We start from the raw sequence: 57,135 nt of genomic DNA, 5'->3' as shown, positions 1-57,135 counted from the left end.
CCGCCCAGTGCCAGTTTGCCTTCCTTGTCGGTGTATTTTTCGATGCAAGCAGTCGAGAGGCCCAGTTGTGCGGCCTTGATAGCGGCAACATAGCCGCCAGGACCTGCACCAATCACTACAACGTCAAATTTCTGCGACATGAAAATAGTTCCTCTATTTAGCAGCAAGCTGTCAAGCCGCAGGCCCCAAGCCCGACTGCCGTATCCGGCAGCCTGTCACTTGAGGCCCGCAGCTGCTTCTATCAGATATCCAGCAGCAGACGAGCTGGGTCTTCCAGCAGGTTCTTGATGGTCACCAGGAAAGTCACGGCTTCTTTACCATCGATCAGGCGGTGATCGTAAGACAGCGCCAGGTACATCATCGGACGGATCACGACTTGGCCGTTGATTGCCATCGGACGCTGGATGATGTTGTGCATGCCCAGGATCGCAGCTTGCGGCGGGTTGACGATCGGAGTCGACATCATCGAACCGAAGGTACCACCGTTGGTGATGGTGAAGGTGCCGCCGGTCATCTCGTCGATGGTCAGCTTGCCGTCACGGGCTTTCTTGCCGAAGCCGGCGATGCCGCCTTCGATTTCAGCCAGGCTCATCAGCTCGGCGTTACGCAGAACCGGAACCACCAGGCCGCGGTCGCTGGACACGGCAACGCCGACGTCTGCATAACCATGGTAAACGATGTCGCTGCCGTCGATGGAAGCGTTGACTGCCGGGAAGCGTTTCAGCGCTTCGGTGGCCGCTTTCACGAAGAACGACATGAAGCCCAGGCGCACGCCGTTGTGGCTCTTCTCGAACAGGTCCTTGTACTTCGAACGCAGGGCCATGACTTCGGTCATGTCGACTTCGTTGAAGGTGGTCAGCATCGCCATGTTCGACTGTGCTTCAACCAGACGCTTGGCCACGGTGGCACGCACGCGGGTCATGGGCACGCGCTTCTCGGTGCGGTCGCCAGCGGCGAACACAGGAGCAGCGGCAGCAGGTGCTGCAGCCTTGGCAGGTGCGGCAGCTGGAGCGTTTTTCTTGGCTTCAACGGCAGCAACCACGTCTTCCTTGGTCACACGGCCGTCTTTGCCGGTGCCTTTGATGGAAGCCAGGTTGATGCCGTTCTCTTCGGCCAGCTGACGAGCAGCCGGTGCAGCGATTGGATCTTCGCCACCCGCCGCCGGAGCGGCAGCTGGAGCAGAAGCCGCAACAGCCGGTGCAGCGGCAGCCGGAGCGGCAGCAGCGCTGCCCGCTTCGATCGAGCCCAGTACCTGGTTGGACAGGACGGTATCGCCTTCGTTGGCAATGATCGCGCCCAACACGCCGTCAGCTTCAGCCAACACTTCCAGAACGACTTTGTCGGTCTCGATGTCGACGATCAGTTCGTCACGCTTTACAGCCTCGCCTGGTTTCTTGTGCCAAGTGGCAATGGTGCCATCGGCAACCGATTCCGGGAATGTCGGGGCTTTGATTTCGATAGCCATTATCTGTGGGTCCTTAAAATTCGGTTTCAGTCAGCGCGAAGGCGTTAAACAGTGAAAGCATCTTGCAGGAGTTTTTCCTGCTGCTCGGCGTGCATCGATGCATAACCACAGGCAGGCGCGGCAGAAGCATCGCGACCGGCGTATTCCAGGCCCAGGGCCTTGTTGTGGTTACCAATGCTGCGACGCAGATGATGCTGGCTGCTGTACCAGGCGCCCTGGTTCATCGGTTCTTCCTGACACCACACTACATGAGTGAGGTTGGTGTAAGGCGCGATGATCTCCATGAGGTCATCTTCCGGGAACGGGTAAAGCTGCTCGATACGCACGATGGCGATGTCTTCGCGGCCTTCGGCACGGCGTTTTTCCAGCAAATCGTAGTAGACCTTGCCGCTGCACAGGATCAGGCGAGTGACCTTGGCCGCGTCCAGTGTATCGATTTCTGGAATAACGGTCTGGAACGAGCCTTCCGCCAGATCTTCCAGGGTCGAGATGGCCAATTTATGACGCAACAGCGATTTCGGCGTCAGCACTACCAGCGGCTTGCGCAGCGGGCGAATGACCTGGCGACGCAGCAAGTGGTAGATCTGGGCCGGGGTAGTCGGCACGCACACCTGGATGTTGTGCTCGGCGCACAGCTGCAGGTAACGCTCCAGACGGGCCGAGGAGTGCTCCGGACCCTGACCTTCATAACCGTGTGGCAGCAGCATGGTCAGACCGCACAGACGGCCCCACTTGTGCTCGCCGCTGGTGATGAACTGGTCGATAACCACCTGGGCACCGTTGGCGAAGTCGCCGAACTGGGCTTCCCAGATCACCAGCGCGTTAGGCGTGGTGGTCGAGTAACCGTATTCGAACGCCAGTACGGCTTCTTCGGACAGGAACGAATCGTACAGGTCGAAACGTGGCTGGCCTTCGTACAGGTGTTGCAGCGGGATGTAGGTGCCTGCGTCTTTCTGGTTGTGCAGAACCGCGTGACGGTGCGAGAACGTACCACGGCCGATGTCCTGGCCGGTCATGCGGATCGGGTGACCTTCGAACGCCAGGGTCGCATACGCCATGGTTTCGGCGTAACCCCAGTTGATCGGCAGGCCGCCGGCTTGCATCTTCTGACGGTCTTCGTAGATCTTCGCGACCTGGCGCTGTACGACGAAGCCGTCAGGAATTTCCAGCAGCTTGGCAGACAGTTCCTGCAGAGTCTTCAGATCGAACGACGTATCGTGACGCGCAGTCCAGGCGTGGCCCAGGTACGGACGCCAGTCGACGAACAGCTCTTTGTTCGGCTCTTTGACCAGGCTTTTTACAACATGCAGACCGTTGTCCAACGCGTTGCGGTATTCGTCGACTTTCGCCTGAACACGCGCTTCGTCAACCACACCGGCCTTGGTCAGGCTTTCGGCGTACAGCTCACGGGTGGTGCGCTGCTTGGTGATCTGCTGGTACATCAACGGCTGGGTGCCGCTTGGTTCGTCCGCTTCGTTGTGACCGCGACGGCGGTAGCAAACCAGGTCGATCACCACGTCACGCTTGAACTGCATGCGGTAGTCGACAGCCAGTTGGGTCACGAACAGCACGGCTTCCGGATCATCACCATTCACATGGAGGATCGGCGCCTGGATCATCTTGGCAACGTCGGTGGCGTACTCGGTGGAACGCGCGTCCAACGGGTTGCTGATGGTGAAGCCCACCTGGTTGTTGATGACGATGTGAACGGTACCGCCGGTCTTGAAGCCGCGGGTCTGCGACATCTGGAAGGTTTCCAGGACCACGCCTTGACCGGCGAATGCCGCGTCGCCGTGGATGGAAATCGGCAGAACCTTCTCACCGGTCGCGTCGTTACGACGATCCTGGCGAGCGCGCACCGAACCCTCGACCACTGGAGAAACGATTTCCAGGTGGGACGGGTTGAAGGCCATGGCCAGGTGAACTTCACCGCCGGTGGTCATCACGTTGGACGAGAAGCCCTGGTGGTATTTAACGTCACCGGAACCCAGCTCGACCTTTTTCTTGCCTTCGAACTCGTCGAACAAGTCGCGCGGGTTCTTGCCGAAGGTGTTGACCAGCACGTTGAGACGGCCACGGTGGGCCATGCCGATCACGATTTCCTTGGTGCCGTAGGAGCCGGAACGCTGGATCAGCTCGTCGAGCATCGGAATCAGGCTCTCGCCGCCTTCCAGGCCGAAACGCTTGGTGCCCGGGTATTTGGTGCCCAGGTATTTTTCGAGGCCTTCGGCTGCGGTCACGCGCTCAAGCAGGTGGCTGCGCACATCGGCAGACAACACCGGACGGCCACGCACGCCTTCCAGGCGATGCTGGAACCAGTGACGCTGTTCGGAGTCGGTGATGTGCGTAAACTCAGCGCCAATGGTGCGGCAATATGTCTGCTGCAACGCTTCGTGAATTTCGCGTAGGCTCGCTTCCTCTTTGCCGATGAACAGGTCTCCGGCACGGAAGGTCGTATCAAGATCGGCATTGGTCAAGCCGTAATGATTGATCGACAGGTCTGCAGGTGCAGGACGCTTCCAGAGCCCCAGCGGGTCGAGCTGGGCCGCCTGGTGGCCGCGCATACGGTAGGCCTGGATCAGTCGCAGTACTTCAACTTGCTTCTTCTCATGCTCACTGCTCACGCTTCCGGCGGAAACCGGTTGGGCGCGGCGCTGGTTCTTTGCCAGCAGCACGAACTGATCGCGAATTGTTGCGTGCGATACATCGGTGGCAGCGTTGCCGTCTGAAGACAACGTCTGAAATTTGGTGCGCCATTCTTCTGGCACAGCGTTAGGGTCGTGCAGGTAGAGCTCATAAAGCTCTTCCACATAGGCAGCGTTACCACCTGAAAGATAGCCGCTGTTCCACATGCGCTGCATCACGCTTTCTTGCATGCTTGGTCACCCTCGATTTGGGGACACCACCGGCGGCGACACCGAGTTTGCTTGCAAAAGGCCAAGTGCAGCGACCAAAACAAGCCACTTAGGATCACGCTGATAGTTCGGGTACCAACCCGAATGCCCCTGCTTGTCTCATTTCTTCAAAATAAGAGCCGCGGCTTTGTAAGTCGCTGCTCAAGTTAAGACTACGGCGCCGGTTGAAGCCTGCGCCGTAGCATTTACGGGCACAACGGTCCTGCTTTGCTACAACGTCAATTACACGCCGCTTTGCAGCAGCATGTTACGGATGTGACCAATGGCCTTAGTCGGGTTCAGGCCTTTAGGACATACGTTGACGCAATTCATGATCCCGCGGCAGCGGAATACGCTGAACGGGTCATCCAGTGAAGCCAGACGCTCGGAGGTCTGGGTGTCACGGCTGTCTGCCAGGAAGCGATATGCTTGCAGCAGAGCAGCCGGGCCCAGGAATTTGTCCGGGTTCCACCAGAAGGACGGGCACGACGTCGAGCAGCAAGCGCACAGGATGCACTCGTACAGACCGTCGAGCTTCTCGCGCTCTTCCGGGGACTGCAGACGCTCGATGGCCGGAGCCGGCGTATCGTTCTGCAGGAATGGCTTAACCTTCTCGTATTGCTTGTAGAAGATGCTCATATCGACGACCAGGTCACGGATAACCGGCAAACCTGGCAGAGGACGAACGATCAGCTTGTTGCCTTTGACCACGGCGGACAGCGGCGTGATGCACGCCAGGCCGTTCTTGCCGTTGATGTTCATGCCGTCGGAGCCGCAAACACCTTCACGGCAAGAGCGACGATAGGAGAACCCTTCGTCCTGCTCTTTGATCAGGGCCAGCACATCCAGCACCATCAAGTCTTTACCACCGGTATTGACCTGGAATTCCTGCATGAACGGCGCAGCGTCCCGATCAGGGTTGTAGCGATACACACTGACTTTCAACATGGCAGCCACCCTTAGTAAGTCCGAATTTTCGGTTCAAACATCGGAACCGTCTTCGGCGAGAAGTTAACGGCACGCTTGGTGACGCGCTTTTCACCCGGGAAGTAGAGGGTGTGGCACAGCCAGTTTTCATCGTCACGGTCTTCGTAGTCTTCACGAGCGTGAGCACCGCGGGACTCTTTACGAACCTCGGCGGCAATCGCAGTCGCTTCAGCCACTTCCAACAGGTTTTGCAGCTCAAGGGCTTCGATACGAGCGGTGTTGAACGCCTGGCTCTTATCGTTGATCTTGACGTTGGCGATGCGCTTGCGCAGGTCAGCCAGCAGGGCAATACCCTTCTGCATGTATTCGCCGGTACGGAATACACCGAAGTAGTTCTGCATGCAGCTTTGCAGCTCGCGACGCAGGGTAGCCACGTCTTCGCCTTCGGTACGCTCGTTCAGAGCGGACAGACGCGCCAGGGCAGCTTCGATGTTGGCGTCGGTAGCGTCATCGTATTCGATGCCGTCGGTCAGCGCCTTTTCCAGGTGCAGGCCGGCAGCACGGCCGAAGACCACCAGGTCGAGCAGCGAGTTGCCGCCCAGACGGTTGGCGCCGTGTACCGATACGCAAGCCACTTCGCCCACCGCGAACAGACCATGAATGATCTCGTCCACGCCGTCGGCATTCTGGGTGATTGCCTGGCCATGGATGTTGGTCGGCACGCCGCCCATCATGTAGTGGCAAGTCGGAACAACCGGAACCGGAGCAACCACCGGGTCAACGTGCGCAAAGGTCTTGGACAGTTCGCAGATACCTGGCAGGCGGCTGTGCAGCACTTCCTCGCCGAGGTGATCGAGCTTGAGCAGCACGTGGTCGCCGTTCGGGCCACAGCCGTTGCCGGCGATGATTTCCTTGACCATGGAACGGGCTACAACGTCACGACCGGCAAGGTCTTTCGCGTTCGGAGCATAACGCTCCATGAAACGCTCACCGTGCTTGTTGATCAGGTAGCCACCTTCACCACGGCAACCTTCGGTGACGAGTACACCGGCGCCGGCGATGCCAGTTGGGTGGAACTGCCACATTTCAATGTCTTGCACCGGCACGCCGGCACGCAGCGCCATGCCAACGCCGTCGCCGGTGTTGATCAGTGCGTTGGTGGTCGAGGCGTAGATACGACCTGCACCGCCAGTCGCCAGAACGGTAGCCTTGGCGCGGATGTAGGTGGTTTCACCGGTTTCGATGCAGATGGCGATCACGCCGACGAATGCGCCGTCCTGGTTTTTTACCAGGTCAACCGCGTAGTACTCGTTCAGGAACGTGGTGCCGGCTTTCAGGTTGCCCTGATACAGGGTGTGCAGCAGCGCGTGACCGGTACGGTCGGACGCGGCGCAAGTACGGGCAGCCTGGCCGCCTTTACCGTAATCCTTCGACTGACCGCCGAATGGACGCTGGTAGATACGGCCTTGCTCGGTACGCGAGAACGGCAGACCCATGTGGTCCAGCTCGAACACGGCGGCCGGGCCTTCCTGACACATGTATTCGATAGCGTCCTGGTCACCGATATAGTCGGAACCCTTGACGGTATCGTACATGTGCCAGCGCCAGTCATCGTTCGGGTCGGCGGAGGCGATGGCGCAGGTGATGCCACCCTGGGCCGATACGGTGTGGGAACGCGTCGGGAACACCTTGGTGATCACGGCAGTCTTGTGACCACCCTGAGCCAGTTGCAGCGCCGCGCGCATGCCGGCGCCGCCGCCACCAATGATGATGGCGTCGAAGGAAATAGTTGGAATGTTAGCCATGGATCAGATACCCCAAAGAATCTGCACACCCCAGACGAAGTAAGCGAACATCGCGACGCCGCATACTGCCTGGAAGAGAAACCGTACTGCTGTCGCAGACTTGCCCAGCGCCATCGGCGTCAGGTAGTCGGTCGAAATGGTCCACATGCCGACCCAGGCGTGAGCGCCCAGGGCTACAAGGGCCAGCAGACTGAAGATTCGCATCGCATTGTGGGAAAACAGGCCATGCCATTGCTCATAGCCGATGCCCGGATTGGCGACGAGGTATCCGATCAGGAAAATGAAATAAGCCGCGAGAACGACCGCAGACACACGCTGTGCCATCCAGTCATAGAGGCCCGAACGCGACAGATTCGTTACGCTGGTTACCATATCCAAACTCCTGCCAGAACGATCAGCGCCACGGAAACGGCGATGACGATTTTCGAGCCCAGGCGGCCGCCTTCCAGCGTCTCACCGATGCCCATATCCATGATCAAGTGGCGCACGCCGGCTACCAAGTGATACAGCAGAGCGGACAAGAGGCCCCATGCTACGAACTTGGCCAGCGGACTGGTCAAGCATGCCTTCACCTCGGCATAACCTTCCTCGGAACCCAGGGATTTGCTCAATGCATAAAGCATGAAGCCCAGGCCCAGGAAGAGGATGATGCCGGAAACACGGTGCAGGAACGACGTAACGCCGGTGATGGGGAGTTTGATGGTCCTTAGGTCTAGGTTTACAGGTCGTTGGCTATTCACGGCTTTTTTTCACACTGAAGAGCCCCTAACAATCAGGGCAAAGTTGTTGGGGAGCGGACTGGTCAGGTAACACCACCCAGGGAGTGCGACCCCCAATGAAAGCAAGCCCAAAAGCCCTTGGCGGTCGGTGGCCGAGTATAGACAGTTAGGTTACTAATGACAACGCGCTGACCTCACCCTAATAGCGCATTGCGTTGGCAGGATAAAAGGCGTAAATGGCGGTAAATTTCGAGGAAAAAGTCCGGTTAAAGCCTTCTGGGGCAAGACTTTAGGCAAATTGACATCTGAATTTATCTCACTATAGTGGTGCGGGCCCTGCGTGGGGGGTCTGTCTGATGATTTGAAGCATAAATAGGAGGCCACATGGCTGACAAAAAAGCGCAGTTGATCATCGAGGGCGCAGCCCCCGTCGAGCTGCCCATTTTAACCGGCACCGTTGGTCCTGATGTTATCGACGTACGGGGCCTGACGGCCACGGGCCGTTTCACTTTCGACCCAGGTTTCATGTCGACCGCCTCATGCGAGTCGAAGATTACCTATATTGATGGCGATAATGGCATTTTGCTGCATCGGGGCTACCCGATCGAGCAACTGGCTGAGAAATCGGACTACCTGGAAACCTGCTATCTGCTACTAAATGGCGAGTTGCCAACCGCCGAGCAGAAAGCCCAGTTTGTCAGTACTGTAAAGAACCACACCATGGTTCACGAGCAGTTGAAGACGTTCTTCAACGGCTTCCGTCGCGACGCCCACCCGATGGCCGTCATGTGCGGCGTGGTCGGCGCCCTGTCGGCCTTCTATCACGACTCCCTCGACATCAATAACCCGCAGCATCGCGAAATCTCCGCGATCCGCCTGGTTGCCAAGATGCCGACCCTGGCCGCAATGGTTTACAAGTACTCCATGGGGCAACCCATGATGTACCCGCGCAACGACCTGACTTACGCGGAAAACTTCCTGCACATGATGTTCAACACCCCGTGCGAGATCAAACCGATCAGCCCGGTGCTCGCCAAGGCAATGGACCGGATCTTCATCCTCCATGCCGACCACGAGCAGAACGCCTCCACCTCTACCGTGCGTCTGGCCGGCTCTTCGGGTGCCAACCCGTTTGCCTGTATCGCTGCCGGTATCGCCGCGCTGTGGGGCCCTGCCCACGGCGGTGCGAACGAAGCCGTATTGACCATGCTCGATGAAATCGGCGATGTCTCGAACATCGACAAATACATCGCCAAGGCCAAGGACAAGAACGATCCGTTCAAGTTGATGGGCTTCGGTCACCGGGTCTACAAGAACCGCGACCCGCGCGCCACCGTCATGAAGAAGACCTGCGACGAAGTGTTGAGGGAACTGGGCATCAAGAACGATCCGCAACTCGAACTGGCCATGCGCCTGGAAGAGATCGCTCTGACCGACCCGTACTTCATCGAGCGCTCGCTGTACCCGAACGTCGACTTCTACTCGGGGATCATCCTCAAGGCGATCGGCATTCCAACCAGCATGTTCACCGTGATCTTCGCCCTGGCGCGGACCGTGGGCTGGATCTCCCACTGGAAAGAAATGCTCTCCAGCCCGTACAAGATTGGCCGCCCGCGCCAGCTGTACACCGGCTACGAGTCGCGTGACATTACCAAGTTGGAAGATCGCAAGTAAGCATCTGACCGACGCGCAATAAAAAAGCGGCCTCCTTCATGGAGGCCGTTTTTATTTGTGCAGGAACCAAGAAACTGTTTTGTCTGAAATTCAGCTATCGGGAGCTTGCTCCCGATGACAATAGCCCAACCAACACAAAGCCCCAGCCTATCGACCGGGACACTTCCTATTAAGCCCCCCAAACCTGACCGACTACCCACCTTGGAATGCAATCAACTGTGGGAGGGGGCTTGCCCCCGATAGCAATGGCCCAGCCAACACAAAACTCCAGCCAAAAAAATGCCCCAGCCTATCGACCGGGGCATTTCCTATTAAGCTACAACCTTAGTGAGAAACCGCCCCACTCGCCCCCAGGCCAGTCTGCGAACGCACAAACTGCGGGAAGTACAGTGCCCGTTCCTTGACTGCCGCCGCCGACTTGTCGGTGATGGAGAAGAACCAGATGCTGACGAACGCGATGAACATCGAGAACAGCGCAGGGTACTCATACGGGAAGATGGCTTTTTCGTGATGCAGGATCGACACCCAGATGGTCGGCCCCAGGACCATCAGGCCCACGGCACTGACCAACCCGAGCCAGCCGCCAATCATTGCGCCACGGGTGGTGAGGTTTTTCCAGTACATGGAAAGCAGCAACACCGGGAAGTTACAGCTGGCAGCGATAGAGAACGCCAGGCCGACCATGAACGCAATGTTCTGGCTTTCAAACAGGATACCCAGACCGATTGCCAGCACCGCCAAGGCGATAGTGGTGATCTTCGAGACGCGAATCTCCTCTTTGTCGTTGGCCTTGCCTTTCTTGATCACGCTGGCATACAGGTCATGGGACACCGCCGAAGCACCGGCCAGGGTCAAGCCCGCAACCACCGCGAGGATGGTGGCAAACGCCACAGCCGAGATGAAGCCCAGGAAGATGCTGCCACCCACCGCGTTGGCCAGGTGAACCGCCGCCATGTTGTTACCACCGAGCAAGGCGCCTGCAGCATCCTTGAACGCCGGGTTGGTGCTGACCAGCAGGATCGCGCCGAAACCGATGATGAAGGTCAGGATGTAGAAGTAGCCGATGAAACCAGTGGCGTACAACACGCTCTTGCGCGCTTCCTTGGCGTCGCTCACGGTGAAGAAGCGCATCAGGATGTGCGGCAGGCCGGCGGTACCGAACATCAGTGCCAGAGCCAGGGAGAACGCGGAGACCGGATCTTTCACCAAACCGCCAGGGCTCATGATCGCTTCACCTTTAGGGTGAACCTTGATCGCCTCGGAAAACAGCGTGCTGAAGTCGAAGTTGACGTGCTTCATCACCATGACTGCCATGAATGTGGCGCCGGACAGCAGCAACACTGCCTTGATGATCTGCACCCAGGTGGTCGCCAGCATGCCGCCGAACAGCACGTACAGGCACATCAGGACACCCACCATGATCACCGCTACGTGGTAATCAAGGCCGAACAGCAGCTGGATCAACTTGCCCGCGCCTACCATCTGCGCGATCAGGTAGAACGCCACCACCACCAGCGAACCGCAAGCCGACAGGCTACGGATCTGAGTTTGCCCGAGGCGGTAGGACGCCACGTCGGCAAAGGTGTATTTGCCCAGGTTACGCAGGCGCTCGGCGATCAGGAACAGAATGATCGGCCAGCCCACCAGGAAGCCGATCGAGTAGATCAGGCCGTCGTAGCCGGAGGTGTATACCAGTGCGGAAATACCCAGGAAGGACGCGGCCGACATATAGTCGCCGGCAATCGCCAGGCCGTTCTGGAAACCGGTGATCTTGCCGCCGGCCGCATAATAGTCGGCCGCCGAGTTGTTGCGCTTGGACGCCCAGTAGGTAATGCACAACGTCGCGCCGACAAAGACCACGAACATCAGGATCGCTGGAATATTCAGCGGTTGTTTTTGCACTTCACCGGTCAACGCCTCCCCCGCCCATATAGCAGGCGCGAAGACCGAAGCACCCAGTACAGCCAATAGACGACGGATCATTGCGCAGCCTCCTTGAGAATCGCATTGTTCAGATCGTCGAATTCGCCGTTGGCGCGTCGCACGTAGATCGCAGTGAGGACAAAGGCCGATAGAATCAGCCCGACACCGATAGGGATTCCCCAGGTGATGGACGAAGTGGAGCTGATCTTAGCCCCCAGCAATTGTGGCCCGTAGGCGATCAACAGGATGAATCCGGAGTAAAGCCCTAGCATGATCGCCGAGAGAATCCAGGCGAACCTTTCCCTTTTTCTAACCAGCTCCTTGAAGCGCGGGCTGTTTTGAATCGAGAGGTAAATGCTGTCGTTCATTGTTTTTATCCTCGCAGCACAGCTTTGTTATTATTGAAACAATAGCCACTGTATGCGGCTACGGGGCAGGTTCCAGACGACCTTAGTATTAGAGGGAGTGTAGCGAGGGTTTGCGAGGGCGCAGAAACATTTGCGGGCGGCGAAAATAATAATGTGGGAGGGGGCTTGTCCCCGATTGCGGTGTGTCAGTCGCTGATGATCTGACTGATCCATCGCTATCGGGGGCAAGCCCCCTCCCACAAGGGGTTACATCAAAGGGGGGTTACTTGGCGAGCCACTCGGCAACCCGCTCAGGGTGCTTGGCAACCCAGTCCTTGGCGGCTGCATCGGGCTTGGCACCCTCCTGGATGGCGAGCATGACTTCACCGATTTCGTCCTTGGAAGCCCATTGGAATTTCTTCAGGAACGCCGCGACTTCCGGGGCTTTCTTCTCCAGGCCCTTGCTACCAATGCTGTTGACGGTTTCAGCAGCGCCATAGATCCCTTTTGGATCGTCCAGGAACCGCAGTTTCCACTTGGCGAACATCCAGTGCGGCACCCACCCGGTGACTGCGATGGATTCCTGCTTGTCTTCGGCGCGGGTCAGTTCGGCGATCATCGCGGCACCGGAGCTGGCTTGCAGCTTGTAGTCCAGGCCATAGGCCTTGATCGCTTCGTCGGTCTTGAGCATCACGCCTGAACCGGCGTCGATACCGACGATCTTGTTCTTGAAGGTGGTGTCGGTCTTGAGGTCTTCGATGGACTTGGCCTTGACGTACTCCGGCACGATCAGGCCGATCTTCGCATCCTTGAAGTTGGGGCCGTAGTCGACCACCTTGTCCTTGTTCTTGGCCCAGTATTCACCGTGGGTCACGGGTAGCCAGGCAGAGAGCATGGCGTCGAGCTTGCCGGTGGCAACACCCTGCCACATGATCCCGGTGGCGACCGCTTGCAACTTGACGTCATAACCGAGCTTTGCCTTGATCACTTCTGCCGCCACATGAGTGGTGGCAACGCTGTCGGACCAACCGTCCACGTAGCCGATGCTCAGGGTTTTGCTGTCGGCGCTGGCCAGTGTGGAGCTCATCGCAACTACCAGAGTGGCAACTGCGCCCAAGAGTCGTCGCATCTTCATCGTACTTCCCCGAAAGTGCTGCGCCCGACGGATGTCGAGCGACGTCAACCTGTTGTTATGTGGTGCGCCACGCCCCCTTCACGCGCATCGATCCGGCGGCAACGACATCAGTGGAGTGCTGATACTTCGATCATCAACCTGCCGGGGCCTTTGTCCTGCTCTGTCAGCGACCTCAGGTAAGCAAGAAACGACATCACATCGCCAGCTAGCGCTGTTATGGGACGCTCACCTCATACCCCGCCCGAACTTTGCATGTCTAAATCATGCAGCCCCACTGGGACGCGACAAATCCGGGTAAGATGCGCGCCTTTGCTCCCCAGATAAGCCGACCATGCCCGCAACTGCCCGCTTCCCTGCCCTGCCCTATTTATTCGCCTTGATCCTCGGCCTGCTTGCGCTGGTCGGGTACTGGTATGGCCTCGGCCGGCCAGTGGTGCTGCCGGACGTGGCCAGCGCCAGCCACAAACTGCAATGCGCCTCCTACACACCGTTCGACAAGGACCAATCACCGTTCGACCAGCCGTTCAAGCTGCGCCCCGAGCGCATGGACGCCGACCTGGCCCTGCTGGCCACCCGCTTCGAATGCATCCGCACCTACTCCATGACCGGCCTGGAAGCCTTGCCGGACCTGGCGCGCAAGCACGGGCTGAAACTGATGATCGGCGCCTGGGTCAACGGCAACCCGGTCGACACCGAAAAAGAAGTCGACGCCTTGATCGCCTCGGCCAACGCCAACGCCGACGTGGTGACTTCAGTGATCGTCGGCAACGAAACCCTGCTGCGCAAGGAAGTCACGGCCGCACAGTTGGTGAAGCTGATCCATAAGGTCAAAAGCCAGATCAAGCAGCCGGTCACGTATGCCGACGTCTGGGAGTTCTGGCTGCAACACCCGGAAATTGCCCCGGCGGTGGATTTCCTGACCATCCACTTGCTGCCGTACTGGGAAGACGCCCCCTCGGGAATCGACCAGGCGCTCAAGCATGTCGGTGACGTGCGCCAGACCTTCGGCAATAAATTCGCGCCCAAGGACGTAATGATCGGCGAGACCGGCTGGCCCAGCGAAGGCCGCCAGCGCGAAACCGCGGTGCCGAGCCGGGTCAATGAGGCCAAGTTCATGCGCGGTTTCGTGGCCATGGCCGAAGCCAATGGCTGGCACTACAACCTGATCGAAGCCTTCGACCAGCCGTGGAAGCGTGCCAGTGAAGGCGCTGTCGGCGGCTACTGGGGCTTGTTCGACGCCGATCGCCAGGACAAAGGCATCCTCGCAGGCCCAGTGACCAACGTACCGTACTGGCCACTGTGGCTGGGAGTCGGTGGACTCATCCTGCTGGGCACCCTGGCGCTCGGCGGGCGGGTGCGCAGCGTGCGCGCCGCCTGGCTGCTGCCGCTGCTCGGGGCCGTCGCCGCCTGTTCCATCGGCACCTGGGCCGAACTGACCCGCGTAACCGCACGCTTCAATGATGAATGGGTGTGGGCGGGGCTGCTGGTCGCGTTGAACCTGCTGGTACTGGCACATGCGGCCCTGGCCTTGAGCAGCCGCGAGGGTTGGCGCGAGCGGGCGTTCAACTGGCTGGAGCCGCGCGCGGGCTGGCTGGTGGCAATCGCCGGGTTCGCTGGCGCGGTGATGATGCTGGCGCTGGTGTTTGACCCGCGCTACCGCAGCTTCCCAAGTGCGGCGCTGGTGCTGCCTGCACTGGTCTATCTGATTCGCCCGGTGACCGGGCCACGTCGGGAAATTGCCCTACTGGCCTTTATCATCGGTGCCGGCATTGCGCCGCAGCTGTTCCGCGAAGGTCTGTTGAACCAGCAGGCATGGGGTTGGGCGCTGGTCAGTGGGTTGATGGTTGTGGCTTTGTGGCGGTGCTTGCGGATGCGCAAGGCTTAAGATGCCATCGGGGGCAAGCCCCTCCCACATTTGGAATGCGTTCCCATGTGGAAGGGGCGGTGCGACGATTCGATTTGCCCCGATTGCCCCTATCAGGCCGCCCGTGGCTTGCGGACCAAGCGCAACCCGGCAATCACCACCGCAAACACCGCAAATGTGGTGTTGTACAACGCCAACGCCGGCAACCCGAACACCAGCCCCAGCACCGCCAACCCCCACCCCGCACGGCCCGGCACGAAAAACGCCAGCACCGACGCGATCAGCGCAGCCCAGCCCATCACCTGGAAGTGAATCATCAAGCCCAGGTTCGAACGCACCTGGCATTCCCAGTGGTTGGCTTCATCCGCGCAAATGCCGACCCACCGGCCATCCTCCATGAAGCCGTAACGCGCGGCATAACTGGCGGCCAGCCATAATGGCAAGGCAATGAGCAGTAGGGTCAGCGGCAAGCGGCGGGACATGGAGCACTCCGATAGGCAAAAACGGCGCTCAGCTTAATCCCCCGGTGGCCGTTAGCAAGATGTGTACGCAGATAAGTGTCCATCAATACGCGGCAAAGTGTATCTTCTGCCTACTATTACCCCGACTCCGACGTTTTTTATCCGACTTTTCGTGCCGATGGCTGGCACTTCGGTGGCAACGCGGTGGTCATAGCCTGCGAACTTCATTCAGCACGTTTCCTCTTAGGGATTAAGTCATGCTCCGTTCCTTGCGCTGCGCTGCCTTGCTGGGCAGCCTTTTTTTGAGTGCGTCAGCACTGGCCGTCGACATCGACCAGGCCAGCTATGGCTTCCCTTTGACCAACCCGTTCGAAGCGACCATCGCCACCACCCCGCCTGACCTTCGGCCCAGCTTGCCGAGCGACGACGAAATCAACCAGTCCGACTACACCCTGAACATGCGTCCCGAGCGCGAGTTCAGCCTGCCCGACAACTTCTGGGCAGTGAAGAAGCTCACCTACCGCATCGCCAAGCAAGACCGCGCCGCACCGCTGATCTTCCTGATCTCGGGCACCGGTGCGCGGTTTGACAGCAGCATCAACGAATACCTGAAAAAACTGTACTACCAGGCCGGCTACCACGTCGTGCAACTGTCATCGCCGACCAGCTTCGACTTCATGAGCGCCGCCTCGCGCTTCGCCACGCCGGGTATCACCCAGGAAGACGCCGAAGACATGTACCGCGTGATGCAAGCAGTGCGTGCGCAGAACGCCTCACTGCCGGTCACCGACTTTTACCTCAGCGGCTACAGCCTCGGTGCGCTGGATGCGGCTTTTGTCAGCAAGCTCGACGAAACCCGCCGCAGCTTCAACTTCAAGAAAGTGCTGCTGCTCAACCCGCCGGTCAACCTGTACACCTCGATCACCAACCTCGACAAGCTGGTGCAGACCGAGGTCAAGGGCATCAACAACACCACGACCTTTTATGAACTGGTGTTGAACAAGCTGACCCGCTACTTCCAGCAAAAGGGCTACATCGACCTTAACGACGCCCTGCTCTACGACTTCCAGAACTCCAAGCAGCACCTGACCAACGAACAGATGGCCATGCTGATCGGCACCACGTTCCGTTTTTCGGCGGCCGACATCGCGTTCACCTCGGACCTGATCAACCGCCGCGGCCTGATCATCCCGCCGAAGTACCCGATCACCGAAGGCACCAGCCTCACGCCGTTCCTCAAGCGCGCGCTGCAATGTGACTTCGATTGCTACCTCACCGAACAGGTCATCCCGATGTGGCGCGCCCGTTCCGATGGCGGCAGCCTGTTGCAATTGGTCGATCAGGTCAGCCTGTACGCCCTCAAGGACTACCTGCACACCAGCCCGAAAATCGCCGTCATGCATAACGCCGACGACGTGATCCTCGGCCCGGGCGACCTCGGCTTCCTGCGTCAAACCTTCGGCGATCGCTTGACTGTCTACCCGCTGGGCGGCCATTGCGGCAACCTCAATTACCGCGTCAACGCCGACGCCATGCTGGAGTTTTTCCGTGGCTAAATATCTTCTGCTGCTTGCCGCCCTGATGTGCGCAAGCGTGGCCAATGCCGACAACAGCAAGGCGCACGCGCCCACCGTCGTGGGTGCCGACGGCTTCAAGGAGCCGCTGAGCAAGCTCAAGTTCAACCCGGGTCTGGACCAGCGCGAGTTCGAACGCTCGTCACTGACCGCCCTCAACGTGTACGACCCGCTGGAATCGTGGAACCGTCGCGTTTACCACTTCAACTACCGCTTCGACCAATGGGTGTTCCTGCCGGTGGTCGACGGTTACCGCTACGTCACGCCGAGCTTCCTGCGTACCGGCGTAAGCAATTTCTTCAACAACCTGGGCGATGTGCCCAACCTGTTGAACAGCCTGTTGCAACTCAAGGGTCACCGCTCCCTGGAAACCACCGGGCGCCTGCTGCTCAACACCACCATCGGCGTTGCCGGGCTGTGGGACCCGGCTACCGCCATGGGCCTGCCGCGCCAGAGCGAAGACTTCGGCCAGACCCTGGGTTTCTACGGCGTGCCTGGCGGCGCCTATCTGGTGCTGCCGATCCTGGGCCCATCGAACCTGCGCGATACCAGCGGCTTGGTGGTCGACTACAGCGCCGAATCGCAGATCAACTTCCTGAACGTCTCCGAAGTCAGCTCCAACCATCCGGAGATCTGGGCCCTGCGCGTGGTCGACAAGCGTTACCAGACCAGCTTCCGCTACGGTCAGTTGAACTCGCCGTTCGAGTACGAAAAGGTGCGCTACATCTATACGGAATCGCGCAAGTTGCAGATTGCCGAATAAGCGCAGCGCGCGGTAAAAAAGCCATTCGACGCGCTCGAATGGCTTTTTTTTGCCTGCTCGATACCAGCCGCCTACCCCAGCACCTGCGCCAGAAACGCTTGCGCGCGAGGTGTGCGTGGCGCAGTGAAAAACGCCTCCGGCGGCTGGTCTTCGATGATCCGCCCGCCATCGAGAAACAGCACACGCCCGGCGACTTGCCGGGCAAAGCCCATTTCGTGGGTGACGCAGAGCAAGGTCATGCCACTTTCGGCGAGCATGACCATCACGTCCAGCACCTCGCCGACAGCCTCCGGGTCGAGTGCCGACGTCGGCTCATCGAACAGCATGATTTTCGGGGTCATGCACAATGCCCTCGCTATCGCGACCCGCTGCTGTTGGCCGCCCGACAGTTGCGCCGGGTATTTTTTCCAGTGTTGATCGATCCCGACTTTTTTCAGCAGCGCCATCGCCTGGTCCTGCGCGCTGTCGCGGGGCATGCCGCGCACGGACATCGGCGCCAGCATGCAGTTTTGCAAGACGGTCAGGTGCGGAAACAGGTTGAAGCCCTGAAACACCATGCCGACCTCACGCAAGGCCGCGCGGCAGAGCGTCGGCGAAGCGCTCAAGTCGGCGCCCAGCACCTGGATTCGGCCCTGCTGCGCCGGTTCCAGACGATTGAGGCAACGGATCAATGTGGACTTGCCGGAGCCCGAGGTGCCGCACAGCACAATCCGCTCGCCCTGCACCACGCGCAGGTCGATACCGTGCAGCACCTGGTATGGGCCGTACCATTTACTCAGCCCTTCGACGTCGATCACCACCGGCGCAGGCGCGCAGATCGACCGCTCAAACTCCCCTGATGACCCCATGTATCCACCCTTCCCTATCATTCGTCAGTTGGCCGCATGTGGCGGGTGAGTCGACGATTGATCCGGTTCACCCCTCGCCGGACACACTCGACCACCAGCAGGTAGACCAGCGCCACCCACACATACACCTGGAAATCAAAAGTGCGTGAGAACGCCAACTTGGCCACGCCCATCAAATCCAGCAAGGTCACCAGCGACACAATCGCGCTGGCCTTGATGATCAAAATCAGTTCATTGCCCAGTGGCCCCACCGTCACGATGAGCACCTGCGGCAAGGTCACCTTGAAAAACGTGGTGGTGCGGCTCAACCCCAACACCGTCGCGGCTTCATAGTGGGCACGAGGCACGGAGAGCAACCCGCCGCGAAAGATCTCGGCCTGATAGGCCGCCGTATTCAAGGTGAACGCCAGCACAGCGCAAAACCACGGGTCGCCGAACCAGCCCCACAGGCCAAGGTCGCGCCAGAAACCGTGGAAGGAACCCAAGCCGTAATAGATCAGGAACAACTGCGCCAACAGCGGCGAGCCCCTGAAAAAGTAGAGATAGGCCCTGCACCCGTACTGCAACAAACGCCAGCGTGAAGTCCTGCCCAACGCCAACAGCACGCCAAGCACCATCCCGGCGCTGCTGGATATCGCCACCAATTGCAGGGTCAGCAACAAGCCATCGAACAACTGCGCACCGTAGCGCTGAAGCAGTTCAAGCCCGAGCCACTCGGCAAAACGCTCGCCCCCCATCATGAGGCACGCTCCCGACCCTGGCCGTAGTGCTTTTCAAGCTGTGCGATGCAAAACCCCGACATCGACGACAGCAGCAGGTACAGGCCACACGCCGCCAGATAAAACAGCATCGGTTCCTTGGTGGCGTTCACCGCCAGGCTGGTCTGGCGCATCAGGTCCACCAGGGAAATGGTCGACACCAACGCCGTGTCCTTGAGCAGGCTCAACCAGTTGTTCGAAAGCCCCGGCAAGGCGATCCTCATCACCTGCGGCAGCACCACCTTGAAAAACGTGTGCCTGCGGCTCAAGCCCAGTGCCTGGGCGCCTTCGTACTGGCCGCGCGCCACGGTCTTCAACGCCCCCAGCCATACCTCGCTGGAAAAGGCCGCCAGCACCAGGCTGAACGCGATCACCGCCGCCACGAACGCGTTGATGCCAAACTCGGCCGAACCGCCCCAATACGCCTGGAACTTCTGCAGCGCGATCTGGATGCCGTAATACACGATCAATAACGTCAGCAACTCCGGCAGGCCACGAAAACAGGTGGAGAACAGCGCAGCCATCGCCCTCACCGTGGCGTTTGCCGATCTGCTGCACAGCGCCACCAACAACCCCAATGGCAACCCCAGCGGCACACACGCCAATGCCAGCGCCATCGTGACCCCTGCGCCCGCCAGCAGCGCGCCGCCCCACCCACCGGCGCCCAACGACAACAACCCTAATGACTCGAACATGGAAGGCGCCCCCGCGCTTAATCATCCTCAAGGCCATGGGCCAACTTGAGCTGTCGATACGTGCCGTCGGCGATCACGTCCGCGATGGCCTGGTTCAGCCTGGCGCGCAACGCCTCATCGGCCTTGCGCACGGCAATACCGGCGTCGCTTTGCGTACCGGGGATAGCCAGCACCCGGCAACACTGCGGGTCGGTGTTCTTCAACCACTCCTGCATTGGCGCGCTGTCGTTGACCACCGCATCCAGGCGGCCGTTGAGCAGGTCGCTGTTGGCCTCGTCCTGGCCGACGTACAACTTGACCCGCGCCCCATTGGCGCCATAGACATCCTGGTTGTAGATACCCTGGGTGGACGACGACTGAGCGCCGACCGTCTTGCCGGACAACGTGGCCGGCGCAGCGTCCTGAATGTCGCTGCCCCTGGGCACTGCCAGAACCATGCGCGTGCGGTTGTAGGGCTGGGTGAAGCTGACGGTCTTCTGGCGCTCTTCGGTGATGGCCATCGAGGCGATGATCGCGTCGTACTTTTTCGCAAGCAGGCCCGGGATGATGCCTTCCCAGTCCTGGGCAACAATCGTGCATTCGACGCCGAGCCTGGCGCACAGGGCGTTCGCCATATCGACGTCAAAACCACGCAGTTGGTTATTCGAGTCCACATAGTTGAAAGGCGGATAAGCACCCTCCGTGGCGAAACGCAGCGGCTGCGCATGGGCCACCGACAACAGCCCGAGGGTGATCGTTACGGCATAGAGCGTCTGTTTGACCTGTTTCATGAAGGCACCTACCGAATTATTTTTATTCTGCGTAGTGCCTGAGGCCTGGCTAACCCGAAGGAACACGGGTGATTGACGCAGGCTCAGTCACTGACCCAGCGGACACTACGCCAACCTAAACAATTCGTCTATATTTTACAGATAGTCTATTTCCGAGTTTTTTGTAGGCCAAAACCGGGATGCACGATCGACCGCACACGGCCCGCCAGTTTTTCCCGCCACGGTGACCAGCGCCCCGGCAATAGTGCCCGTCACCGCGTTCAGCAAGATCGGCATCGAGCAGCCCAGGCCAGCAGTACTCTGACCGAGCGTCTCGCCCCTGCGATCCACCACCGATGCTGTGCGCCAAGACGAGGCTCGCACTGTTATGGATAGTGGTACGGCGTCAGCGCGCTACGATCGATGTGTCGATCAAGCCGCTGCAAGGCGCCAGCCAACGGGCATAACACGCCCGCAGACGTGCTGACACACCCCTCACCACCGGCCAGGTCGGCATGCAGCGGCGGCTGTCCCGCCGTCAACGGCGCCAGTTGGCGAATCTGCTCCAGAGACTGCGCCTCGAACGCCACCCGCAAGAAATAGCGCCCGGTCGCCAGCTGTTTGTAGCGTTCGAACTGGAGGCTGCCGACCGGCGGGATATTGCCCTCCAGGTAGTCGCCCAAGGTCCAGCGAAAGCCGAGCATCGTGCGCAAATACGAGATATTGGTGTCATGGGCCACCAACAGGGTGAAACGCACGTCCGGCGGCGTGCCCAGCGCATCCTCCGTGGCTTGGGGCGTGCCTTGCTTGAGCGCCAGGGAAATCTGATTCATCAACTGCGAGCCTCCGCGGCTGGCGATGTACGGGCTGTCATTGATGAAATCGTATTTGGCCTTGGTCAGCGCGGTCAGTTGGGACACCTGTTGCGCGGTGCGCCCGTGACCGAAGGCAACCTGATCCAGCGGCAGGCCTTCGCTGTATTCCAGGCGAAAGGTTTCCCCAAGATTGGCTTGTGTATTGAGGCCTTTGATGGCCAGGCGACCATCTTCGTCCTGGGTCAACTGCCAGGGTTCGTCACGGTAGGCGCAGGTGTTCGATGCACCGCAGATCACACTGCGCAACTGCTGCTCAGCCCCGTGGTAACGGGTTTGAGCTCTGGCCACGCTGCCGCCCATGCGGGCGAGCACGCTGTCTTCGGCACGCTGGGGGTCGAGTCGGGCGAAGGGCATTTTGTCACTCTGGAACAGCGCATCCTGGTTCCCCTGCACCACGCTCGGCTGCAACCCACAGCCAGGGAACAGGCCATCGAGCAGGGCCGAAGCGGTGGCTTGGGTGCGTTGCAACGGACTGGCGCGCACAAATACCTCGCCAGGGGCCGGGCAGCCATCGGGCAACAGGCCGGCAGCGCGCAGCACCTGGCCGCGATAGCGCCCCATTTCCACTGCCGCCGCGTAGCCATGACCGGTCAAATGTCCGTCGGGCACCGACCAGGTAGGCAGCGCACGGCCGGTGACCTTGGCCAGTTTCGGGCTATCGGTGGGCGGGCGCACACCGTGGCGGCTGACCTGCACCACCTTATCCAGCACAAACCCGTCAGCCGGTGCGGCCTGAGCCGGGATCGACATCAGACCGAGCAGTAACAAGGGGGTAAAACGTAGGTAGGAAGAGAACATATCGGTTTCCTGTGGCGGGTCTACGGGTAGGTCATTCCCGCGTATCGCAGGCGAGAATGACCACGCCGGGGTCAAGGGTAGCGGTACGCCGTCAGCGCTGTGCGATCGATGGCCCGGTCGGTGCGCTCGACGAACTGCGCAATCGGACACAGGATGCCGAGCGGGGTGTGCTGGCAACCCGGCTGATCAAAGTCAGCCTGCAAGGGCGGATGTTCACTGTCCAGGCGCTGTAAGGCGCGAATCTGATCCATGCCTTGTGTGATGAACCGCGTGCGGATAAAGCGCTCGCCGGTCTGGGTGTCGCGGTAGCGCTCGAACGCCAGCGTGCCGCTGGGCGGGATATTGCCCCGCTGGTACTCGCCAAGCTGCCATGTAAACCCCAGCAGGGTACGCAGGTGCGAGATGTTGGTGTCGTGGGCCACCAGCATCAGCAGACGCGCCGCAGGCGGGTTGCCCAACGGATCGTTCTTCTCCAACGGCGTCCCCTGCTCCAGGGCCAGCACAATCTGGTTCATCAACTGCGAACCGCCACGACTGGCAACGTGCGGGGTGTCATTGATGAAGTCATATTTGGCCCGGTGCAGCCGCCCCAGCGCCGAGACTTGCGCCGCATCGCGAGCATGGCCGAAAGCGACATCTGCCAGCGGCATGCCTTCGCTGTATTGCAGGCGAATGGTCTCGGCCATCGACGAGGCCTTGTCCAGGCCCTTGATCTTGAACCGCCCGCCATCGCCCTCTTTCAAGACCCAGGGCGTGTCGAAGAACGGGCAAGCTTTGCCCGCTTCGCACACTGCACTTTTCAGACGCTCCAGGTCAGGGCGCAAGCGCTCGCGGGCTGATTGCAGAGAGCCGCCGAGGGCCTGCAGGATCTGGGCTTTGGCAATAGCGGGGTCAATCTGCGCGAAGGGCATTTCATCGGTCTGGAACAACGGGTCCGGCTTGCTGCGCGCCAGCGCTTTTTCGCCGCAGCCGGGGAACATGCCATCGAGCAGGGCGGCGGCGGTAGAACGTGTGCGCTGTTTGGGGCTGGCAACCGCCACGACGCTGCCCGGCGACGGGCAGCTATCGGCCAGCAGACCGGCGTTGCGGTAGTACGCCGCCTGCCAGGCCCCCATGTAGCTGGCGGCCAGATAACCATGGCCGGTCAGCTCACCGTCCTGTACCAGCCATGGCGTCCAGGCGCGGCCGGTGGCCTTGACCAATTTGTCGGTATCGGTGGGCGAACGCACGCCATGGCGGCTGACCTGCACCACTTTTTCCAGCACGTAACGGTTCGTTTCGGCGGCTTGCAGGCTGGCGCACAACGTGAGGGCGACCAATGCCAGGCCCGTTCGATTGAAGAGGGTCATGCTCATTTTCCTTTCATCAGAATTCGTAGGAGAAGCCCACGCGATAGCGGGCCTGGCGCTGGTCAGTGTTCTTGTCGACGTACACGTCGGCCACTTCAAGGTAGGGGGTAAACTGTTTGGTGAGTTTGTATTCGAACAACAGCTTATTGCTGTAGTTCTTGCGGGTACCGTCGAAGACCACCTGATTACTGTAAATCTGCTTGCGCCCAACACCGACCGACAACAGGCCAAACTTATACTTGGCGCCCAATTCAACCGCATTGTCGTGTTTATCGGCCTTGCCCTCTTCGTCATAACGCGTGAGCTTGTGGTAATAGCCCGGCGTGATGGAGAACTTATCGGTGATCGCATAAGACACTTTCAACGACGGTTTATAGGACTTCTTATCCTTACCATCGGCGTAGGTAAACTTGGGTTTGACCTTCCACTGGGTCCCCAGCTTGTGGCTGTACTTGACCTTGGCCTTGAGTTCGTCCTTGGTCAGGCGGGAAAACGCCTTGCCCGGCTGGCCATCGCTGTCGGGAGCAGTGGCCATGATGGCTTCGAAGGAGAACGCCAACCCGTTGTCCAGGGCCTGGGTCAACATCACCTTGTCCTTATGTTCACGCTCGACTTCCGAATACTGATGTTGGTAGTCAAGTTCGAGGGCCTGAGTGGTGGTGGACGCAATGACCAAACCGATAAACGAATAACGCCTTAATGCTTTTTTATGAGGCCCAACGCTTAATTTCTTCATCTTTTCACCTGTTATTTTTATTGTTGATGACACGACAACTTTGCTGTTTTACGCGCGCAGCGGTACCGCTTCCGATGACTCGGAATTGTTGAAAACCTTGGGGGTATCAGTTAGCTAGAGGCTTATCCAAAACCGGACGCTGCTGGCGCTTGCGCCAACGAACCTGACCGGAAAACAGCGCGGTCATCAGCACTGAGATCAGCGAAGCGCCCAACCAGAACAGCGATAGGGTATGGAAGTCGTACAGCTTGCTGCCGTCATGGGCCAGGGTGGTGCCATGCTCGATCAACACCCCGGTGAGGATCTCGCCAGCCGCCGCCCCCGCGTAGCTGGCGATACCGATCATGCCCAGTGCCGCACCAGCCGCACTTTTAGCCGCAATGTCCACGGCCATCAGGCCACCGAGGAAGCACAGCAACGCGCCCATGGACAGGCCGAACAGCATCATGGCCGCCGCATCCAGCCAATAGTGGCCGCCGGGCAGGAACAGGAACATGCCCAGGGACACGCTGTTCATCAAGCCGAACAGGATCGCCAGGCCATGGCGCCGGCCGCTGAAGAAGCGGTCAGAAATCAGCCCGCTCAAGCCTGTGCCCACAATACCGAACACACCGGTGATAGAGATCAGTGCCGAAGCCGACAGCGTGTTGTAGCCCTTGGCGTTTTCCAGAAAAAACACGCCCCAGGAAATCACCGCGTAACGGCCGATGTACATCAGGCATGACGCCAGGGCCAGCAACCACAGCGCCGGATTTTTCAGCAGCGCCAGTTGCGCGCCCCATTTGCCGAGGGTCTTCGACACGGTTTCTTCACGGCCACCATCGACTTCGATAAAACCCACGCTCTGCGGCGAGTCGGCCATGAACAGGTAGATCAGCAACATGCCCAGCACCCCCATGGCAGTCGCCAGGAAGTAGCCGTATTGCCAGCCCCACGTGACGATCACAGCAGCGACGGCAATATAAGTCAGGGCTTCGCCCAGGCTGTGGGCAATCGACCAGAAACCATAGAACGTACCGCGCTCCTTGTCGGCATACCAACGCGACAACGACACCACGCACGGCCCCACCCCCATGGACTGGGCCCAGCCGTTCAGGCCCCAGGCCAGGGTGAGAATAATCGCGTTGGTGGTCAGCCCCATACAGGCATTGACCACCGCACTGATCAACAACCCCAGCATCATGAAACGCCGCACATTGGCGTGGTCGGCCAGGAAGCCGTTGACCAGCTTGCCCACGGCGTAGGTGAAGAACAGCGCAGAACCGATCATGCCCAACTGCGAAGGGCTGAGCAGGTTCTGGGCCACCAGCGCCGGCTTGGCCACATTGAAGGACAATCGGCACACGTAGAACAGTGCATAGCTCAAGGACATGGATAAAAAGGTCAGCCAGCGCACTCGGCGAAAGCGTCGCCCGTCGGGGTCGGCAATCAGGGGCCGCGCAGGCGCGGCATGGAACAAGGACAGCAGGGACTTCATGGCGGACAGACTCCTATTGTTATTATTCGCTGTACGTTGAAACGCAGATCGTGGAACGCTGTTCAGGCCTCCAGTGAAGGGCCGATCAGTTCGGCGAGTTGCGGGTACACCCGGGGGCTGGCCACCAGCAACGGGTTGCCGCCGAGCAAGCCGTCGCCACGCAGAAAATCACTGCAACGGCCACCAGCCTCACTGACCAGCACCAGTCCCGCAGCACAATCCCAACTGTTAATGTGGGTTTCGTAATACCCCACCAGCCGACCCGCTGCGACATAGGCGATCATCAGCGCGCCGGAGCCATTGCGAATGAACATGCCGCCGCCCTCCAGCAGCCCGGCGAGAAACGGGATGAAGTGTTCCTTGCCGCGTCGGTGGGAGGTGCCGACACCGGTCACACCGTAGCGAATATCCGCGGCGGAGCTGACCCGGATCGGAATGTCATTCACATAGGCACCGAGGCCGCGACAGGCGTGAAACAGTTCGTTGTGATTGGCATCGGCCACCGCCCCCAACCAAGGCTGACCGTCCACCAGCAAACCGATGGACACGCACCAGGTGTGCAAGCCATTGACGAAACAACTGGTGCCGTCGATGGGGTCGACCACCCACACACAACGCGCCGGTAAACCGGTCGCGCCACCCTCCTCGCCAACAAAACCATCATCGGGAAACTGCTCGGTCAGGCGCGCCTTGATAAAGACCTCCAGCTCGCGGTCGGCGATGCTGACCACGTCCTGGGGCACCGAATCCTTGTGCTCGACATTCAGTTGCTCGCGCTGCCGGTAATACGCCATGCCACGTTGGGCGGCCTCCGTCGCGACCTGACACACCAGCGCGTAACGCGCTGCCAAGTCAGCCAGGTCTGAGGATGTCTGTGTCTGAGTCATAAGCCCAACCTTCGCTTGTCAATTGCACACGTGTGCAAACCGTCAGGAAAAAAAAGTGAAGGCGCCCTTTGGTCAGGCCCGCCACTCACCGATTACTGCCCATACAACACGAAATAATTATTCTCTTCAAGAAGAGATTGAAATTTTATTTCTGAATTATCGTCGTACCGCGCTCTATCAAGGCCACCGGCACCGGTTCGAACTCGGCGATCCGTGCAAAATTTTCACCGCGGGCGACGATGGCGGCGACGGCGCGCTGCGCCAGTTGAACGCTGTCCTGGCGCACGGTGGTCAGGTCATAGGCCAATTGCGCGGCCTGGGCAATGTCATCGAAGCCGATCACCTGGACGTGTTGCGGCACGTGCAGGTGCAGCGTGAAACGCAATGCGTCCATCACCCCCAAGGCCAGCATATCGGTTGCACAGAAAATCCCGTCGGGCCCGTCGCCCTGACGGAACAGCCCCAGCAAGGCCTGCATTCCCCCCTGATAACCCAGGGTTTCATTGAACACCGCCTGCGCTTCGACATTCCCCTCGGCCAGGCGCTCGGAAAACCCCAGCCAGCGCTCGCGGCTGCTGAAGTTATGTTCGCCCTGGCCGATGAATGCCAGACGCCGCGCGCCGCCTCTGAGCAGTGCATCGGCCGCCATGCGTCCACCGGCGCGGTTGTCGCTGCCCACCACTTCAGCACCGGCCAGTTCGTGACCGCGGTTGATCATGGCCACTGGAATCTGCCGGTCCAGGTAATGCTGAACCACCGACAACGGCGGCGAGGCCGAGGTCAGGATCACCCCGGCAATCTGATAACTGAGCAAGGCATGCAGCGACTGCTCAAGCTGGGCCGGATCGTCGGCATTCATCAACAACGGCATCAAGCCGCGATGGCTCAGGCTATGGGCAATAGGGCTCAGGAGGCTGGCGCGAAAGGCGCTGTCGAAGCCGGCGGTGACCACACCGACGAAGTTGCTGCTGCCCTTGTTCATGGTGCGGGCGATCATATTGACTTGATAGCCCAGCGCCTTGGCCGAGGTCAGCACCTTCTCTCGGGTAGCAGGCGCCACACTGGCTCCGGGGGTGAACGTGCGCGACACCGCCGAACGCGAAACACCGGCATGCCGGGCCACATCCAGCGCTGTGATCACGTTTTTTTCAGAAGCGTCCATCGACCACCGTCCACTGCGAGAGAGCCGATACGGTAATGGCAAACGCGACCCAGGGAAAGCCTAGCGCCTGCGCATTCTTGAGGCTCGCGCAAGGCCGGTGCTACCATGCGCAACCGCCTGTCATGGCAAGGAACCCTCTGGTTTATGAGCAGCATTCGCGAGCGCAACAAAGAAAAGATCCTGCGGGCGGCGAGCGAGGAGTTTGCCGACAAGGGCTTCGCCGCGACCAAAACCAGCGACATCGCCGCCAAGGCCGGGCTGCCCAAGCCCAACGTCTACTACTACTTCAAGTCCAAGGACAACCTCTACCGCGAAGTGCTCGAGAGCATCATCGAGCCGATCCTGGCAGCCTCGACGCCGTTCAACCCGGAGGGTGAGCCTGCGGCGGTACTGAGCAACTACATCCGCTCGAAAATCCGCATCTCCCGCGACCTGCCCTTCGCCTCCAAGGTGTTCGCCAGCGAAATCATGCACGGCGCCCCGCACCTGAGCGCCGAACAGGTCGAGCAACTCAACGCCCAGGCCAAGCACAATATCCAGTGCATCCAGCATTGGGTGGACCGTGGGTTGATTGCGCCGATCGATCCCAATCACTTGATGTTCAGCATCTGGGCCGCAACCCAGACGTATGCGGATTTTGATTGGCAGATTTCGGCGGTGACCGGCAAGGCCAAATTGGATGAAGCGGATTACGAGGCGGCGGCGCAGACGATTATTCGGTTGGTGCTCAAGGGCTGTGCGCCGGACTGAGACACCGAGGCGCCTGTGGCAATCGGGGGCAAGCGCCCTCCCACATTTGATCGGGTTTACACATGTCTATTTGTGAATACCGTCAAAGGTGGGAGGGAGCTTGCTCCCGATGAGGCCCTGACAGTCATCCAAAAATCAGGCTGACACCCCCGCATCCGCCCACAAACCCAGCGCTTCAATCGCCGTGATCGCACACTGCTCATCAATATCCGATGTGTCCCCGCTGATCCCGATCGCCCCCAGCACCAGCCCTTCCTGATCCCGAATCAACACCCCGCCCGGCGCCGGCACCACGCTGCCCTGCCCCAAGCTGTTCACTGCGGCGATAAACGCCGGGCGTTGCTGCGCATCCAGCGCGAGCAAGCGTGAGCCTTTGCCCAGGGCAATCGCACCCCAGGCCTTGCCGATGGCGATCTGCGGGCGCAGCAGGCTGGCGCCGTCGTCCCGTTGCAGGGTGATCAGGTGGCCGCCGCCGTCCAGCACCGCAATGGTCAGCGGTGCCGAGGCAATGGCGCGGCCTGCGGCGAGGGCCTGGCCGGCCAGGTTGACTGCGACTTTCAAGGTTAAAGCGCTCATGGGTGCCGTCCTTATCTTGTTATGGGAAAGCCGTGGGCTCTGTTGGAACAGATACCGGATGCAACAAATAGAACACAATATAGTTATTTTTTGTATACAATATTTTCGCGCAAACCTACAGAATGTCGAAAAAATGCCCTGCAAAGACCTTCCGACGAACGCAAAGGCTACTGAATAAAATGCATTGACCTGTGACGCTCGCCGTGAATACACTTCGACCAAACACCACTTGTATACAATTACAAAACGCAAGAGGCACCAAAACAATGAGCAAAATGAGAGCAATCGAAGCCGCCGTTCTGGTGATGCGTCGTGAAGGGGTAGACACCGCCTTCGGTATCCCAGGCGCCGCGATCAACCCGCTGTATTCGGCCTTGCAGAAGGTCGGTGGCATCGATCACGTCCTTGCTCGCCACGTTGAAGGCGCTTCGCACATGGCCGAGGGCTACACCCGCACCAAGGCCGGCAATATCGGCGTGTGCATCGGCACATCGGGCCCGGCGGGCACCGACATGGTCACCGGCCTGTACAGCGCCTCGGCCGACTCGATTCCGATCCTGTGCATCACCGGCCAGGCCCCCCGGGCGCGGATGCACAAGGAAGACTTCCAGGCTGTGGACATCACCAGCATCGTCAAGCCGGTGACCAAGTGGGCGACCACGGTCCTCGAACCCGGCCAGGTGCCGTATGCGTTCCAGAAGGCCTTTTATGAAATGCGCTCCGGCCGCCCTGGCCCGGTGCTGATCGACCTGCCGTTCGACGTACAGATGGCCGAGATCGAATTCGACATCGACGCCTACCAGCCGCTGCCCCTGGCCAAACCGCTGGCCACGCGCATCCAGGTGGAAAAAGCCCTGACCCTGCTCGACCAGGCCGAACGCCCGCTGCTGGTGAGCGGTGGCGGCGTGATCAATGCCGATGCCAGCGACCTGCTGGTGGAGTTCGCCGAGTTGACCGGCATCCCGGTGATCCCGACCTTGATGGGCTGGGGCACCATCCCCGACGATCACCCGCAGATGGTAGGCATGGTCGGCCTGCAAACGTCGCACCGTTATGGCAACGCGACGCTGCTGAAAGCCGACGTGGTGCTCGGCATCGGCAACCGCTGGGCCAACCGCCACACCGGTTCGGTGGAGGTGTACACCGAGGGGCGCACGTTCATTCACGTCGACATTGAACCGACGCAAATCGGCCGCGTATTCACCCCGGACCTCGGCATCGTTTCCGACGCCGGGGCCGCACTGACGATGTTCATCGAAGTCGCCCGCGAGTGGAAAGCCGCAGGCAAACTCAAGGACCGCAGCGCCTGGCTGCATGACTGCCAGCAGCGCAAGGCCACCTTGCAGCGCAAGACCCACTTCGACAACGTGCCGGTCAAGCCGCAACGGGTGTACGAAGAGATGAACCAGGTGTTCGGCAAGGACACCTGCTACGTCAGCACCATCGGCCTGTCGCAGATTGCCGGCGCGCAATTCCTGCATGTCTACAAGCCGCGTCACTGGATCAACTGCGGCCAGGCCGGCCCGTTGGGTTGGACCATCCCGGCGGCGCTCGGCGTGGTCAAGGCCGACCCGAGCCGCAAGGTGGTGGCGCTGTCCGGCGACTATGACTTCCAGTTCATGATCGAAGAACTGGCCGTGGGCGCGCAGTTCAAGCTGCCATATATCCACGTAGTGGTGAACAACTCCTACCTGGGGCTGATCCGCCAGGCCCAGCGCGGGTTCGAAATGGACTACTGCGTGCAGTTGTCTTTCGACAACCTCAACGCCCCGGAACTCAACGGCTATGGCGTCGACCACGTCGCGGTCGCCGAAGGCCTGGGGTGCAAGGCGCTGCGCGTGTTCGAGCCTGGCCAGATCCAGCCGGCACTGCGCCGCGCCCAGGAAATGCTCGAAGAATTCAAGGTTCCGGTGATCGTTGAGATTATTCTGGAGCGCGTGACCAATATTTCCATGGGCACCGAGATCAACGCCGTCAACGAATTCGAAGATCTGGCCCTGGTCGGCAACGATGCGCCGACCGCCATTTCCCTGCTCGATTAAGGAGAACCTTATGCCGCGCTTTGCCGCCAACCTGTCCATGCTGTTCACCGAACAGGCGTTTCTCGCTCGCTTCAAAGCGGCCGCCGATGCGGGCTTTGCAGGCGTCGAATACCTGTTCCCCTACGAATTCAGCTCTGCCGAAATCAAGGCGCAGTTGGACGCCAATGGCTTGACCCAGGTGCTGTTCAACCTGCCGGCCGGCGATTGGGCCAAGGGCGAACGGGGTCTGGCGTGCCATCCGGATCGGGTCGAGGAGTTTCGCGCCGGGGTCGACCTGGCCATCGCTTACGCCCAGGTGCTGGGCAACACCCAGGTCAACTGCCTGGCGGGCATCCGGCCGCAGGGCGTGGACGATGCCATCGTAGAAAAGACCTTTGTCGCCAACCTCAAATACGCCGCCGACACCCTGCAAGCGGCGGGTATCAAGCTGGTGATGGAAGCGATCAACACCCGCGACATCCCTGGGTTCTACCTGAACAACACCGCGCAGGCCCTGGCGATTCGCGAACAGGTGGGCAGCGCCAATCTGTTCCTGCAATACGACATCTACCACATGCAAATCATGGAAGGCGATCTGGCCCGCACCCTGGCTGCGCATCTGGGTGAGATCAACCACATCCAACTGGCGGATAACCCGGGTCGCAACGAGCCCGGGACCGGGGAGATCAACTATCGGTTCCTGTTCGAGCATTTGGACCGTATCGGTTATCAGGGTTGGATCGGCTGTGAATACAAGCCGTTGACCACCACCGAAGCGGGTTTGGGTTGGCTCAAGACCCATAACGCCCTCTGACAGGCACAACACGCAACCAACCTGTGGGAGGGGACTTGCCCCTTCCCACATTTGGACCCCATGTGTTTGGCAGACCGCGCTCTATCGAATAAAAAGAGGATTTTTTCATGGCTAAAATCGGATTCATCGGCACCGGCATCATGGGCCAACCCATGGCCGCCAACCTGCAAAAAGCCGGTCACCAATTGTTCCTGTCCGAGCATCACGGCAAGGCGCCAGCCGAGTTGATCGCCGCCGGCGCCATCGCGCTGGCCACCCCGCAGCACGTCGCCCAGGAAGCCGAATTCATCATCGTCATGGTGCCCGACACCCCGCAGGTCGATGACGTGCTGTTCCGCGCCGATGGCGTGGCCGCCGGCCTGTCGCCGAACAAGGTGGTGATCGACATGAGCTCGATCTCCCCCACCGCCACCAAGGCCTTTGCCGCCAGGATCAACCAGACCGGCGCGCAGTACCTCGATGCGCCGGTGTCCGGCGGTGAAGTCGGGGCCAAGGCTGGCACCTTGAGCATCATGGTCGGCGGTGAGCCGCAGACCTTCGAGCGTGCCTTGCCGCTGTTCCAGAGCATGGGCAAGAACATCACTCTGGTCGGCGGCAACGGCGACGGCCAGACAGCCAAAGTGGCGAATCAGATTATCGTCGCGCTGAACATCCAGGCGGTGGCCGAAGCGCTGCTGTTCGCCGCGAAAAACGGCGCCGACCCGGCCAAGGTGCGTGAAGCGCTGATGGGCGGCTTCGCCTCGTCGAAGATCCTTGAAGTACACGGCGAACGCATGATCAAGGGCACCTTCGATCCGGGCTTTCGCATCAACCTGCACCAGAAGGACCTCAACCTGGCGCTGGCCGGGGCCAAGGAGCTGGGGATCAACCTGCCGAACACCGCTGGCACCCAACAGGTGTTCAGCACCTGCACCGCGATCGGGGGCGGCAACTGGGACCACTCGGCGTTAATCAAGGGCTTGGAGCATATGGCGAACTTCTCGATTCGCGACAAATAACCCACACCGCTGCCCTTTTGAAATGCCGTCAAATGTGGGAGGGAGCACGCCCCCTTCCACAGGTTGATCGCATTTCAATAGCCGCAATTGCCGCATCTCTAATAACAAAAAAATCCCCGGGAGCCCGCTTATGTCGCTCGATCCGCAACACCTGCTTCGCGAGCTGTTTGCCACAGCCATTGACGCCGCCCATCCCCGGCAAGTCCTCGAAGCCTACCTGCCCGCCGACCGCAGCGGCCGGGTGATTGTGATCGGCGCCGGCAAAGCCGCGGCCGCCATGGCGCTGGTCGTGGAAAACGCCTGGCACGGTGAAGTCACGGGCCTGGTGGTCACCCGCTACGGCCATGGCGCGCCGTGCCAGAAAATCGAAGTGGTCGAAGCCGCCCACCCGGTCCCGGATGCCGCCGGCATCAAAGTGGCGCAGCGTGTGCTGGCGCTGATCAGCCAACTGAGCGAAGACGACCGGGTGATCTTCCTGCTCTCCGGCGGTGGCTCGGCGTTGCTCGCCCTGCCCGCCGAAGGCATCAGCCTGGCCGACAAACAGGCCATCAACAAAGCCCTGCTCAAATCCGGCGCCACCATCGGCGAGATGAATTGCGTGCGCAAGCACCTCTCGGCGATCAAGGGCGGCCGACTGGCCAGGGCGGCATGGCCGGCGACGGTCTATACCTACGCGATTTCCGATGTGCCGGGCGACCTGGCCACGGTGATCGCTTCCGGCCCCACGGTCGGCGACCCGAGCACTTCGCAACAGGCCCTGGCCATTCTCAAGCGCTATGACATCGACGCGCCGGCGTCCGTGCGCAGTTGGTTGCAGAACCCGGCCTCGGAAACCGTCAAACCCGGCGACCCGCTGCTCGCCCGCAGCCACTTCCAATTGATCGCCCGCCCACAACAGTCGTTGGAAGCGGTCGCGGTAAAAGCCCGCCAGGCCGGGTTCAGCCCGCTGATCCTCGGCGACCTCGAAGGCGAAGCGCGGGACGTGGCCAAGGTCCACGCCGGGATCACCCGGCAGATCGTGCAGCACGGCCAGCCGTTGGCGGCGCCATGCGTGATCCTGTCCGGCGGGGAAACCACCGTGACCGTGCGCGGCACTGGCCGTGGCGGGCGCAACGCCGAATTCCTGCTGAGCCTCACCGACAGCCTCAAGGGCCTGCCCGGCGTCTATGCCCTGGCCGGCGATACCGACGGCATCGACGGTTCGGAAGACAACGCTGGCGCGCTCATGACCCCCACCAGCTACGCCCGCGCCGAAGCGCTGGGGCTGTCGGCCTGCGACGAGCTGGACAACAACAATGGCTACGGCTATTTCGCCGCCCTCGACGATCTGATCATCACCGAACCGACCCGCACCAACGTCAACGACTTTCGCGCCATTCTGATTCTCGAGGCTGCCCACCCTGTTGAATGCCCCCTTCAGCATCCCGATGGACCTGCAAGGGCCGAAACTGCGGGTTGCGCAACCGGGGTCGATCAGACGTTGATCTAGCGCCGGTCAGGGTCTCATCGCAGGCAAGTCTGCGATGAGGACAACTCGCTCTCACTGAATCACACAACAATGCCCACTCCCTCCTGCCCCGACTGGGCCGAAGCGCTGCTCAACGGCTTCAGCCAGATCGTCCTGCAGCGCCAGCCGCTGTGTGGCCTGCTGTGTCTGCTGGCGATCCTGCTCGGCGCTCCGGCCCTGCTCGGCGGTGCACTGCTGGGTGGTCTCGCCGGCTTGCTCACGGCCCAGCGCCGCGACTATCCCAAGGCGGAACGCCAGGCCGGCCTGTACAGCTACAACGGTGTGTTGCTGGGCCTGTTGATCAGCCAGCACTTTGCCGGGTCGGTCATGGTGGTGCCGCTGATCCTCGCCTGCGGCGGCCTGAGTGCGATTCTGACCCGACAATGGCTGCGACACACCACCCAGCCCGAGGCCTTGCCCGCCTATACCGCGCCGTTTGTCAGCCTCGGCTGGCTGCTGCTGGGCGCGGCCGCCGAAAGCGCCGTGGCCTTGCGCGAACCCGACGCTCTCGGCATCGTCAGCGCGCCTTTTAGCGGCCTCGCGCAAATCCTGCTGCTGGACCAGCCCCTGGCCGGCGCATTGATTGCGCTCGGGTTATGCCTGGCCAGCCGCCGTGCCGCAGCATGGGCATTGACCGGCGCCGTCCTCGGCGTGCTGTTCGCCCTGCTGCTGGGCGAGCCCGTCGGCGCCCTCCTCGGCCTGCACAGCTACAACCCGGCGCTGGCCGCCCTGGCCCTGAGCGGCACACGCCGCCGACCTGGGTTGCCGCTGGCCGGCATCGCCCTGGCGATCATCCTCACCCCCGGTTTTGCCGCGCTGCACCTGCCCGCGCTGACCGCGCCCTTTATCCTCGCCTGCTGGTTGGTCCGCGCCAGCCGCCGGATGTGGCACAAAGCCCGCGTGGACAGCCCGTTCGAATCCCCCTAGGCTTGCCCGATATTCGATAGGGGCGAACGTGATGGACAGCAACAACGACTGGCGCCAGCGTCTCTATGTCATGGTTTTCCAGAGTGACACACCGGCCGGGCGGCGTTTCGACAGCACCCTGCTGCTGATCATTCTCGCCAGCCTGGTGGTGGTGATCCTCGACAGCATCCAGGAAGTCCACGACAATTACGCCGCCGTGCTGGCCTACATCGAGTGGGGCTTCACCGTCATCTTCGCCATCGAGTATGGCCTGCGCCTGTACTGCTCGCCCAAGCCGTTGCGCTATGCCTTCAGTTTCTATGGCCTGGTGGATTTGCTCGCCATCGTGCCCGGCATCCTCGCGCTGTATTACAGCGATGCCCAGTACCTGTTGATCATCCGCATCATCCGCATGCTGCGCATCTTCCGGGTGCTCAAGCTCGGGCCGTACCTCAAGCAGGCCAACTACCTGATGTCGGCGTTGCGCGGCAGCAAGCAGAAGATCGTGGTGTTCCTGCTCAGCGTCTGCACCCTGGTGACGGTGTTCGGCACCTTGATGTATGTGATCGAAGGGCCGGAGCACGGCTTCACCAGCATCCCCAAGGGCATCTACTGGGCGATCGTGACCCTGACCACCGTGGGCTTCGGCGATATCGTGCCCAAGACCCCGCTGGGCCAGGTGATCTCGTCCCTGGTGATGATCACCGGTTATTCGATCATCGCCGTGCCCACCGGGATCTTCACCGCCGAACTGGCCAACGCCATGCGCGGTGAACAGTTGCAAACGGACTGCCCGGTGTGCAAGAAAAACACCCATGACGCAAACGCGGCGTTTTGTTCACGGTGTGGCAATGCACTGTTTAATAAGTTGAAATAAGCAAAGATCTTTTTGATCTTTAAGCGAATGTGCCCCCCCGGCTATAGTCGCTGGCAAAGTGCCTCTCTCTACTCTCGTACAACAAGGAATGAGCAGTGAAAAAACTCGTTAGCGCCTCTCTTCTGGCCGCCGGCCTTGCATTGGCCAGTGTCGTCCAGGCCGCACCGACCACCCTGCTCAACGTGTCCTACGACGTGATGCGCGATTTCTACAAGGACTACAACGCCGCCTTCCAGAAACACTGGGAAGCCGAGCACCCGAACGACAAGCTGACCTTGCAGATGTCCTTCGGCGGCTCCAGCAAACAAGCGCGCTCGGTGATCGACGGCCTGCCGGCTGATGTAATCACCATGAACATGGCCACCGACATCAACGCCCTGGTCGACAACGGCAAACTGGTGCCGGACAACTGGGCTACCCGCCTGCCGAACAACAGCGCGCCGTTCACTTCGGCCACCGTGTTTATCGTGCGCAAGGGCAACCCGAAAGCCCTGAAAGACTGGCCGGACCTGCTCAAGGATGGTGTGCAAGTGGTCGTGCCCAACCCGAAGACCTCGGGTAACGGTCGCTACACCTACCTGTCGGCCTGGGGCTACGTGCTGAAGAACGGCGGTGACGAAGACAAGGCCAAGGCCTTTGTCGGCAAGCTGTTCAAGCAAGCGCCCGTGCTGGACACCGGTGGCCGTGCCGCGACCACGACGTTCATGACCAACCAGATCGGCGATGTGCTGGTGACCTTTGAAAACGAAGCGGAAATGATCGCCCGCGAATTCGGCCGCGATCAGTTCGAAGTGGTCTACCCAAGTGTCTCCGCCGAAGCCGAGCCACCGGTCACGGTGGTGGACAAAGTGGTCGAGAAGAAAGGCACGCGCGCAGTCGCCGAAGACTACCTGAAGTACCTGTGGTCGCCGGAAGGCCAGGAAATCGCGGCCAACAACTACCTGCGCCCGCGTGACCCGAAAGTGCTGGCCAAGTACACCGATCGTTTCCCGAAAGTCGACTTCCTGTCGGTCGAGAAGACCTTTGGCGACTGGCGCACCGTGCAGAAAACCCACTTCAACGATGGCGGGGTGTTCGACCAGATCTATAACGGGCAGTAAGCCGCTTGCACTGAAGAAACGCGAGCCAATGTGGGGGCTGGCTTGCCTGCGATAGCGTCGCCCGGGTGTGTCCGATACACCGGGGTGTCCGCATTGCAGGCAAGCCCGCCCCCACATTCGTTTGATGCCAAGCATGATCGTCAGGCCGCCGGGTCGCCTGTTTCGGCCGGTGTGTCTGCATGTATCATGGGCGCTCGAAGCCAACGCCAAGGCTTCAGTCATCATTTCACGGCATGAGTGTTATCACCGCTAACAGCCTACTCGTCGCAGTGTCTTGTCTTTACTCTCGCTCGCCATCTTCCTTCGCTTTTATGAGAACACCATGAACGCTACTCCCCACGCTACGAGCACCATGACCCGCGGGATGGTGATGCTGTTTGCGTTTTGCTGCGGCGCCATCGTCGCCAACATCTACTACGCGCAACCGATCATCGAGCTGATCGCGCCGGACATCGGCCTGACGCCCGCCATGGCCAGCCTGATCGTATCGCTGACGCAAATCGGCTACGCCCTGGGCCTGTTCTTCCTGGTGCCCCTGGGTGACTTGCTGGAAAACCGCAAGCTGATGATCAGCACCACCGTGATCGCCATCGCCAGCCTGCTGGGTGCGGCGTTTACCGAGCAACCGAACCTGTTCCTGCTGGTGTCGTTGTTGATCGGTTTCAGCTCGGTGTCGGTGCAGATCCTGATCCCACTGGCGGCGCACCTGGCACCTGCCGAGTCCCGTGGCCGCGTGGTCGGCAGCATCATGGGCGGCCTGTTGCTGGGCATCCTGCTGGCGCGGCCGGTGTCCAGTGTGGTCGCCGACCATTTCGGCTGGCGCGCGATGTTCATGGCCGCGGCCGCGTTGATGGCCGTTATCAGCGTGGTCTTGCTGATGACCATCCCCAAGCGCCAGCCCGACCACAGCGCCAGCTATGGCCAATTGCTGCGTTCCCTCGGCACCCTGCTGCGTGAACAACCGCTGTTGCGCCAGCGCGCCTTTTATCAAGGTTGCATGTTTGCCACCTTCAGCCTGTTCTGGACCGCCGCGCCGCTGGAGTTGGTGCGCAACCATGGCCTGAGCCAGACCCAGATCGCAATCTTCGCCCTGGTCGGTGCCATCGGCGCCATCGCCGCGCCCATCGCCGGGCGCCTGGCCGATGCCGGCCACACCCACCGCGCGTCACTGCTGGCCATGGTGTTTGCGGTGCTGAGCTTCCTGCCGGCCTTCGTACACCCGCTGTACAGCGTGATCGGCCTGGCGGTGACCGGCGTGGTCCTCGACTTCTGCGTGCAGATGAACATGGTCCTCGGCCAACGCGCCATCTACGCCCTCGACGCCAACAGCCGCAGCCGCCTGAACGCGCTGTACATGACCAGCATCTTCATCGGCGGTGCCTTCGGCTCGGCGATTGCCAGCAGCGTGTACGAACACGGCGGCTGGCTGGGCGTGATGCTGGTGGGCAGTGCGTTCCCGCTGGTGGCGCTGCTGCGCTTTCTCAGTGCTTCGCGCCACACTTCGGCGGTCACTGCCTGACGGCATGATGCCTCGGGATCGTGGGTGGGGTTACGAGCGCGGCCTGCCACTGGACGATGGGGCGATAATCTGCAGCAGCTGTAACACGAACGCTGACAGCGTCTTGGCAAGCATTTCGATCAGTGCGGACGGCCCGTTTGGGGTTTCACCCGGCGGCGGGGTTGGGGTTGGGGTTGGGGTTGGGGTTGGGGTTGGGGTTGGGGTTGGGGTTGGGGTTGGAGCCGGAGTCGGAGTTGGGGCTGGCGTCGGCACAGACTGAACTTCAGGCTGCGACCCATCCCACCGTACATCGCCAGGCTTGATCTGCCCCTTGCTGTTGATCACCATGTCCGCGTTGCCCGTCCCCTTCAGATCAATGGCCAGGCTCGCCCCCCCCGTACTGGCATCGTGTTTGAGCACCGCTTCACCGGCGCGGCCGCTGAACCGATCGGTAAACACCAGGGCGCGCACACCTGCCGCTTTTAACGCACCCGAGACGTCGATCTTATCGGTACCGCTGGTGAAGTCCTCGATCAGGTCGGGGCTCTGTGCGGCGGAGTCGCTGACGTTATCGTAGACAAACGTATCCGCGCCGCCGCCGCCCCTCAACGTGTCGGCGCCGGCACCGCCCTTGAGGCGGTTGGCCGCATCATTGCCGATCAAGGCATCACGACCGGCACCGCCGATCGCGTTTTCAATAACACATCCCTTGGCGACGGACACATTGCCCTTCAAGCCGCCCACGTCAGAGAACGACTCCGCATTCAGATCGACCTTCTGATCCTGGGAAAACCCGGAAAAATCCAGCGTATCCACACCACCACCATCCCACACACAGAACACCGGTTTGTCCCTGGCGCTGGTAAGGCTCATCACTTCGCGCTCGGTATTGGAGTTGAAACCATAGACGGTGTCGGTCTTGCGGGTCTGGTGGTTGGCGCCATACAAGCGTTGCGCCGCGGCGATATCGTCCATCATCGGGGCAGACGGATTGAGCGATCTGAAGTCATGACCGGATTGATGGCGTTCCGACCAGTAACTCATCACGGTGCGTGCCTTGGTGTCCTGCGCGTAGACCGCGCCGTTTTGGTAGTTGGCACCGTCGCCGTTATAGCGTCCCGGATGTTGCAGGCCAATAGCGTGACCGATTTCATGAATAGCCGTGACCGAAAAGTGACTGCCCAGCGCAGGCGAAGCCGCCCCGCCCCGGGTGCCGATCGTGGCCGCTGTCCGATTCGTGGAACCATGAGGTAAGTCGGCAACCCCCCGGTCGCCGCGAGGGTTGTTGTGGATACTGAGCGCTCCGTCCGTACCGTTTGACTGCTCGCGGAAACTGATATTGGCCACATCCTGCCAGGCTTGCACTGCCTGGTGCACGCGCTGTTTCTGCTGGGCGGTGAAACTCGCGTCGACCGTGTAGTGCAAGTCGATCTTCTGATCGCCGTTACGGTCACGGAAACGATGATTTTCCCGCGTGATTTGTTTGGCCGCCTGGTCCGTCGTAAACGACGGTTTCTTCGAGGCCCCGGCACCAAACGGGCCGGGGTCCGATATCGGAAACCCCATGCGGGAAGTTACAGAAAACAGATCAGGTCCATTCATTGTGCGGCACTCGTATTATTAATGAATACACAAGAACACCGAATCGAATCGATCCGGAGATTAAGTATCAATAACCGCGAGCCGCGTTAAACCAGGCTCATCGTTATCGCCGATAATCTCGCACAGTGAAAAATAGCGGACCAACACTATTTTAGTTTCAGCTGAAACAACCACACGCCGCGTAACATGCAGTCAGACAACCAGGATTTTATTTGCAATTTAAACATCCAACCACACAACCGACTCACCAATACCGGGTTGCTTTTACAATAAAAAAACAAATTCTAAACAAATACCCGTCACTGGCTTACTTCAATTCCCGCCAGACAAAGACATATCCACTTAAGCTTCTTCACGGCGATAAACCCCGCCTGGGAGCGGGTGACAAGCCATAGCCATTCCCCGTAGGCTTTGCGCCGTACTGCGTCGCGATGCGCTCAATCACAAGCAAGGGACACCCGATGGACCGCCTGACCGCCATGGAAACCTTCGTCCACGTTGTCGAAACCGGCTCGTTCTCCGCCGCCGCCAAACGCCTGGGCATCGGCCAGCCCGCGGTGTCGAAGAGCGTCGCGCAGTTGGAAGCGCGCCTGGCGGTGCGCTTGGTACTGCGCTCAACCAGGGGCCTGACGCCGACCGAAGCGGGCCTGGCGTATTTCGAAAAAGCCAAGCGCGCCATCGATGAGGCCAACGAGGCCGACGACGCTGCCCGCAGCGCGGGCGCCGGGCTGTCGGGTAACTTGCGCATCAGCGCCGCCGTGACCTTCGCCAGCCTGCATATCCTTCCGCACCTGGGGCCGTTCCTGGAGCAGTACCCTGGGTTGAACATCGATGTGGTACTCGACGACCACAGCCTCAACCTGGTGGAAGAAGGCATCGACGTCGCCCTGCGCATGGGCAACCTGAGCGATTCGGGGCTGACCGCACGCAAGATCGGGGCGTCGCCCTGCCATATCCTGGGCACCCCGGCCTACTTCGAACGCTTCGGCGAACCCGCCACGCCAGTCGATCTGCTGCGACACCAGGCGGTCATCTACACCCAGGGCGAGGGCGCGCGCTGGACATTTACCCGAGACGCCCGCGAATACCCGATCGTCGTCCATGGCCGCTTGCACATCACAGCGGCGGAAGGGGTGCGCGCGGCTGTGCTGAACCACTTGGGCCTGACCCTGGCATCGGCCTGGATGTTCGCGCCGGAACTGGCCAGTGGCGCGGTGAAGCCGGTGCTGACCGACTGGCATTTGCCGGCGCGGGACTTATGGGCGGTGTTTCCGACAGGGCGGATGGCGAGTGCCAAGGCGCGGGCGTTTGTGGAGTATGTGGAACGGTTGTCAACGCGCTGACGGGTCCAGGTAGCGCAGCAAACACTCGACCGTATGCTCCAGCGGGCCGGAGTTATCCAGCACGAGCAACCCCGCCCCCATGCCGGCCAGCAACTGCGCCGTAAACCGTGCATTACGCGCCAGGCGCGCATCGATATCCGCCACCGACTCACGCCCCCGCGCCAGCAAGCGCTGGCGCAGCGCCGCCTGATCGACACTCAGCAACACCACCAGCAACGCCGGGTAACGCTCGCGGGCCTGCGCCAGGTGGGCACGGGAGCCGTTGACCAGCACATCCTCCCCCGCCGCCAGCCACGCGTCGATGTCCGTGGGTATGCCATAGGACAACCCATTGGCCTGCCAACTCAACGCAAACGCGCCCTCGGCTTGCATCGCGACAAACTGCTCGGCGCTCACCCCCTGTGCCGCCTCGCCCACCGCTTCCGCCGAGCGCGTAATCACCCGACGCACAATGCGGCAGCCACGTTCGGCCAAACGTGGTCGTGCAGCGTCCAACAGGCTGTCCTTGCCCGAACCCGATGGCCCGATGAGATAGATCAACCTGCCCGCCATCAATACACCCTCTTCGCTTGTTTGCAGATTTGTTGCATGACCGACTACGTTTCACGGCGGCGGCCACAGTATCGGATTGCGACACGCTACGCACTCGGTCAGGCGTGCGCGTAGGCGCTTTCATGTTCGGGTGCAGGAACTGTGCACGGTTTCCCGGAAGGCAGAGGGTCAGCCTCCAGACAAAACGCGCGCGCATTGCCACACCGCAAAGCCAATCAATAATCCACCGCTGATACGATTGATCACATCAAGATCAGGATTATCGATCAGCGCAGTCCTGATGAGGCTGCCACCCAGCGCATATAACATCTGGCCTAAAAATGAACCCACCAGAAAACCCGCCAGACTCAGGTAGAGCCCGAGCCCCTCAAACAGCGTGCCGCTGGCAATCACATAGGAGGAGATCGCTACGATAGTGAGTGGGTTCATTAGCGTCAGTAAAAAGACCGGGATAAATCCTGCTGTCGTTTTTACTTGTGCCACAGCTGTATGTTTTGCAAATGTAATGCCCCCCAGATAAAACAGGTAAGCAATTGCCACCCAGGTCAACAGACGGTTATTGGCTAGCCAAAATGCCTTGATTGTCTGCAAACCATAAAATGCGACAGCCGCAAAAACCGCATCTGCAACTGCCGCACCTAGAGCCCCAGGTAGTGCGCCGCGAAAGCCACAGGCGATGGACTGCCTCAGGATGATCAAGGCTATCGGTCCAAAACCTATGGAAAGCATTGTGGCGAATACCATCGAACTCAGAAAACCCTGCATCTAACTCAGAACCTCAATAAACAGCTTTTTCTTCGCTTGGCAGTGCGGGCATTGAAACGCCTCCCCAATCTCATCCCAAGTCGTGCCGGGTTCTATATCGACTAGAGCCTCGCCTGAAGACTCTGAATAAACGTAGTGGCAAATCTGGCACTCATAAGACCGACTCATAATAATGTCCTTCACTATCAGAAGTTCGATTTTCAGGCCAGCCGCCGATTCAAAGCGGCAAACATTTGCTCGAACCCATCCATAAATGCCATCGCCCCGCGCATTGCATGCGGGGCAATAGTTGGATTTTTCTCCAAGTACGAAATCATGATTTCGCGCCCGGTCGCGACATGCATAGGTTCAACCTCACAATGAATCGCAAAGAATGCCAAAACGGGGTCATCTTCGTCGACCAGACCATATTCGCCGGCATATTTTTGAAATCCTTTCAGGAAAAACTGAAACTCTCGTGAGGAAGTCATTTCTGACGCCAAATGAAAACCCAATGCCTCACCTAAAAACTCAGAACGGTACATTCGATGGGTATTATTACCCATGGCGGTGCCCTCAGGAAGAATGTAGTGAGGATTGAACAGCTCAGCATCGGAAAGTCCCAGGTGAGTGGTCAGTTGTTTGAACATTTGATGATGGGTTGGCAACATATGCTTGCTATGTTGATGTAGACCGTATTCATCCACGGATGCGTAAAGAATATGCGCGGCTTTAGCCGTGCCGTGCCACATATCTTCTTTAATCCATTCATCCGTAACGCGCGCAGCCAATGCGACGATTCCAGCCGGAACATCCTTGAAGAAAGCCCAAATAGTTGCAAAAAATAGAGCCCTTTCTGGATGACTTAGTGGCTTATCGGAAATAATTTTCCCAAACGACTCAAGCTCACGTAGGGCAGAGTGCCGCACTATCGCATTTGCGATTTCATTATAACCAGCCTCGCACACTTTATATATTTCACCACGAGTAGTTCTTTCATTTGATCCCGCGCCGATCGGATTCTGAACACTCATATAATTATCCTTGTTTTTATAACAAATGAATTTCAACCCGCCTTTAAAAAGGCATTGCACACAAAATTATTAGCATCACGCCACACATGTCAATCCACAAATCAATTATTTCCAACAAACCTATGAAACATGCGACTTAGAGCCTTGCCATCCGCTACGAACCAACTATGAGCCAACCGCCAAGTTTAAAAAAGACCTCCTTCCTACTCCAACAAAAGTAGGCAACACATAGAAACTTCCTTTTTTATTGAGTGAAACCTCTCATTTAATGGAGTTACATCCCCAACGCCGCATCAACCATCCCCTGACGGGCAATCTCAAACTTCAACTTATGAGCTACCGGGCAGCATAATTACAGGTTTGCAGTTACCCCTCGCTCATCTCGCCCTACCTTTACGGTAGGCGTACTGTGGCGCGCAGGCCTCCTCGGCTCGCTGACCAGCCGCCGTCTCAATCAATACGGATATTGCGGGCGTGTCGCAGATCGCCATCCTGCGGAGTTCAAGTGCGAGTATCACGAAATCAATGTGACCCAGCCCTTCAGCAGTACAGGCGCGGTTTTCCGCCATGCCATCGCAGTAGTTTTCGCCTTGTCTGAAACTCAATTCCCTGGTCACCAAGTACGTGTCCGCAGAGGTGGCATTCATACCTACCTGCTCGCTACAGGGTCCGTCCTACAAGGCGAAGAAAGCAGCAACGCCGCGCCAGCAGCTTGTAGGTGTCGAGCCGATTTTTTCACCCAAACTGTCCGTCTAGGGGCGAATGGCGGCAGTCCGTGTGGAAAGTGCGAAGACAGCACAATCTTTTATCGAACGGCACTTGTTGAGAGTAAGGATGAAGATCCGCCGAATGACGCCATCAGCCTATGACGGACTCATGGCGCTGAGTTCGGAAATCATTTTTATCTGACAGACCTCTATCTCGGACAAGTCCGGCTCCGGCATTGGATCTCCAGCGTTTGAAGGACCACACTGCAGGCATGAAAAAGGCGACCCAAAGGTCGCCTTCTGTCACTGCGCGTACTGCTTGCTCAACCCCGGCGGTACGCCATGCACGTCGGTCTCTTCCCACGGCCCGTCCGGGCTGATGGAGCGGCTCCAGCCGTTGCTCCAGCGGTAGTAGGTGCGCTGGCGGTAGAAGGTGTCGGGCTGGTCTTCCAGCACATACACCTGCATCTTGCCGTCCCAGTGGCTGGCCGCGCCGGGTGGCGGGGCGAAGGTCGGCGACTTGCTCGGTGGCGCTTTCGCGGGTGCGGTGACCGGGCTGGAGGGTCTGGTGGCTGGCTTGGTCGAGGGGCCCGATGGGGGAATGGTCGGGCCGGTGGGTGCCGGAGGTGGGCGGTGGACCGCACAAGCGCTCAAGCCCAATACCAGGCTGAGCAGGGTGATGCGTGCAAGGGCGGTCATAGGCGTTTCCTCGAATTACTTGTCCGGACTGTCGATGGTCAGCTGCTGCAGCGCAGTGGTGGTGCTGGCCAGGGGTTGGCTGCGGCCGATCCACTCGCCAGTGGTCGGTTGACCGGCCCGGGATATGCGCGCAACCAGTTGGACTTCAGGGAAGTTGGACAGTTTCAACTGCGGCATCATTGCGTCGGCATCGCCCAGTTCGACGGTGACCGGCAGGTCGGCGACGGTCACACGCTTGGCCGCCAGCGGCGCCGGCGGGCCGGAGACAGCGCGGGCGAAGATGAACACGCTGTCGCTTGGCAGGGCCTTGGCCTTGATGTCGGCGGAGAGGTCCACGCGCACTTTCATCACAGCTTTTTGGGCGACGGTGCCACCGCTCGCTTTCAGCCGCTCTGCCGCGCGGTCGATCCCGCCTTGCAGGGCGACGCGGGAGTTGTCTTCGGGCGGCAGTTGCGCCAGCAGGCGGCTCCAGTAATCGATCGCCTCCTGGTAGCGCTGGCCTTCAAAGGCCGCGATGCCAAGCAGACCGAGGCTGGTGACTTCTCGCGGGTCGAGCTTGAGGGCTTCGTCGGTCAGGGCCTGGACCTTGGGCGACCACTGCTTGTTGTCGGCGAAGTACTGGGCCTGGGCCCACTGGCCCAACAGCTCCGGCTGGCGCCCGGCCAGGGCCACGGTGCGCTCGAAGACCTTGGCGGCATCGGCAGAGCGGTCCTGGGCCATGTAGGCGCGACCGAGGAAGTACAAGCCTTCTGCCGAATCCGGCTGGGCGGCGGCGGCGCGTTCCAGGCGGTGGGTCATGTCTTCCATGGACACCGGTGGCTGGGAGAATTCGCGGGTCAGTTCGACCTTGTCGCTGGCACCGAAGTGCAGATACAAGCCAATGCCCAGCACAGGCACTAAAACCGCTGCGAGCAACGGCAGCGGTTTGCCCAGACGCGATTCGCGGGGCTTTTCCACGCCTTCGGTGTCGGCCAGCAATTCGCGCGCGGCTTCGGCGCGGCCGGTGTCGAGTTGCGTGGCGTTGAGCACGCCTTCGTCCTGCTGGGTTTGCAGTTCGGCCACGCGTTCTTGATACAGCGCCACGTTCAGCGCGGTGCGATCCTCTTCGCGCTGGGCACGACGGCCGCGCAACACAGGGATCAACAGGAAACTCAGGGCAATCAGAAGCAGCAAACCGGCTGCGAGCCAGAAATCAATCATCAGTCTTGGTGTCCAGCAATTGGTCGAGGCGTTGGCGCTCGTCGGGGGATAGCGCGTCGGAACCATCGGTAGGCGCGGCGCGGCGACGGCGGACGATCACCACCATCACCACCATGCCAGCCAGCAGCAGCCCGGCGGGGCCGAACCAGAGCAGTGCGGTCTTGCCGGTGAGGGCCGGTTTGTAGCGCACGAAATCGCCGTAGCGGTCGACCATGAAGTCGATGATCTGCTGGTTGTCCTTGCCCTCCCCCAACATGCGGAAGATCTCTTTGCGCAGGTCGGCGGCGATGGGCGCGTTGGAGTCGGCGATGTCCTGGTTCTGGCACTTGGGGCAGCGCAGTTCCTTGGTCAGTTCGCGAAAACGCTCACGCTCGGCGTCGTTGGCGAATTCGTAGGTGTCGATGGCGGCGTGGGCCACGCCCGCCAGGCCCAGGGCCAATACGGCAGCAGCTAACCAGCGCTTCATGGCTTGGCCTCGTCGACCAGGGCCTGATACTTGGCGGCCAGTTGTTCGCGCCAGACCACTTCATCGATGACGCCGACATACTTGTCGCGGATCACGCCCTTGGCATCGATAAAGAAGGTTTCCGGGGCGCCGTAGACGCCGAGATTCAACCCCAGGTTGCCGTCTTCATCGCGGATATCCAACTGGTACGGGTTGTGGAATTCCGCCAGCCACTTCAAGGCCGCCGCATTGTCGTCCTTGTAGTTGATGCCGTAGATCACCACGCCGTTCTCGGCGAGTTTGTTCAGCACCGGGTGTTCTACGCGGCAGGAAATGCACCAGGTGCCCCACACGTTGACCAGCGCCGGTTTGCCCAGCAAATCGGCCTGGGTCAGGGTCTTGTCGCCCTGCACCGTCGGCAGGGAAAACGCCGGGAACGGCTTGCCGATCATGGCCGAGGGCAACTCGGCCGGGTCCAGGTACAACCCGCGATACAGGAACACCGCCACCAGCAGAAACAATGCCAGCGGCACGACCATCAACCAACGCTTCATACCGCCGCTCCTTGCAGGCCCAGTGCTTCACGCACCCGGCTCTTGACCTTGACCCGATAGCGCCGGTCCAGCGCCGCGAGCACACCACCCAGACCGGTGAGCAAACCGCCGAACCAGATCCAGCGCACGAACGGTTTGACATGCACGCGCACCGCCCAGGCACCTTCGCCCAGCGGCTCACCCAGGGCGACGTAAAGGTCACGGGTGAAACCGCCGTCGATCCCGGCTTCGGTCATCATCGAACTCTGCACGGTGTACAAGCGTTTTTCCGGGTGCAGCACGGCGACTTCCTTACCGTTGCGGACTACGCGCACAGTGCCTTTGTCGGACGTGAAGTTCGGCCCTTCGAAGTGCTTGGCGCCTTCGAAGATGAAGTGGTAACCGGCCAGGTCCATGGACTCGCCGGGGGCCAGGCGCAGGTCACGCTCGGCGCTGTTCTGGCTGGAGAGCACCACGCCGAGGGCACACACGGCGATGCCGATGTGCGCAATCTGCATGCCCCAATAGCTGCGGGTCAGGGTGGGCAGGCCTTTGATCAGGCCTTTGTGACGGGTCTTGTCGACGATGTCGCGCATGCCGGCCAGCAATACCCAGGCGGCGAGCATGAACGTGGCGAGGACCGCCCAGTTGAAGTCGCCATAAGCGATACCAGCGATCACGGCCAAGGCGGCGCTGCCCAGCAGCACCGGGGTCAGCATGCCCACCAGCCATTTCACCGGGGTGTCTTTCCAGCGCACCAGCACGCCGACGGCCATTACCACCATCAACAAGCCCATCAACGGAATGAACAAGGCGTTGAAATACGGCGGGCCGACCGACAGCTTGGCGCCGGTCAGCGCATCCAGCACCAGCGGGTACAGGGTGCCGAGCAGGATCATCGACGCGGCCACCACCAGCACGAGGTTGTTGCCCAGCAACAGGGTTTCCCGCGACCACAGGTTGAAGCCGACCTGGCTCTTGACCACCGGCGCGCGCAGGGCAAACAGGGTCAGGGAACCGCCGACCACACACAGCAGGAACATCAGGATGAACACACCGCGGGCAGGGTCGGACGCAAACGCGTGAACCGAAGTCAGCACGCCCGAACGCACGAGGAAAGTACCGAGCAGGCTGAGGGAAAACGCCGCGATGGCCAGCAACACTGTCCAACTCTTGAACACACCGCGTTTTTCCGTGACGGCCAGCGAGTGAATCAGCGCCGTACCCACCAGCCATGGCATGAAGGACGCGTTTTCCACCGGGTCCCAGAACCACCAGCCGCCCCAGCCGAGCTCGTAATAGGCCCACCACGAACCCAGGGTGATACCGATGCCGAGGAAGGCCCAGGCGACGATGGTCCATGGCCGCGACCAGCGCGCCCAGGCCGCATCGAGGCGCCCGCCGAGCAACGCGGCGATGGCGAAGGCGAAGGCCACGGAGAAACCCACGTAGCCCATGTAGAGCATCGGCGGGTGGACGATCAGGCCGATGTCCTGCAGCAGCGGGTTGAGGTCATGCCCGTCCACCGGGATCTGCGGCAAGATGCGGCTGAACGGGTTGGACGTCATGATCAGGAACAGCAGGAAGCCGACGCTGATCATGCCCATCACTGCCAGCACCCTGGCCAGCATGACTTGCGGCAGTTGCCGGGAGAAGATCGACACGGCGAAGGTCCAACCGCCGAGGATCAGGGCCCACAACAGCAGCGAACCTTCGTGGGCGCCCCACACGGCGCTGAACTTGTAATACCAGGGCAAGGCGCTGTTGGAGTTGCTGGCCACATAGGCGACGGAAAAATCGTCGGTCATAAAGGCGTAGGTCAGGCAACCGAACGCGAACACCAGGAAGGCAAACTGGCCCCAGGCGGCCGGCTGCGCCAGGCTCATCCACAGGCGGTCGCCGCGCCACGCGCCGAGCAACGGCACCACGGCCTGGACGATGGCGAAGCACAGGGCGAGGATCATCGCCAAATGGCCCAGCTCCGGAATAAACAGTGCGGACGTCATCACTTAGCCCTCCTTGGCTGGAGTTGGAGCGGTTTGGCCGCTGTCTTTCAACGCTTTGGTGACTTCCGGCGGCATGTATTTCTCATCGTGCTTGGCCAGTACTTCATCGGCCACCACCACACCATCGGCATTCAGTTTGCCCAGGGCGACGATGCCCTGGCCTTCGCGGAACAGGTCCGGGAGGATGCCGCGATACGTAATGGTCACGGCCTTGTTGAAGTCGGTGACCACGAAGGTGACGTCGAGAGAATCGCCGGAGCGTTTCAACGAGCCCTTCTCCACCATGCCGCCGGCGCGGATGCGCGTGTCCAGCGGTGCTTCGCCGTTGGCGATCTGGGTTGGGGTGTAGAACAGGTTGATGTTCTCCCGCAGGGCGCTCATCGCCAGGCCCACGGCAATACCGACGCCGGCCAGAATGGCAAGGATGATCAACAGACGCTTTCTACGCAGCGGATTCACTTTTCGGTCTCCCGGCGCAGACGACGCGCCTCTTGTTGCAGGTAACGCTTGCGGGCCAGGATCGGCACGGCAACGTTGAGGGCCAGTACCGCCAGGCAGATGCCGTAGGCCGTCCAGACATACAGGCCATGGTGGCCCATGGCGAGAAAATCACTGAAAGAAGCAAAACTCATCCACGCACTCCCAGGCTGCTCTGCACTTCGGCCTTGACCCAACTGGCGCGGGCTTCGCGCTTGAGCACTTCAAGGCGCATCCGCATCAGCAGCACAGCGCCGAAGAAGCAGTAGAACCCCAGCACCATCAGCAACAGCGGCGCCCACATTTCCACAGGCATCGCCGGTTTTTCGGTGAGGGTGAAGGTGGCGCCCTGGTGCAGGGTGTTCCACCACTCCACCGAGTATTTGATGATCGGGATGTTGATCACACCGACAATCGCCAGCACCGCACAGGCCTTGGCGGCGCTGTCACGATTGCTGATCGCGTTGCCCAGGGCAATCAGACCGAAGTACAGAAACAGCAGGATCAACATGGACGTTAGTCGCGCATCCCACACCCACCACGAGCCCCAGGTGGGTTTGCCCCAGATCGCGCCGGTGACCAGCGACACGGCGGTCATCCACGCACCGATGGGCGCGGCGCATTGCAGGGCGACGTCCGCGAGTTTCATCTTCCACACCAGGCCGACGATGCCGCACACCGCCAGCATCACGTAGCAGGACTGGGCCAGCATTGCGGTAGGCACGTGGATATAGATGATGCGAAAGCTGTTGCCCTGCTGGTAATCCGGCGGCGCGAAGGCCAGGCCCCAGACCAGGCCGAGGCCGATCAGCACTACGGCGGCGATGCTCAACCACGGCAGCAGCTTGCCGCTGATGCCGTAAAACCATTTGGGCGAGCCGAGCTTGTGAAACCAGGTCCAGTTCATTGCTGTTTCCATCACGGTTGCGTCTTGTATTTGCAAGAAGCGTAGGGTCTTTCTTATGTTGAAGAACGGGTTACGCGTAACCCGACTTCATTATTCGCCGACGCTGATCTTCAGGCCGGCGGCTATGGCAAAGGGTGTCAGGGTTACCGCCAGGGCGGTCAGGCTGCCAAGCCACAGGAGGTAACCGGTCGCCGGCATGCCCATGAGCGCGGCTTGCAAAGCGCCGCTGCCGAGGATCAACACCGGGATATACAAAGGCAGAATCAACAAGGCCAGCAGCAGGCCGCCGCGTTTCAAACCCACCGTCAGCGCCGCGCCCACCGCTCCCAACAGGCTGAGCGCCGGCGTGCCGAGCAACAAGGACATGAGCAATACCGGCAGGCATTCACTGGGCAACCCTAGCATCATTGCCAGCAACGGCGAGAGCAACACCAGCGCCAGGCCGGAAAACGCCCAGTGTGCCAGTACCTTGGCCAATACCAGAAGTGGCAGGGGGTGCGACGAAAGGACCCACTGTTCCAGGGAACCGTCCTCGAAATCACTGCGAAACAGCCCGTCCAGCGAGAGCAGCACGGACAAAAGGGCCGCCACCCACACCAGTCCCGGAGACAAGGTTTGCAACAGTTTAGTCTCGGGGCCGACCGCCAGCGGGAACAACGCGATGACAATCGCAAAGAACACCAGCGGATTGGCCAGTTCGGCCGGGCGCCGGCACAACAGCCGCGCCTCGCGGGCCACCAACAGCGCGAACACACTCATACCGACCACCGCCCCAGGTCCAGCTCGCGGTAACCGGCGGGCAGGCGCGTCAGGCTGTGGTGCGTCGTCAGCACGACGAGGCCGCCCTGCTCACAATGCCGCGCCAGATGTTCTTCCAACTGGGCGACACCTTGTTTGTCGAGGGCGGTGAAGGGTTCGTCGAGAATCCACAGCGGCGGGCCGGGCAGATACAGGCGCGCCAGGGCCACACGGCGCTGCTGGCCGGCCGACAAGGTGTGACAGGGCACATCTTCGAAGCCCTTGAGGCCGACGGCGGCGAGTGCCTGCCAGATCGCCTCGCGGCTGGCCGGATGATGCAGGGCGCTGAGCCAGCTGAGGTTTTCCTCGGCGCTGAGCACGTCTTTGATCCCGGCGGCGTGGCCGATCCAGGTGAGGTTGCGGGCCAGCTCGGTGCGTTGTTCGTTCAGGGGCTTGCCGTTGAGCCGCACTTCGCCCGCCGTGGGCTGCATCAACCCGGCCAGCAAACGCAGGAGGCTGGTCTTGCCGCTGCCGTTGGGCCCGCTGATCTGCACCATGTCACCGCCCGCCAGGCGCAGGTCGAGGTGCTCGAACAGCAGGCGCAGGTCGCGTTCACAGGCAAGCGCTACGGCTTCAAGAAGAGGGCTGGTCAAAAGATCGCGGGCCTTTACGGTTCAAGTCGGCGGTGCTGCGGCCGTTATAGAAAGGAGCACAATAACGGCTTTGGCGACCGATTTTAGAGAGCTGGATCAAATAGTTGTGAGGTTTTTACCGCTCTCATGGCAGACGGGCCGCATTATACATGCGATGCCCTACGCTAAAGAGGGCTATTTCCCCTGAGACGACACGCACGATGACCGGTGAGATCAACCTTCCTACGCTTTCTCCTGCCCCGACAGCCGGGCCGGCCCCTGCGCCGGCGCCAGCAACCGGTGAGTTGCTGAAACTGCTGGAGCCGCAGATCGGCTTGATCGACCCGGGAAAAACCGCGAACGCCGAAGTCATCGCACTTAAACAAGGCGGCGAAGCCTTTCAGTTGCTGCTCAAATTGACCCTCGACGGTGGCCGCCAGACGCTGGTGCAGGCCAGCAGCCCGCAACCCTTGCCGCTGGGCAGCAATGTGGCGGTGAGCCAGACGTCCGCCGGTAACCTGACCCTCAGCCTGCAGCAGGCCTTGAGCGCCAACGTCGCCGCCCTCACCCACATCGACACCACACAAATGCCGGCGGGCACCTTGCTGCAAGCCAAAGTCCTGACCAGCCAAGCGCTGCCCCAAGGCACCACGCAACCGACGATCTACCGTTCGTTGGTGACAGTCCTCAACAGCGCCCTGGCCGGCACGACCCTGACCCTGGAAAGCCCGCAACCGCTACGCGTCGGCAGCCTGCTCAGCGCTGTGGTACAGGACACGCAGACCCTGAACTTTGTGCCCTTGAGCGGGCTCAAGGATCAACTGGCCGTGACCCAGCAACTCGCCACCCAGCAAAGCCGCCAGGGCTCGTTGGATGCGGTGTTCACCGCGTTGCAACGCCTGCCCCAGGACGACAGTACGTCCGTCGAACTGCGCTCGGCCGCCACGCGGCTGCTCGCGGCATTGCCCGACCTGGCGCAAGTCAGCAATCCCAAGGTGCTGGCGCAAGTCATCCAGAACAGCGGCGCGTTTCTTGAAGCCAAGTTGCTGGCCGGGCAAAACCCGCAAATTCCACCGCTGGATATGAAAGGCGCGCTGTTGCGCCTGGTCGCCGATCTGCTGCCCGCCCTGCCCGTCAGCACCAACCTCAATGCCATCCTCGCCGCCAACACCCTGGCCCAGATACTGCCCAACTTCGTGCGCAGCCCGCTGAACACCCTCGGGCAGATCAGCGCCCGCCAGGCACCCGCCGGTTTTCCATTGCCGGAGCGGCTGATGCAACGCCTGGAAGGCGAAGGCGACCTGGAGAACCTGCTGCGCCTGGCCGCCGGGGCCATCTCGCGGTTACAGAGCCATCAGCTGTCGAGCCTGGAACAGACCGGCACCACCGCCGACGGCCGCCTGCAAACCACCTGGCAGCTGGAAATTCCCATGCGGACCCTGCAGGACATCGTGCCGCTGCAGGTCAAGTTCCAGCGCGAAGAGCCCGCGCAGGACAAGGACCAGCCTGAACGCAAGGACAAAAAAGACCCCAAGCAGATGCTCTGGCGCGTGGAACTGGCCTTCGACATGGAGCCGCTGGGGCCGTTGCAGGTCCAGGCGCAGTTGTCGCAGGGCAAACTGTCGAGCCAGTTGTGGGCGACGCGACCGTTCACCGCCAGTTTGATCGAAAGTCACTTGGGCAGTTTGCGCGAGCGCCTGGTGACGTCGGGCATCAATGTCGGCGACCTCGACTGCCACCTCGGCACGCCGCCACGCGGGCCGAAAACCGGATTGGAGCAACGCTGGGTGGACGAAACCGCATGAACAACGCCAACCCACCGCGCCAGGCCATCGCCCTCAAGTATGACGGCCAACAAGCGCCGACCCTGACCGCCAAGGGCGACGATGCCCTGGCCGAAGCGATCCTCAAGCTGGCGCGGGAAAACGAAGTGCCCATCTATGAAAACGCCGAGCTGGTGAAGCTGCTGGCGCGCATGGAACTGGGCGACAGTATCCCGGAAGAGTTGTACCGCACGATCGCCGAGATCATTGCGTTTGCCTGGACGTTGAAGGGCAAGTTTCCGGCGGGGTACGACCCGCACGCCGCGCCGGTCGAGCGTGATGTCACCGAGCGTGGCGACGACTACTGAGTAGCCCCAGACAAACAACAATCCAAATGTGGGAGGGGGCTTGCCCCCTCCCACATTCAGATCGGCTTCAGTTCAGGACTTCGCTCAGGGGAATGAAATTCACCCGGTCGCCCATCGCCAGCGTCGTCCCTTCCAGCACCTCCACCAACCCTTGCGCCCACGCCGCGCTGCGCAGCACGCCGGAGCTCTGGTTGCGATAGATGACCGCCTTGCCCTGCTCGATGCGCCCGCGCAAATATTCGCGGCGGTTGCCCGGCTTGGGCCAGACGAACCCCGCCGGCACCTCGAACCGCAGCGGCTCGACCTGCGCCACACCTTGGCGGCACAGCAGATAGGGGCGTGCCAACAGGGCAAACGTCACCAGCGTCGACGCCGGATTGCCCGGCAGGCCGATCACCGGCACGCCACGGAAATGGCCGAAGGTCAGCGGCTTGCCCGGTTTGATCGCGAGCTTCCACAAGGCCAGCTCGCCTTCTTCACGCAGGGCAATGCCGAGAAAATCCGCCTCGCCCACCGACACACCGCCGGTCGACAGAATCAAGTCAACCGCGCCCAGGCCCGCCAGACACGTGCGCGTCTGGTCCAGGTCATCGGGAAGAATGCCCGCATCGATCACTTCGCATCCCAGGCGCTCCAGCCAACTGCACAGCACGCGACGGTTGCTGTTGTAGATCTGCCCTGGGCCGAGGGGCAGGCCGGGCTCGATCAACTCATCGCCGGTGGACAGCACCGCGACCCGCACGCGGCGCACCACGGCCAATTGGTCGAGACCGAGGGACGCAGCCAGGCCGAGTTCGATCGGCCCCAGGCGCGTGCCCGCGGTCAGCACCACTTCGCCGACGGTGGTTTCCTGCCCTTGCGGGCGAATGTTCTGACCAATATGCAACGGCTCGGTAAAGCTCACACGCGCGTCGGCGTGGACCACGGTGTTTTCCTGCATTTCCACGCAGTCCGCGCCTTGCGGCACGGGCGCCCCGGTGAAGATGCGCGCGCAGGTGCCGGCAGCCAATGGCGCGGGGGCCTGACCGGCGAAGATGCGCTGGCTCACCGCCAACGGTTCGCCCGTCCAGTCCGCCAGGCGCATGGCATAACCGTCCATGGCGCTGTTGGGCCACGGCGGCAGATCGAGGGTGGAGATCAAATCCTGCGCCAGTACGCGGCCATCACCTGCAGCCAGGGGCAACACCTGCTGCTCGCGAATCGGCGCGGCCTCGGCCATCTCGAGCAAGCGTTGCAGGGCTTCTTCCACCGGCATCAAGGCGCCGGTCTTGCCCGGCTTATCCACGGGATTCACAGGGTTCGGCCTGCTTCAGGTGCGGTACGAAGTTGCAGGGGCGGTGACGGTTGTCCAGTTGCTCGGCGAGGATGCCGTCCCAACCGGTACGCACGGCGTTGGTCGAACCCGGCAGGCAGCACACCAGGGTGCCGTTGGCCAGGCCAGCCAGGGCGCGGGATTGCACGGTGGAGGTGCCGATGTCGGCCACGGAGATCTGGCGGAACAGCTCGCCAAAGCCGTCGACCTGTTTGTCCAGCAGGCAGCTCACCGCTTCGGGCGTGCTGTCGCGGCCGGTGAAGCCGGTGCCACCGGTGATCAGCACGACCTGCACCACGTCTTCGGCGATCCAGTGGGCCACCTGGGCGCGAATCTTGTAGAGGTCGTCCTTGAGCAGCACGCGCTCGGCCAGGAGGTGGCCGGCGGCGATCAGGCGGTCGACGAAAACCTGGCCCGAGGTGTCGGTGTCCAGAGTGCGGGTGTCGCTGACCGTCAGTACAGCGATATTCAGGGGTACAAAGGGCGCATCTGCCTTGGCTTTCATGGCACGGTCCGGTTGTCGAAGGAACAGCCCGATGTTATATCACAGGCCCCTATTTACCTGCCGCTGCGGAACCCCCATGCCCGACGATTCTTCGCCTCTGCCCTGTTCGATTCTGCTGTTGGCCGGTGGCCGCGGCCAACGCATGGGCGGACAAGACAAAGGCTTGCTGGAATGGCAGGGTCAGCCATTGATCGCGCACTTGCACCACTTGGTGCGCCCACTGACCGACGACCTGATCATCTCGTGCAACCGCAACCCGGACCGCTACACGCCGTATGCCGACCAGTTGGTGAGTGACGACAGTACGGATTTCCCCGGGCCGCTGGCCGGTATCCGCGCAGGCTTGAACGCCGCCCGCCATGAGCACTTACTGATTTTGCCGTGCGATGTGCCGCATCTTGACGCTCGACTGCTCGCCGACCTGCGCAAGACGGCGCAGCGCAATCTGCGGCTGCCGGTGATGGTGCGCCACGGTGAATTCTGGGAACCGTTGATCTGCATCATCCCCACCCACCTGCAAAGCGCGGTAGAACAGGCCTGGCAAGCCGGTGAGCGCAGCCCGCGCAAGATCTTCCTGCAGTTGGGAGGCATCGGGCTGGAATGCCCGGCAGATGATCCGCGCCTGGCCAACCTGAA

Annotated in this window: 56 protein-coding genes (2 of these 56 cut by a window edge); 17 read left to right on the top strand and 39 right to left on the bottom strand. The window is 60.8% G+C overall.

Features of this window, described 5'->3' with window-relative positions; genetic code table 11:
- From lpdA to sdhC, 7 genes are all read right to left on the bottom strand, one after another.
- Window positions 1-140: the 5' end (the start) of a dihydrolipoyl dehydrogenase gene (gene lpdA, locus C8K66_RS05535; RefSeq protein ID WP_046384196.1), read on the bottom strand. 1,297 nt of this gene lie to the left of the window's left edge; the window shows 140 of its 1,437 coding nt (coding positions 1-140); the start codon lies at window positions 138-140; its stop codon lies beyond the left edge, outside the window.
- 101 nt (window positions 141-241) lie between these two features.
- Window positions 242-1,465 carry a 2-oxoglutarate dehydrogenase complex dihydrolipoyllysine-residue succinyltransferase gene (gene odhB, locus C8K66_RS05530; protein ID WP_017846768.1) on the bottom strand — a complete coding sequence of 408 codons (1,224 nt, stop codon included), beginning with the start codon at window positions 1,463-1,465 and terminating at the stop codon, window positions 242-244.
- Between the two features lie 44 nt (window positions 1,466-1,509).
- A complete protein-coding gene (locus tag C8K66_RS05525) occupies window positions 1,510-4,341 on the bottom strand; it encodes a 2-oxoglutarate dehydrogenase E1 component (RefSeq protein ID WP_046384197.1) in 2,832 nt (943 codons plus the stop codon).
- A gap of 261 nt (window positions 4,342-4,602) precedes the next feature.
- Window positions 4,603-5,307 (bottom strand): succinate dehydrogenase iron-sulfur subunit, encoded by a 705-nt coding sequence (locus C8K66_RS05520; protein WP_108524427.1) that lies wholly within the window; start codon window positions 5,305-5,307, stop codon window positions 4,603-4,605.
- Window positions 5,308-5,318: 11 nt separating this feature from the next.
- Entirely contained in the window at window positions 5,319-7,091 is a 1,773-nt protein-coding gene (sdhA, locus tag C8K66_RS05515; protein WP_017846765.1) for a succinate dehydrogenase flavoprotein subunit, read from the bottom strand.
- 3 nt (window positions 7,092-7,094) lie between these two features.
- Window positions 7,095-7,463: a succinate dehydrogenase, hydrophobic membrane anchor protein gene (sdhD, locus tag C8K66_RS05510; RefSeq protein WP_017846764.1), complete on the bottom strand. Its 369-nt coding sequence runs from the start codon at window positions 7,461-7,463 to the stop codon at window positions 7,095-7,097.
- A complete protein-coding gene (gene sdhC / locus C8K66_RS05505) occupies window positions 7,457-7,831 on the bottom strand; it encodes a succinate dehydrogenase, cytochrome b556 subunit (protein WP_017846763.1) in 375 nt (124 codons plus the stop codon). Before sdhC ends, sdhD begins: the two co-directional genes overlap by 7 nt.
- A 363-nt stretch (window positions 7,832-8,194) precedes the next feature.
- Between sdhC and gltA the strand changes: the two genes are divergently transcribed.
- Window positions 8,195-9,484, top strand: a complete 1,290-nt coding sequence (gltA, locus tag C8K66_RS05500) for a citrate synthase (RefSeq protein WP_017846762.1) — start codon at window positions 8,195-8,197, stop codon at window positions 9,482-9,484.
- A gap of 324 nt (window positions 9,485-9,808) precedes the next feature.
- Here the strand turns inward: gltA and C8K66_RS05495 are convergent, their stop codons facing one another.
- The 3 genes from C8K66_RS05495 to C8K66_RS05485 form a co-directional block, all read right to left on the bottom strand.
- Complete coding sequence (locus C8K66_RS05495; RefSeq protein WP_017846761.1) at window positions 9,809-11,467, bottom strand: cation acetate symporter; 1,659 nt, start codon at window positions 11,465-11,467, stop codon at window positions 9,809-9,811.
- The gene (locus C8K66_RS05490; protein WP_017846760.1) at window positions 11,464-11,775 is read right to left on the bottom strand and encodes a DUF485 domain-containing protein; all 312 of its coding nucleotides are present in this window, start codon (window positions 11,773-11,775) and stop codon (window positions 11,464-11,466) included. Before C8K66_RS05490 ends, C8K66_RS05495 begins: the two co-directional genes overlap by 4 nt.
- Window positions 11,776-12,037: 262 nt before the next feature.
- Window positions 12,038-12,889, bottom strand: coding sequence for a glycine betaine ABC transporter substrate-binding protein (locus tag C8K66_RS05485; protein ID WP_057003706.1), 852 nt, complete (start codon window positions 12,887-12,889; stop codon window positions 12,038-12,040).
- Window positions 12,890-13,220: 331 nt separating this feature from the next.
- Between C8K66_RS05485 and C8K66_RS05480 the strand changes: the two genes are divergently transcribed.
- Window positions 13,221-14,774, top strand: coding sequence for a glycosyl hydrolase family 17 protein (locus C8K66_RS05480; protein WP_102618158.1), 1,554 nt, complete (start codon window positions 13,221-13,223; stop codon window positions 14,772-14,774).
- A gap of 92 nt (window positions 14,775-14,866) precedes the next feature.
- Here the strand turns inward: C8K66_RS05480 and C8K66_RS05475 are convergent, their stop codons facing one another.
- The gene (locus C8K66_RS05475; protein ID WP_108524426.1) at window positions 14,867-15,235 is read right to left on the bottom strand and encodes a hypothetical protein; all 369 of its coding nucleotides are present in this window, start codon (window positions 15,233-15,235) and stop codon (window positions 14,867-14,869) included.
- Between the two features lie 236 nt (window positions 15,236-15,471).
- Here C8K66_RS05475 and C8K66_RS05470 point away from each other — a divergent pair, with 236 nt between their 5' ends.
- Both C8K66_RS05470 and C8K66_RS05465 read left to right on the top strand, forming a co-directional pair.
- Window positions 15,472-16,770 (top strand): serine/threonine protein kinase, encoded by a 1,299-nt coding sequence (locus tag C8K66_RS05470; RefSeq protein ID WP_046384200.1) that lies wholly within the window; start codon window positions 15,472-15,474, stop codon window positions 16,768-16,770.
- Window positions 16,763-17,551: a VacJ family lipoprotein gene (locus tag C8K66_RS05465; RefSeq protein WP_046384201.1), complete on the top strand. Its 789-nt coding sequence runs from the start codon at window positions 16,763-16,765 to the stop codon at window positions 17,549-17,551. Before C8K66_RS05470 ends, C8K66_RS05465 begins: the two co-directional genes overlap by 8 nt.
- A gap of 71 nt (window positions 17,552-17,622) precedes the next feature.
- Here the strand turns inward: C8K66_RS05465 and C8K66_RS05460 are convergent, their stop codons facing one another.
- The 10 genes from C8K66_RS05460 to C8K66_RS05415 form a co-directional block, all read right to left on the bottom strand.
- Window positions 17,623-18,399 carry an amino acid ABC transporter ATP-binding protein gene (locus C8K66_RS05460; protein WP_046384202.1) on the bottom strand — a complete coding sequence of 259 codons (777 nt, stop codon included), beginning with the start codon at window positions 18,397-18,399 and terminating at the stop codon, window positions 17,623-17,625.
- Between the two features lie 17 nt (window positions 18,400-18,416).
- Complete coding sequence (locus tag C8K66_RS05455; protein ID WP_046384203.1) at window positions 18,417-19,139, bottom strand: ABC transporter permease; 723 nt, start codon at window positions 19,137-19,139, stop codon at window positions 18,417-18,419.
- Window positions 19,136-19,852, bottom strand: a complete 717-nt coding sequence (locus tag C8K66_RS05450) for an ABC transporter permease (protein WP_046384204.1) — start codon at window positions 19,850-19,852, stop codon at window positions 19,136-19,138. Before C8K66_RS05450 ends, C8K66_RS05455 begins: the two co-directional genes overlap by 4 nt.
- A gap of 17 nt (window positions 19,853-19,869) precedes the next feature.
- On the bottom strand, window positions 19,870-20,622 hold the full coding sequence (locus C8K66_RS05445) for a transporter substrate-binding domain-containing protein (protein WP_108524425.1): 753 nt from the start codon (window positions 20,620-20,622) through the stop codon (window positions 19,870-19,872).
- Between the two features lie 365 nt (window positions 20,623-20,987).
- Window positions 20,988-22,274: a histidine-type phosphatase gene (locus C8K66_RS05440; protein WP_108524424.1), complete on the bottom strand. Its 1,287-nt coding sequence runs from the start codon at window positions 22,272-22,274 to the stop codon at window positions 20,988-20,990.
- Between the two features lie 71 nt (window positions 22,275-22,345).
- Window positions 22,346-23,623 (bottom strand): histidine-type phosphatase, encoded by a 1,278-nt coding sequence (locus C8K66_RS05435; protein WP_256590911.1) that lies wholly within the window; start codon window positions 23,621-23,623, stop codon window positions 22,346-22,348.
- A gap of 16 nt (window positions 23,624-23,639) precedes the next feature.
- The gene (locus C8K66_RS05430) at window positions 23,640-24,359 is read right to left on the bottom strand and encodes an oligogalacturonate-specific porin KdgM family protein (protein WP_108524422.1); all 720 of its coding nucleotides are present in this window, start codon (window positions 24,357-24,359) and stop codon (window positions 23,640-23,642) included.
- A gap of 106 nt (window positions 24,360-24,465) precedes the next feature.
- Entirely contained in the window at window positions 24,466-25,836 is a 1,371-nt protein-coding gene (locus C8K66_RS05425; RefSeq protein WP_108524421.1) for an MFS transporter, read from the bottom strand.
- 62 nt (window positions 25,837-25,898) lie between these two features.
- Window positions 25,899-26,723, bottom strand: coding sequence for an inositol monophosphatase (locus C8K66_RS05420; protein ID WP_108524420.1), 825 nt, complete (start codon window positions 26,721-26,723; stop codon window positions 25,899-25,901).
- A 145-nt stretch (window positions 26,724-26,868) separates the two neighbouring features.
- Entirely contained in the window at window positions 26,869-27,885 is a 1,017-nt protein-coding gene (locus C8K66_RS05415; RefSeq protein ID WP_108524419.1) for a LacI family DNA-binding transcriptional regulator, read from the bottom strand.
- A gap of 144 nt (window positions 27,886-28,029) precedes the next feature.
- Here C8K66_RS05415 and C8K66_RS05410 point away from each other — a divergent pair, with 144 nt between their 5' ends.
- Window positions 28,030-28,635 (top strand): TetR/AcrR family transcriptional regulator, encoded by a 606-nt coding sequence (locus tag C8K66_RS05410; RefSeq protein WP_017849460.1) that lies wholly within the window; start codon window positions 28,030-28,032, stop codon window positions 28,633-28,635.
- A gap of 135 nt (window positions 28,636-28,770) precedes the next feature.
- Here C8K66_RS05410 and C8K66_RS05405 read toward each other — a convergent pair whose 3' ends face one another.
- Window positions 28,771-29,211, bottom strand: a complete 441-nt coding sequence (locus C8K66_RS05405) for a heme-binding protein (protein ID WP_108524418.1) — start codon at window positions 29,209-29,211, stop codon at window positions 28,771-28,773.
- A 266-nt stretch (window positions 29,212-29,477) separates the two neighbouring features.
- Between C8K66_RS05405 and gcl the strand changes: the two genes are divergently transcribed.
- The 8 genes from gcl (at window position 29,478) to C8K66_RS05365 (ending at window position 38,953) form a co-directional block, all read left to right on the top strand.
- Window positions 29,478-31,253, top strand: a complete 1,776-nt coding sequence (gene gcl, locus C8K66_RS05400) for a glyoxylate carboligase (protein WP_108524417.1) — start codon at window positions 29,478-29,480, stop codon at window positions 31,251-31,253.
- Between the two features lie 10 nt (window positions 31,254-31,263).
- Window positions 31,264-32,046, top strand: coding sequence for a hydroxypyruvate isomerase (gene hyi / locus C8K66_RS05395; protein ID WP_108524416.1), 783 nt, complete (start codon window positions 31,264-31,266; stop codon window positions 32,044-32,046).
- 107 nt (window positions 32,047-32,153) lie between these two features.
- Window positions 32,154-33,044 (top strand): 2-hydroxy-3-oxopropionate reductase, encoded by an 891-nt coding sequence (locus C8K66_RS05390; RefSeq protein WP_046486391.1) that lies wholly within the window; start codon window positions 32,154-32,156, stop codon window positions 33,042-33,044.
- Between the two features lie 130 nt (window positions 33,045-33,174).
- Complete coding sequence (locus C8K66_RS05385; protein ID WP_108524415.1) at window positions 33,175-34,533, top strand: glycerate kinase; 1,359 nt, start codon at window positions 33,175-33,177, stop codon at window positions 34,531-34,533.
- 69 nt (window positions 34,534-34,602) lie between these two features.
- A complete protein-coding gene (locus tag C8K66_RS05380) occupies window positions 34,603-35,478 on the top strand; it encodes an urea transporter (RefSeq protein ID WP_108524414.1) in 876 nt (291 codons plus the stop codon).
- Between the two features lie 31 nt (window positions 35,479-35,509).
- A complete protein-coding gene (locus tag C8K66_RS05375; protein WP_046384212.1) occupies window positions 35,510-36,334 on the top strand; it encodes an ion transporter in 825 nt (274 codons plus the stop codon).
- Window positions 36,335-36,429: 95 nt separating this feature from the next.
- The gene (locus tag C8K66_RS05370) at window positions 36,430-37,434 is read left to right on the top strand and encodes a sulfate ABC transporter substrate-binding protein (protein WP_108524413.1); all 1,005 of its coding nucleotides are present in this window, start codon (window positions 36,430-36,432) and stop codon (window positions 37,432-37,434) included.
- A gap of 322 nt (window positions 37,435-37,756) precedes the next feature.
- Entirely contained in the window at window positions 37,757-38,953 is a 1,197-nt protein-coding gene (locus tag C8K66_RS05365) for an MFS transporter (RefSeq protein WP_026140344.1), read from the top strand.
- A 30-nt stretch (window positions 38,954-38,983) separates the two neighbouring features.
- Here the strand turns inward: C8K66_RS05365 and C8K66_RS05360 are convergent, their stop codons facing one another.
- Window positions 38,984-40,534, bottom strand: a complete 1,551-nt coding sequence (locus tag C8K66_RS05360; protein ID WP_256590906.1) for a M10 family metallopeptidase C-terminal domain-containing protein — start codon at window positions 40,532-40,534, stop codon at window positions 38,984-38,986.
- 461 nt (window positions 40,535-40,995) lie between these two features.
- Between C8K66_RS05360 and C8K66_RS05355 the strand changes: the two genes are divergently transcribed.
- Window positions 40,996-41,877, top strand: coding sequence for a LysR family transcriptional regulator (locus tag C8K66_RS05355; protein WP_108524411.1), 882 nt, complete (start codon window positions 40,996-40,998; stop codon window positions 41,875-41,877).
- Here C8K66_RS05355 and phnN read toward each other — a convergent pair.
- From phnN to ccmA, 14 genes are all read right to left on the bottom strand, one after another.
- Window positions 41,866-42,429: a phosphonate metabolism protein/1,5-bisphosphokinase (PRPP-forming) PhnN gene (gene phnN, locus C8K66_RS05350; RefSeq protein WP_017849448.1), complete on the bottom strand. Its 564-nt coding sequence runs from the start codon at window positions 42,427-42,429 to the stop codon at window positions 41,866-41,868. The genes C8K66_RS05355 and phnN overlap by 12 nt on opposite strands.
- Before the next feature lie 168 nt (window positions 42,430-42,597).
- On the bottom strand, window positions 42,598-43,194 hold the full coding sequence (locus C8K66_RS05345; protein WP_046384216.1) for a LysE family translocator: 597 nt from the start codon (window positions 43,192-43,194) through the stop codon (window positions 42,598-42,600).
- Entirely contained in the window at window positions 43,195-43,362 is a 168-nt protein-coding gene (locus tag C8K66_RS31535) for a rubredoxin (RefSeq protein WP_017849446.1), read from the bottom strand.
- 32 nt (window positions 43,363-43,394) lie between these two features.
- A complete protein-coding gene (locus C8K66_RS05335) occupies window positions 43,395-44,207 on the bottom strand; it encodes an iron-containing redox enzyme family protein (RefSeq protein WP_108524410.1) in 813 nt (270 codons plus the stop codon).
- A 1,010-nt stretch (window positions 44,208-45,217) separates the two neighbouring features.
- Window positions 45,218-45,613, bottom strand: coding sequence for a hypothetical protein (locus C8K66_RS05325; RefSeq protein ID WP_017849443.1), 396 nt, complete (start codon window positions 45,611-45,613; stop codon window positions 45,218-45,220).
- A 15-nt stretch (window positions 45,614-45,628) separates the two neighbouring features.
- Window positions 45,629-46,813, bottom strand: coding sequence for a c-type cytochrome biogenesis protein CcmI (ccmI, locus tag C8K66_RS05320; RefSeq protein ID WP_108524409.1), 1,185 nt, complete (start codon window positions 46,811-46,813; stop codon window positions 45,629-45,631).
- Window positions 46,806-47,279, bottom strand: coding sequence for a cytochrome c-type biogenesis protein (locus tag C8K66_RS05315; RefSeq protein WP_017849441.1), 474 nt, complete (start codon window positions 47,277-47,279; stop codon window positions 46,806-46,808). The genes ccmI and C8K66_RS05315 overlap by 8 nt, the downstream gene beginning before the upstream one ends.
- Window positions 47,276-47,812, bottom strand: coding sequence for a DsbE family thiol:disulfide interchange protein (locus C8K66_RS05310; protein ID WP_017849440.1), 537 nt, complete (start codon window positions 47,810-47,812; stop codon window positions 47,276-47,278). Before C8K66_RS05310 ends, C8K66_RS05315 begins: the two co-directional genes overlap by 4 nt.
- A complete protein-coding gene (locus C8K66_RS05305; protein ID WP_017849439.1) occupies window positions 47,809-49,797 on the bottom strand; it encodes a heme lyase CcmF/NrfE family subunit in 1,989 nt (662 codons plus the stop codon). The genes C8K66_RS05310 and C8K66_RS05305 overlap by 4 nt, the downstream gene beginning before the upstream one ends.
- Window positions 49,798-49,800: 3 nt before the next feature.
- Complete coding sequence (ccmE, locus tag C8K66_RS05300; protein WP_017849438.1) at window positions 49,801-50,256, bottom strand: cytochrome c maturation protein CcmE; 456 nt, start codon at window positions 50,254-50,256, stop codon at window positions 49,801-49,803.
- The gene (gene ccmD / locus C8K66_RS05295) at window positions 50,253-50,429 is read right to left on the bottom strand and encodes a heme exporter protein CcmD (protein ID WP_017849437.1); all 177 of its coding nucleotides are present in this window, start codon (window positions 50,427-50,429) and stop codon (window positions 50,253-50,255) included. The genes ccmE and ccmD overlap by 4 nt, the downstream gene beginning before the upstream one ends.
- Window positions 50,426-51,181, bottom strand: coding sequence for a heme ABC transporter permease (locus tag C8K66_RS05290; RefSeq protein ID WP_108524408.1), 756 nt, complete (start codon window positions 51,179-51,181; stop codon window positions 50,426-50,428). Before C8K66_RS05290 ends, ccmD begins: the two co-directional genes overlap by 4 nt.
- Window positions 51,182-51,271: 90 nt before the next feature.
- A complete protein-coding gene (ccmB, locus tag C8K66_RS05285) occupies window positions 51,272-51,940 on the bottom strand; it encodes a heme exporter protein CcmB (RefSeq protein WP_017849435.1) in 669 nt (222 codons plus the stop codon).
- A complete protein-coding gene (gene ccmA, locus C8K66_RS05280; protein WP_017849434.1) occupies window positions 51,937-52,572 on the bottom strand; it encodes a cytochrome c biogenesis heme-transporting ATPase CcmA in 636 nt (211 codons plus the stop codon). The genes ccmB and ccmA overlap by 4 nt, the downstream gene beginning before the upstream one ends.
- A gap of 200 nt (window positions 52,573-52,772) precedes the next feature.
- On the opposite strand from ccmA, the gene C8K66_RS05275 reads away from it, so the two are divergent.
- Together C8K66_RS05275 and C8K66_RS05270 are read left to right on the top strand one after the other, a co-directional pair.
- Window positions 52,773-54,356 carry a flagellar hook-length control protein FliK gene (locus C8K66_RS05275; protein WP_108524407.1) on the top strand — a complete coding sequence of 528 codons (1,584 nt, stop codon included), beginning with the start codon at window positions 52,773-52,775 and terminating at the stop codon, window positions 54,354-54,356.
- Window positions 54,353-54,682, top strand: coding sequence for an EscU/YscU/HrcU family type III secretion system export apparatus switch protein (locus C8K66_RS05270; protein WP_079443165.1), 330 nt, complete (start codon window positions 54,353-54,355; stop codon window positions 54,680-54,682). Before C8K66_RS05275 ends, C8K66_RS05270 begins: the two co-directional genes overlap by 4 nt.
- Before the next feature lie 67 nt (window positions 54,683-54,749).
- Here C8K66_RS05270 and glp read toward each other — a convergent pair whose 3' ends face one another.
- On the bottom strand, window positions 54,750-55,976 hold the full coding sequence (glp, locus tag C8K66_RS05265) for a gephyrin-like molybdotransferase Glp (RefSeq protein WP_108524406.1): 1,227 nt from the start codon (window positions 55,974-55,976) through the stop codon (window positions 54,750-54,752).
- Entirely contained in the window at window positions 55,960-56,499 is a 540-nt protein-coding gene (moaB, locus tag C8K66_RS05260) for a molybdenum cofactor biosynthesis protein B (RefSeq protein WP_017849430.1), read from the bottom strand. Before moaB ends, glp begins: the two co-directional genes overlap by 17 nt.
- Window positions 56,500-56,575: 76 nt before the next feature.
- Between moaB and mobA the strand changes: the two genes are divergently transcribed.
- A protein-coding gene (mobA, locus tag C8K66_RS05255) for a molybdenum cofactor guanylyltransferase MobA (protein WP_057003719.1) crosses the window boundary here: on the top strand, window positions 56,576-57,135 show its 5' portion. 43 nt of this gene lie beyond the right edge of the window; 560 of the gene's 603 nt are visible here — the first part of the coding sequence; its start codon is at window positions 56,576-56,578; its stop codon lies off the right edge, out of view.

This window comes from Pseudomonas sp. GV105 (assembly GCF_003058185.1).
Classification (GTDB): domain Bacteria; phylum Pseudomonadota; class Gammaproteobacteria; order Pseudomonadales; family Pseudomonadaceae; genus Aquipseudomonas; species Aquipseudomonas veronii.
This window is presented reverse-complemented; position numbering and strand designations above follow the sequence as displayed.

Coding starts and splice junctions, on each gene's coding strand:
- C8K66_RS05345 (WP_046384216.1), bottom strand. CDS start 43,194: ATGCAGGGTTTTCTGAGTTCGATGGTATTCGCCACAATGCTTTCCATA.
- C8K66_RS05315 (WP_017849441.1), bottom strand. CDS start 47,279: ATGAAGCGCTGGTTAGCTGCTGCCGTATTGGCCCTGGGCCTGGCGGGC.
- ccmD (WP_017849437.1), bottom strand. CDS start 50,429: ATGAGTTTTGCTTCTTTCAGTGATTTTCTCGCCATGGGCCACCATGGC.
- phnN (WP_017849448.1), bottom strand. CDS start 42,429: ATGGCGGGCAGGTTGATCTATCTCATCGGGCCATCGGGTTCGGGCAAG.
- C8K66_RS05435 (WP_256590911.1), bottom strand. CDS start 23,623: ATGACCCTCTTCAATCGAACGGGCCTGGCATTGGTCGCCCTCACGTTG.
- C8K66_RS05305 (WP_017849439.1), bottom strand. CDS start 49,797: ATGACGTCCGCACTGTTTATTCCGGAGCTGGGCCATTTGGCGATGATC.
- C8K66_RS05390 (WP_046486391.1), top strand. CDS start 32,154: ATGGCTAAAATCGGATTCATCGGCACCGGCATCATGGGCCAACCCATG.
- C8K66_RS05475 (WP_108524426.1), bottom strand. CDS start 15,235: ATGTCCCGCCGCTTGCCGCTGACCCTACTGCTCATTGCCTTGCCATTA.
- C8K66_RS05490 (WP_017846760.1), bottom strand. CDS start 11,775: ATGAACGACAGCATTTACCTCTCGATTCAAAACAGCCCGCGCTTCAAG.
- gcl (WP_108524417.1), top strand. CDS start 29,478: ATGAGCAAAATGAGAGCAATCGAAGCCGCCGTTCTGGTGATGCGTCGT.
- ccmB (WP_017849435.1), bottom strand. CDS start 51,940: ATGAGTGTGTTCGCGCTGTTGGTGGCCCGCGAGGCGCGGCTGTTGTGC.
- C8K66_RS05375 (WP_046384212.1), top strand. CDS start 35,510: ATGGACAGCAACAACGACTGGCGCCAGCGTCTCTATGTCATGGTTTTC.
- C8K66_RS05430 (WP_108524422.1), bottom strand. CDS start 24,359: ATGAAGAAATTAAGCGTTGGGCCTCATAAAAAAGCATTAAGGCGTTAT.
- C8K66_RS05380 (WP_108524414.1), top strand. CDS start 34,603: ATGCCCACTCCCTCCTGCCCCGACTGGGCCGAAGCGCTGCTCAACGGC.
- C8K66_RS05495 (WP_017846761.1), bottom strand. CDS start 11,467: ATGATCCGTCGTCTATTGGCTGTACTGGGTGCTTCGGTCTTCGCGCCT.
- C8K66_RS05310 (WP_017849440.1), bottom strand. CDS start 47,812: ATGAAGCGTTGGTTGATGGTCGTGCCGCTGGCATTGTTTCTGCTGGTG.
- C8K66_RS05460 (WP_046384202.1), bottom strand. CDS start 18,399: ATGGGGTCATCAGGGGAGTTTGAGCGGTCGATCTGCGCGCCTGCGCCG.
- sdhD (WP_017846764.1), bottom strand. CDS start 7,463: ATGGTAACCAGCGTAACGAATCTGTCGCGTTCGGGCCTCTATGACTGG.
- C8K66_RS05290 (WP_108524408.1), bottom strand. CDS start 51,181: ATGAACTGGACCTGGTTTCACAAGCTCGGCTCGCCCAAATGGTTTTAC.
- C8K66_RS05425 (WP_108524421.1), bottom strand. CDS start 25,836: ATGAAGTCCCTGCTGTCCTTGTTCCATGCCGCGCCTGCGCGGCCCCTG.
- C8K66_RS05420 (WP_108524420.1), bottom strand. CDS start 26,723: ATGACTCAGACACAGACATCCTCAGACCTGGCTGACTTGGCAGCGCGT.
- C8K66_RS05525 (WP_046384197.1), bottom strand. CDS start 4,341: ATGCAAGAAAGCGTGATGCAGCGCATGTGGAACAGCGGCTATCTTTCA.
- C8K66_RS05485 (WP_057003706.1), bottom strand. CDS start 12,889: ATGAAGATGCGACGACTCTTGGGCGCAGTTGCCACTCTGGTAGTTGCG.
- C8K66_RS05415 (WP_108524419.1), bottom strand. CDS start 27,885: ATGGACGCTTCTGAAAAAAACGTGATCACAGCGCTGGATGTGGCCCGG.
- sdhA (WP_017846765.1), bottom strand. CDS start 7,091: ATGGCTAACATTCCAACTATTTCCTTCGACGCCATCATCATTGGTGGC.
- C8K66_RS05520 (WP_108524427.1), bottom strand. CDS start 5,307: ATGTTGAAAGTCAGTGTGTATCGCTACAACCCTGATCGGGACGCTGCG.
- C8K66_RS05275 (WP_108524407.1), top strand. CDS start 52,773: ATGACCGGTGAGATCAACCTTCCTACGCTTTCTCCTGCCCCGACAGCC.
- C8K66_RS05440 (WP_108524424.1), bottom strand. CDS start 22,274: ATGTTCTCTTCCTACCTACGTTTTACCCCCTTGTTACTGCTCGGTCTG.
- gltA (WP_017846762.1), top strand. CDS start 8,195: ATGGCTGACAAAAAAGCGCAGTTGATCATCGAGGGCGCAGCCCCCGTC.
- C8K66_RS31535 (WP_017849446.1), bottom strand. CDS start 43,362: ATGAGTCGGTCTTATGAGTGCCAGATTTGCCACTACGTTTATTCAGAG.
- C8K66_RS05405 (WP_108524418.1), bottom strand. CDS start 29,211: ATGAGCGCTTTAACCTTGAAAGTCGCAGTCAACCTGGCCGGCCAGGCC.
- C8K66_RS05335 (WP_108524410.1), bottom strand. CDS start 44,207: ATGAGTGTTCAGAATCCGATCGGCGCGGGATCAAATGAAAGAACTACT.
- C8K66_RS05480 (WP_102618158.1), top strand. CDS start 13,221: ATGCCCGCAACTGCCCGCTTCCCTGCCCTGCCCTATTTATTCGCCTTG.
- C8K66_RS05455 (WP_046384203.1), bottom strand. CDS start 19,139: ATGATGGGGGGCGAGCGTTTTGCCGAGTGGCTCGGGCTTGAACTGCTT.
- C8K66_RS05385 (WP_108524415.1), top strand. CDS start 33,175: ATGTCGCTCGATCCGCAACACCTGCTTCGCGAGCTGTTTGCCACAGCC.
- C8K66_RS05450 (WP_046384204.1), bottom strand. CDS start 19,852: ATGTTCGAGTCATTAGGGTTGTTGTCGTTGGGCGCCGGTGGGTGGGGC.
- C8K66_RS05470 (WP_046384200.1), top strand. CDS start 15,472: ATGCTCCGTTCCTTGCGCTGCGCTGCCTTGCTGGGCAGCCTTTTTTTG.
- C8K66_RS05270 (WP_079443165.1), top strand. CDS start 54,353: ATGAACAACGCCAACCCACCGCGCCAGGCCATCGCCCTCAAGTATGAC.
- C8K66_RS05325 (WP_017849443.1), bottom strand. CDS start 45,613: ATGACCGCCCTTGCACGCATCACCCTGCTCAGCCTGGTATTGGGCTTG.
- C8K66_RS05355 (WP_108524411.1), top strand. CDS start 40,996: ATGGACCGCCTGACCGCCATGGAAACCTTCGTCCACGTTGTCGAAACC.
- C8K66_RS05360 (WP_256590906.1), bottom strand. CDS start 40,534: ATGAATGGACCTGATCTGTTTTCTGTAACTTCCCGCATGGGGTTTCCG.
- odhB (WP_017846768.1), bottom strand. CDS start 1,465: ATGGCTATCGAAATCAAAGCCCCGACATTCCCGGAATCGGTTGCCGAT.
- hyi (WP_108524416.1), top strand. CDS start 31,264: ATGCCGCGCTTTGCCGCCAACCTGTCCATGCTGTTCACCGAACAGGCG.
- C8K66_RS05410 (WP_017849460.1), top strand. CDS start 28,030: ATGAGCAGCATTCGCGAGCGCAACAAAGAAAAGATCCTGCGGGCGGCG.
- C8K66_RS05445 (WP_108524425.1), bottom strand. CDS start 20,622: ATGAAACAGGTCAAACAGACGCTCTATGCCGTAACGATCACCCTCGGG.
- moaB (WP_017849430.1), bottom strand. CDS start 56,499: ATGAAAGCCAAGGCAGATGCGCCCTTTGTACCCCTGAATATCGCTGTA.
- C8K66_RS05365 (WP_026140344.1), top strand. CDS start 37,757: ATGAACGCTACTCCCCACGCTACGAGCACCATGACCCGCGGGATGGTG.
- ccmI (WP_108524409.1), bottom strand. CDS start 46,813: ATGATTGATTTCTGGCTCGCAGCCGGTTTGCTGCTTCTGATTGCCCTG.